Annotated in this window: 49 protein-coding genes, 21 pseudogenes and 1 other annotated feature (2 of these 71 running past the window's edge); of the genes and pseudogenes, 22 read left to right on the plus strand and 48 right to left on the minus strand. The window is 54.1% G+C overall.

Features of this window, described 5'->3' with window-relative positions:
• Positions 1-122, minus strand: a pseudogene (locus JCM13996_RS07015) (DNA/RNA non-specific endonuclease); its annotated part reaches 744 nt to the left of the window's first position; the annotation flags it as partial.
• Between the two features lie 356 nt (positions 123-478).
• On the opposite strand from JCM13996_RS07015, the gene JCM13996_RS07020 reads away from it, so the two are divergent.
• The gene (locus tag JCM13996_RS07020; RefSeq protein WP_054750588.1) at positions 479-754 is read left to right on the plus strand and encodes a hypothetical protein; all 276 of its coding nucleotides are present in this window, start codon (positions 479-481) and stop codon (positions 752-754) included.
• A 43-nt stretch (positions 755-797) separates the two neighbouring features.
• On the plus strand, positions 798-935 hold the full coding sequence (locus JCM13996_RS10930; protein ID WP_156321904.1) for a hypothetical protein: 138 nt from the start codon (positions 798-800) through the stop codon (positions 933-935).
• A gap of 182 nt (positions 936-1,117) precedes the next feature.
• Here the strand turns inward: JCM13996_RS10930 and JCM13996_RS07025 are convergent, their stop codons facing one another.
• The gene (locus tag JCM13996_RS07025; protein WP_054750589.1) at positions 1,118-1,747 is read right to left on the minus strand and encodes a sugar O-acetyltransferase; all 630 of its coding nucleotides are present in this window, start codon (positions 1,745-1,747) and stop codon (positions 1,118-1,120) included.
• A gap of 89 nt (positions 1,748-1,836) precedes the next feature.
• The gene (locus JCM13996_RS07030) at positions 1,837-2,436 is read right to left on the minus strand and encodes a nitroreductase family protein (RefSeq protein WP_054750590.1); all 600 of its coding nucleotides are present in this window, start codon (positions 2,434-2,436) and stop codon (positions 1,837-1,839) included.
• Positions 2,437-2,737: 301 nt separating this feature from the next.
• Between JCM13996_RS07030 and JCM13996_RS07035 the strand changes: the two genes are divergently transcribed.
• Positions 2,738-3,241 (plus strand): thiol peroxidase, encoded by a 504-nt coding sequence (locus tag JCM13996_RS07035; protein ID WP_054750591.1) that lies wholly within the window; start codon positions 2,738-2,740, stop codon positions 3,239-3,241.
• Between the two features lie 55 nt (positions 3,242-3,296).
• Here JCM13996_RS07035 and JCM13996_RS07040 read toward each other — a convergent pair whose 3' ends face one another.
• The 3 genes and pseudogenes from JCM13996_RS07040 to JCM13996_RS07050 all read right to left on the minus strand — a co-directional run bounded on the left by JCM13996_RS07040 (position 3,297) and on the right by JCM13996_RS07050 (position 5,998).
• Positions 3,297-3,596 (minus strand): hypothetical protein, encoded by a 300-nt coding sequence (locus JCM13996_RS07040; protein WP_054750592.1) that lies wholly within the window; start codon positions 3,594-3,596, stop codon positions 3,297-3,299.
• A gap of 266 nt (positions 3,597-3,862) precedes the next feature.
• Positions 3,863-4,996: an ABC transporter permease gene (locus JCM13996_RS07045; RefSeq protein WP_162205196.1), complete on the minus strand. Its 1,134-nt coding sequence runs from the start codon at positions 4,994-4,996 to the stop codon at positions 3,863-3,865.
• Between the two features lie 99 nt (positions 4,997-5,095).
• A pseudogene (locus JCM13996_RS07050) lies at positions 5,096-5,998 on the minus strand (ABC transporter ATP-binding protein).
• Between the two features lie 433 nt (positions 5,999-6,431).
• On the opposite strand from JCM13996_RS07050, the pseudogene JCM13996_RS12935 reads away from it, so the two are divergent.
• Together JCM13996_RS12935 and JCM13996_RS10495 are read left to right on the plus strand one after the other, a co-directional pair.
• Positions 6,432-6,626: pseudogene (locus JCM13996_RS12935) on the plus strand (ISL3 family transposase); the annotation flags it as partial.
• Between the two features lie 211 nt (positions 6,627-6,837).
• Positions 6,838-6,981 (plus strand): annotated as a pseudogene (locus JCM13996_RS10495) (transposase); the annotation flags it as partial.
• A gap of 126 nt (positions 6,982-7,107) precedes the next feature.
• On the opposite strand, the gene rplL reads toward JCM13996_RS10495, so the two are convergent.
• The 8 genes and pseudogenes from rplL to JCM13996_RS07090 all read right to left on the minus strand — a co-directional run bounded on the left by rplL (position 7,108) and on the right by JCM13996_RS07090 (position 13,250).
• Positions 7,108-7,473 carry a 50S ribosomal protein L7/L12 gene (rplL, locus tag JCM13996_RS07055; protein ID WP_054750593.1) on the minus strand — a complete coding sequence of 122 codons (366 nt, stop codon included), beginning with the start codon at positions 7,471-7,473 and terminating at the stop codon, positions 7,108-7,110.
• Positions 7,474-7,536: 63 nt separating this feature from the next.
• Positions 7,537-8,042: pseudogene (rplJ, locus tag JCM13996_RS07060) on the minus strand (50S ribosomal protein L10).
• A gap of 34 nt (positions 8,043-8,076) precedes the next feature.
• Positions 8,077-8,199: a sequence feature (ribosomal protein L10 leader region), on the minus strand.
• Positions 8,200-8,359: 160 nt separating this feature from the next.
• Positions 8,360-8,806 (minus strand): DUF5362 family protein, encoded by a 447-nt coding sequence (locus JCM13996_RS07065; protein ID WP_054750594.1) that lies wholly within the window; start codon positions 8,804-8,806, stop codon positions 8,360-8,362.
• A gap of 83 nt (positions 8,807-8,889) precedes the next feature.
• Positions 8,890-9,474, minus strand: a complete 585-nt coding sequence (locus JCM13996_RS07070; RefSeq protein WP_054750595.1) for an SHOCT domain-containing protein — start codon at positions 9,472-9,474, stop codon at positions 8,890-8,892.
• 199 nt (positions 9,475-9,673) lie between these two features.
• Positions 9,674-10,361 (minus strand): annotated as a pseudogene (rplA, locus tag JCM13996_RS07075) (50S ribosomal protein L1).
• A gap of 111 nt (positions 10,362-10,472) precedes the next feature.
• Positions 10,473-10,901 (minus strand): 50S ribosomal protein L11, encoded by a 429-nt coding sequence (gene rplK / locus JCM13996_RS07080; protein ID WP_054750596.1) that lies wholly within the window; start codon positions 10,899-10,901, stop codon positions 10,473-10,475.
• Positions 10,902-11,067: 166 nt separating this feature from the next.
• Positions 11,068-12,009: a dihydroorotate oxidase gene (locus tag JCM13996_RS07085; RefSeq protein WP_054750597.1), complete on the minus strand. Its 942-nt coding sequence runs from the start codon at positions 12,007-12,009 to the stop codon at positions 11,068-11,070.
• A gap of 2 nt (positions 12,010-12,011) precedes the next feature.
• The gene (locus JCM13996_RS07090; protein WP_054750598.1) at positions 12,012-13,250 is read right to left on the minus strand and encodes an MFS transporter; all 1,239 of its coding nucleotides are present in this window, start codon (positions 13,248-13,250) and stop codon (positions 12,012-12,014) included.
• 456 nt (positions 13,251-13,706) lie between these two features.
• Here JCM13996_RS07090 and pyrF point away from each other — a divergent pair.
• From pyrF to JCM13996_RS07135, 8 genes and pseudogenes are all read left to right on the plus strand, one after another.
• Positions 13,707-14,440, plus strand: a pseudogene (pyrF, locus tag JCM13996_RS07100) (orotidine-5'-phosphate decarboxylase).
• Complete coding sequence (gene pyrE, locus JCM13996_RS07105; RefSeq protein WP_054750600.1) at positions 14,433-15,074, plus strand: orotate phosphoribosyltransferase; 642 nt, start codon at positions 14,433-14,435, stop codon at positions 15,072-15,074. The pseudogene pyrF and the gene pyrE overlap by 8 nt, the downstream one beginning before the upstream one ends.
• A 177-nt stretch (positions 15,075-15,251) precedes the next feature.
• A complete protein-coding gene (locus tag JCM13996_RS07110) occupies positions 15,252-15,683 on the plus strand; it encodes a hypothetical protein (protein WP_054750601.1) in 432 nt (143 codons plus the stop codon).
• A 92-nt stretch (positions 15,684-15,775) separates the two neighbouring features.
• The gene (locus JCM13996_RS07115; RefSeq protein ID WP_054750602.1) at positions 15,776-16,729 is read left to right on the plus strand and encodes an Mbeg1-like protein; all 954 of its coding nucleotides are present in this window, start codon (positions 15,776-15,778) and stop codon (positions 16,727-16,729) included.
• A 126-nt stretch (positions 16,730-16,855) separates the two neighbouring features.
• Positions 16,856-17,535, plus strand: a pseudogene (locus tag JCM13996_RS07120) (DUF969 domain-containing protein).
• A pseudogene (locus JCM13996_RS07125) lies at positions 17,535-18,448 on the plus strand (DUF979 domain-containing protein). Before JCM13996_RS07120 ends, JCM13996_RS07125 begins: the two co-directional pseudogenes overlap by 1 nt.
• Positions 18,449-18,475: 27 nt before the next feature.
• Positions 18,476-19,122, plus strand: a pseudogene (pcp, locus tag JCM13996_RS07130) (pyroglutamyl-peptidase I).
• A 19-nt stretch (positions 19,123-19,141) separates the two neighbouring features.
• The gene (locus tag JCM13996_RS07135) at positions 19,142-19,462 is read left to right on the plus strand and encodes a DUF898 family protein (protein ID WP_054750603.1); all 321 of its coding nucleotides are present in this window, start codon (positions 19,142-19,144) and stop codon (positions 19,460-19,462) included.
• A 92-nt stretch (positions 19,463-19,554) separates the two neighbouring features.
• On the opposite strand, the pseudogene JCM13996_RS07140 reads toward JCM13996_RS07135, so the two are convergent.
• The 24 genes and pseudogenes from JCM13996_RS07140 to JCM13996_RS07245 all read right to left on the minus strand — a co-directional run bounded on the left by JCM13996_RS07140 (position 19,555) and on the right by JCM13996_RS07245 (position 42,870).
• Positions 19,555-21,563: pseudogene (locus JCM13996_RS07140) on the minus strand (glucose PTS transporter subunit IIA).
• Between the two features lie 30 nt (positions 21,564-21,593).
• Complete coding sequence (gene murQ / locus JCM13996_RS07145; protein ID WP_054750604.1) at positions 21,594-22,487, minus strand: N-acetylmuramic acid 6-phosphate etherase; 894 nt, start codon at positions 22,485-22,487, stop codon at positions 21,594-21,596.
• A gap of 23 nt (positions 22,488-22,510) precedes the next feature.
• Entirely contained in the window at positions 22,511-23,059 is a 549-nt protein-coding gene (locus JCM13996_RS11840) for a phospho-sugar glycosidase domain-containing protein (protein ID WP_263848894.1), read from the minus strand.
• Positions 22,944-23,582, minus strand: coding sequence for a MupG family TIM beta-alpha barrel fold protein (locus JCM13996_RS11845; protein WP_263848887.1), 639 nt, complete (start codon positions 23,580-23,582; stop codon positions 22,944-22,946). Before JCM13996_RS11845 ends, JCM13996_RS11840 begins: the two co-directional genes overlap by 116 nt.
• A gap of 166 nt (positions 23,583-23,748) precedes the next feature.
• Positions 23,749-24,039: a MurR/RpiR family transcriptional regulator gene (locus JCM13996_RS11850; protein ID WP_369395705.1), complete on the minus strand. Its 291-nt coding sequence runs from the start codon at positions 24,037-24,039 to the stop codon at positions 23,749-23,751.
• The gene (locus tag JCM13996_RS07155; protein ID WP_225353519.1) at positions 23,954-24,622 is read right to left on the minus strand and encodes a MurR/RpiR family transcriptional regulator; all 669 of its coding nucleotides are present in this window, start codon (positions 24,620-24,622) and stop codon (positions 23,954-23,956) included. Before JCM13996_RS07155 ends, JCM13996_RS11850 begins: the two co-directional genes overlap by 86 nt.
• Positions 24,623-24,639: 17 nt before the next feature.
• Positions 24,640-25,680, minus strand: a complete 1,041-nt coding sequence (locus JCM13996_RS07160; protein ID WP_054750605.1) for a threonine aldolase family protein — start codon at positions 25,678-25,680, stop codon at positions 24,640-24,642.
• Between the two features lie 174 nt (positions 25,681-25,854).
• Positions 25,855-26,531 (minus strand): annotated as a pseudogene (gene phoU, locus JCM13996_RS07165) (phosphate signaling complex protein PhoU).
• An 18-nt stretch (positions 26,532-26,549) separates the two neighbouring features.
• Positions 26,550-27,311 carry a phosphate ABC transporter ATP-binding protein PstB gene (gene pstB, locus JCM13996_RS07170; RefSeq protein ID WP_054750606.1) on the minus strand — a complete coding sequence of 254 codons (762 nt, stop codon included), beginning with the start codon at positions 27,309-27,311 and terminating at the stop codon, positions 26,550-26,552.
• Positions 27,312-27,344: 33 nt separating this feature from the next.
• Positions 27,345-28,151, minus strand: coding sequence for a phosphate ABC transporter ATP-binding protein PstB (gene pstB / locus JCM13996_RS07175; RefSeq protein WP_054750607.1), 807 nt, complete (start codon positions 28,149-28,151; stop codon positions 27,345-27,347).
• Positions 28,152-28,167: 16 nt separating this feature from the next.
• Positions 28,168-29,051 (minus strand): annotated as a pseudogene (pstA, locus tag JCM13996_RS07180) (phosphate ABC transporter permease PstA).
• Positions 29,048-29,974: a phosphate ABC transporter permease subunit PstC gene (gene pstC / locus JCM13996_RS07185; protein ID WP_054750608.1), complete on the minus strand. Its 927-nt coding sequence runs from the start codon at positions 29,972-29,974 to the stop codon at positions 29,048-29,050. The pseudogene pstA and the gene pstC overlap by 4 nt, the downstream one beginning before the upstream one ends.
• 9 nt (positions 29,975-29,983) lie before the next feature.
• Positions 29,984-30,802, minus strand: a complete 819-nt coding sequence (locus JCM13996_RS07190; RefSeq protein WP_156321911.1) for a phosphate ABC transporter substrate-binding protein PstS family protein — start codon at positions 30,800-30,802, stop codon at positions 29,984-29,986.
• A 192-nt stretch (positions 30,803-30,994) separates the two neighbouring features.
• Complete coding sequence (locus JCM13996_RS07195) at positions 30,995-31,690, minus strand: sensor histidine kinase (RefSeq protein WP_054750610.1); 696 nt, start codon at positions 31,688-31,690, stop codon at positions 30,995-30,997.
• Complete coding sequence (locus JCM13996_RS07200) at positions 31,656-32,525, minus strand: PAS domain-containing protein (RefSeq protein ID WP_054750611.1); 870 nt, start codon at positions 32,523-32,525, stop codon at positions 31,656-31,658. The genes JCM13996_RS07195 and JCM13996_RS07200 overlap by 35 nt, the downstream gene beginning before the upstream one ends.
• Positions 32,526-32,647: 122 nt before the next feature.
• A complete protein-coding gene (locus JCM13996_RS07205; RefSeq protein WP_054750612.1) occupies positions 32,648-33,340 on the minus strand; it encodes a response regulator transcription factor in 693 nt (230 codons plus the stop codon).
• 3 nt (positions 33,341-33,343) lie between these two features.
• On the minus strand, positions 33,344-34,423 hold the full coding sequence (locus JCM13996_RS07210; protein WP_054750613.1) for a PDZ domain-containing protein: 1,080 nt from the start codon (positions 34,421-34,423) through the stop codon (positions 33,344-33,346).
• A gap of 244 nt (positions 34,424-34,667) precedes the next feature.
• Positions 34,668-35,555, minus strand: a complete 888-nt coding sequence (gene ftsX, locus JCM13996_RS07215; protein ID WP_054750614.1) for a permease-like cell division protein FtsX — start codon at positions 35,553-35,555, stop codon at positions 34,668-34,670.
• A complete protein-coding gene (gene ftsE / locus JCM13996_RS07220; protein ID WP_054750615.1) occupies positions 35,545-36,231 on the minus strand; it encodes a cell division ATP-binding protein FtsE in 687 nt (228 codons plus the stop codon). The genes ftsX and ftsE overlap by 11 nt, the downstream gene beginning before the upstream one ends.
• Positions 36,232-36,250: 19 nt before the next feature.
• Positions 36,251-37,366 (minus strand): annotated as a pseudogene (gene prfB / locus JCM13996_RS07225) (peptide chain release factor 2).
• Positions 37,367-37,506: 140 nt separating this feature from the next.
• Positions 37,507-39,872 (minus strand): annotated as a pseudogene (secA, locus tag JCM13996_RS07230) (preprotein translocase subunit SecA).
• 323 nt (positions 39,873-40,195) lie between these two features.
• A complete protein-coding gene (gene hpf / locus JCM13996_RS07235; RefSeq protein WP_054750616.1) occupies positions 40,196-40,762 on the minus strand; it encodes a ribosome hibernation-promoting factor, HPF/YfiA family in 567 nt (188 codons plus the stop codon).
• 123 nt (positions 40,763-40,885) lie between these two features.
• On the minus strand, positions 40,886-41,350 hold the full coding sequence (locus tag JCM13996_RS07240; protein WP_225353520.1) for a ComF family protein: 465 nt from the start codon (positions 41,348-41,350) through the stop codon (positions 40,886-40,888).
• A 209-nt stretch (positions 41,351-41,559) separates the two neighbouring features.
• Complete coding sequence (locus tag JCM13996_RS07245; RefSeq protein ID WP_054750617.1) at positions 41,560-42,870, minus strand: helicase-related protein; 1,311 nt, start codon at positions 42,868-42,870, stop codon at positions 41,560-41,562.
• Between the two features lie 33 nt (positions 42,871-42,903).
• Between JCM13996_RS07245 and JCM13996_RS07250 the strand changes: the two genes are divergently transcribed.
• Positions 42,904-43,539, plus strand: coding sequence for an IMPACT family protein (locus JCM13996_RS07250; RefSeq protein WP_054750618.1), 636 nt, complete (start codon positions 42,904-42,906; stop codon positions 43,537-43,539).
• 82 nt (positions 43,540-43,621) lie between these two features.
• On the opposite strand, the gene nusG is transcribed toward JCM13996_RS07250, so the two are convergent.
• The 4 genes from nusG to JCM13996_RS07265 all read right to left on the minus strand — a co-directional run bounded on the left by nusG (position 43,622) and on the right by JCM13996_RS07265 (position 45,291).
• Entirely contained in the window at positions 43,622-44,164 is a 543-nt protein-coding gene (gene nusG / locus JCM13996_RS07255) for a transcription termination/antitermination protein NusG (RefSeq protein WP_054750619.1), read from the minus strand.
• Positions 44,165-44,286: 122 nt separating this feature from the next.
• Positions 44,287-44,457 carry a preprotein translocase subunit SecE gene (gene secE, locus JCM13996_RS07260; RefSeq protein WP_054750620.1) on the minus strand — a complete coding sequence of 57 codons (171 nt, stop codon included), beginning with the start codon at positions 44,455-44,457 and terminating at the stop codon, positions 44,287-44,289.
• Between the two features lie 10 nt (positions 44,458-44,467).
• Positions 44,468-44,617: a 50S ribosomal protein L33 gene (gene rpmG / locus JCM13996_RS10500; protein WP_056969875.1), complete on the minus strand. Its 150-nt coding sequence runs from the start codon at positions 44,615-44,617 to the stop codon at positions 44,468-44,470.
• A gap of 131 nt (positions 44,618-44,748) precedes the next feature.
• On the minus strand, positions 44,749-45,291 hold the full coding sequence (locus tag JCM13996_RS07265) for a hypothetical protein (protein ID WP_054750621.1): 543 nt from the start codon (positions 45,289-45,291) through the stop codon (positions 44,749-44,751).
• Between the two features lie 213 nt (positions 45,292-45,504).
• On the opposite strand from JCM13996_RS07265, the gene JCM13996_RS07270 reads away from it, so the two are divergent.
• The 8 genes and pseudogenes from JCM13996_RS07270 (at position 45,505) to JCM13996_RS07305 (ending at position 53,557) form a co-directional block, all read left to right on the plus strand.
• The gene (locus tag JCM13996_RS07270; protein WP_054750622.1) at positions 45,505-46,035 is read left to right on the plus strand and encodes an MFS transporter; all 531 of its coding nucleotides are present in this window, start codon (positions 45,505-45,507) and stop codon (positions 46,033-46,035) included.
• An 83-nt stretch (positions 46,036-46,118) separates the two neighbouring features.
• Entirely contained in the window at positions 46,119-46,406 is a 288-nt protein-coding gene (locus JCM13996_RS07275) for an MFS transporter (protein WP_054750623.1), read from the plus strand.
• 14 nt (positions 46,407-46,420) lie between these two features.
• Positions 46,421-46,693: an MFS transporter gene (locus JCM13996_RS07280; RefSeq protein ID WP_054750624.1), complete on the plus strand. Its 273-nt coding sequence runs from the start codon at positions 46,421-46,423 to the stop codon at positions 46,691-46,693.
• Between the two features lie 189 nt (positions 46,694-46,882).
• Positions 46,883-48,352, plus strand: coding sequence for an ABC transporter substrate-binding protein/permease (locus JCM13996_RS07285; RefSeq protein ID WP_054750625.1), 1,470 nt, complete (start codon positions 46,883-46,885; stop codon positions 48,350-48,352).
• A 524-nt stretch (positions 48,353-48,876) separates the two neighbouring features.
• A pseudogene (locus tag JCM13996_RS07290) lies at positions 48,877-50,342 on the plus strand (ABC transporter substrate-binding protein/permease).
• A gap of 104 nt (positions 50,343-50,446) precedes the next feature.
• Positions 50,447-51,081: pseudogene (locus tag JCM13996_RS07295) on the plus strand (amino acid ABC transporter ATP-binding protein).
• A 306-nt stretch (positions 51,082-51,387) separates the two neighbouring features.
• Entirely contained in the window at positions 51,388-52,815 is a 1,428-nt protein-coding gene (locus JCM13996_RS07300; protein WP_054750626.1) for an ABC transporter substrate-binding protein/permease, read from the plus strand.
• A gap of 2 nt (positions 52,816-52,817) precedes the next feature.
• Positions 52,818-53,557, plus strand: a pseudogene (locus JCM13996_RS07305) (amino acid ABC transporter ATP-binding protein).
• A 78-nt stretch (positions 53,558-53,635) separates the two neighbouring features.
• Here JCM13996_RS07305 and JCM13996_RS07310 read toward each other — a convergent pair.
• The 6 genes and pseudogenes from JCM13996_RS07310 to JCM13996_RS07330 form a co-directional block, all read right to left on the minus strand.
• Positions 53,636-54,025: a tautomerase family protein gene (locus JCM13996_RS07310; RefSeq protein ID WP_054750627.1), complete on the minus strand. Its 390-nt coding sequence runs from the start codon at positions 54,023-54,025 to the stop codon at positions 53,636-53,638.
• A gap of 1 nt (position 54,026) precedes the next feature.
• On the minus strand, positions 54,027-54,470 hold the full coding sequence (locus JCM13996_RS11855; protein WP_225353533.1) for an alpha/beta fold hydrolase: 444 nt from the start codon (positions 54,468-54,470) through the stop codon (positions 54,027-54,029).
• Between the two features lie 2 nt (positions 54,471-54,472).
• Positions 54,473-54,799: pseudogene (locus JCM13996_RS11860) on the minus strand (alpha/beta fold hydrolase); the annotation flags it as partial.
• A 123-nt stretch (positions 54,800-54,922) separates the two neighbouring features.
• A complete protein-coding gene (locus JCM13996_RS07320; protein ID WP_054750628.1) occupies positions 54,923-55,249 on the minus strand; it encodes a MarR family winged helix-turn-helix transcriptional regulator in 327 nt (108 codons plus the stop codon).
• A 192-nt stretch (positions 55,250-55,441) separates the two neighbouring features.
• A pseudogene (locus JCM13996_RS07325) lies at positions 55,442-56,637 on the minus strand (DUF2075 domain-containing protein).
• Positions 56,638-56,930: 293 nt separating this feature from the next.
• Positions 56,931-57,671, minus strand: a pseudogene (locus JCM13996_RS07330) (NCS2 family permease); it runs 572 nt beyond the window's last position.

Consider the following 57,671-nt stretch of genomic DNA (forward strand, 5'->3'; position numbering starts at 1 on the left):
CCATTATTGACGTCAATCGTCTGCGTCCCCCGGTATTGTAGCTGTGCTAAATTAGCACTGGTCACGCGTCGCTGGTGCCTCTGGTGCTTAGTCACGTGGTGTGACTTAGCCGCCACTTGCTGTACAGACGTGTTGCCCGCGGCGTCAGGTCCGGTAACGTTGACCGTCGCCCCGCCGGCTAGGCCCGCGATCACCGCCACGACGGTTAGTAATCCCCACAGGTGCACTTGCGCCCAGCGCTTACTCCACTTCATTGTTGTCCCAACCTCTTCCTCATTACGTGCTGTTACCCCACTGGGGTTATTATCGCGCAAATCGTGCATCAATAATACGCTAATTAATAAATTACTATGTGGACGCGCCGTACCTGGTGGCACCGACAGCATTCTTTAGAAACTTTCAATACGAAATCGCTTGCATCTCCCCATACTTCTGGACATAATATAGTCAATTCCAGTCGGCTTGGGGGCTACATATTATGAACGGTAAGGTACAGATATTACGGTTCGCGTTGGCGGTGACCGCGGCCGTCATCATCGGTTTTGTCGGGTTAATTGGTATTCAATTTGCCACCAGCATTCACATTGCACTGAACTTTCCCCTGATACTCTTCCTAGTGGCGGTGGTGGCAACAGCGCTGGTGGTGCTCTATATCATCAGTAAGTTTTTCAGCCTGCTCCGCCTGATTGCCGTCAACAAAACCTTTACCCAGCTTCCATCGCCGTGTTCCGGCACATTCGTATCGCTAGTCTAATTGCCGCCTTCACCACCTTGGGGTGTCTACCCGCCATGTACATGTGGCAGATGGCGATGATGCACCCGGCCTCATGCTCGTCGGTTTGGGTGTGGCATTCATCCCCTTTGCCATGTACGCCGCCTTTGCCGTCGTCGAGCAAGTACTGCGGACGGCGGTTCGGACCCATCAGCACGCTTAATGAACGCAATCCCGTACCTGGGGTCCCTTCATGATGAAGGGGCCCTTTTTTTGGCGGCGCTGTGGTTAACTACAGACCCCAAACAGGTCAGTATGCCCGTTTCCCGACACCAACAAAAAGGTGCACCCAGGAAGTAGCTCACGGCCACTCCTGCATACACCATGACGTCAATATTTTCTGCTTTATTCCAGGCGGTGGTCCGCAATTACTTTGCCATGATCATAAGTCACTTCATCGTCGTCAGTAATTGCACGCAGTACCTTTGCCGGGCAACCCACCGCCACTACGTTCGCAGGCAGGTCCCGAGTGACCACAGCACCCGCACCGATAACGGAATTAGCACCGATGTGGACACCAGGTAAAATGGTGGCGCCCGCGCCCACCCACACGTTTGCGGCAATCACCACCGGTTTACTAAAACCATACGACTGCCGGCGCAATTGGGCCGAAACCGGATGGGTACCGGTCACAATCGTCACGTTGAGCGCAAGCATGGTGTTGTCGCCAATCCGGATTTCCGCGTCATCCACAAAGGTACAGTTGAAATTCACGTAGACATTTTTACCCAAATACACATGGCGCCCACCCCACATGGCATAATACGGTACCTGAACGTAACTACCGACACCGACTGCAGCAAACAGCTGACTCAGCATCGTCGCCTTCTTACGTTCATCAGCGGGCGTGTATCCCAACTGGTTGTATTGGTGCATTGCCTCTAGATAGTCGTTGTAATGCGGGTCAGCATAGTTTGAATTAAAAACGCGGTAAAGGTCACCCGAATTCAACGCCTGGTCTACTTTCTTTGCCATATTGTCAGCCTCCAATTGATCCTTGGTCGGTAATGCGGGCCACACCTGAAGCGTAATGAACGACCCAACTAGTTTTGGGTGCCTTTATTCTACCATTGTTGCCAGTGCACATTTTTCTTGATCGAAGTCTGCACTTGAGTTGGTATTTCAGCATTATCGGCTGCCTCACCCAAGATGACCAATGCAGGCAGATAATAACCATCCTTGGCGCCAACTAATTCTTGAATCTGATCCGGCTCTTGCTTCACCAGAGCATGAATCCCAGTACCCAGACCCTCGGCAGTTGCCGCCAGCAACATATTTTCAATCAACGCCCAGCCGGCACCGTAATCCCACAGTCCCCATTTGTTCTTGCTGGTAGTCAAATCATACTTCATGCGTAGGTACGGTAAAATTACGCAAGGTGCCTCTTTAATCATCGTCCGTTGCCGCGAATACGAAATTTTGAACATTTCTTGTTGTGGGGTTTTTGGTTCTTTGATGCGATCAGGGTATGGTTTCACAATTTGTGCGATGGCGTCCAGCTTGTCACGGTCCGTCACGGTTACCAATTGCCACTGGCGCTGATGGTTGGAGGATGGGGCAGCGAGTCCCGCTGACAATATCCGCTCCAATTTATCTTGAGCAATCGGCTTATTCTTGAATTGGCGAATCGTTCGCCGCTGCTTGATTACGTCATAAAATTCCATTTTTCCTCCTCGTCAACCGTTTGCAACTGCTAAACTGTACACGTCACAAACACCTGCATCCACTGGTTGTTATCTGGTGACTGGCCAACTTAGTAAATTAATTGACCGTCTGATATCGTACTTTAAGGATACACAATCGGTACTTGCATGTCAAATATGCAACAAATTAATTGTCGAGGGCACCCACCGCGGTGCCTACCGGCCTTGCACAACTACTAGGCCAGCCACATAAGTATGGTAAACTGTGGGTAGTTAAGTAGGGGTTACGCGGGCGCAACCCCTACGCAAGGAGGATATCGACATGCAAATTACCCGACACAACGAACCCAACCAAACCAACGGTGAACCACCAGTCGTTGGTCATCAGCTTCCCGACTTCACGGTAATTCAAGCTGACGGGACCACCCTCATCGCCCAGGACTTGCGCGGTGCTTACACCCTGATCAGCGTCGTGCCCAATATTGACACGCGCGTTTGCAGTATTTCAACCAAACGCTTCAACGAATCCGTGGACCGTTTCCACCATATCAACTTTCTAACGGTCTCCACCAACACGGTCGCCGACCAAGCTCACTGGTGTGCAGCCGAAAACGTGCACCGGATGCAGCTGGTGTCCGACCAGGAGCACCATTTTGGTGGCGCCATGGGCCTGTATATTGCGAGTGACGGCACGGATGCGCGCAGCGTGTGGATCATTGATCCACAAGGCAAAGTCGCGTACCGTGAACTCATCACGGAACAAACCCACGAGCCCGACTACGACAGCGCCCTGGCATACCTCGAAGCACACCAAGAACTCAATTAATTCAGCCCAACAAAAGGGGCGCGGCCAATGGTCGCGCCCCTTTGTGCCCACTACTTCATTCATGTGTACCCGCTGACAACATGCCCGCGTGCCACCGGTCAAGGTCTACCGACACGAAGACGACCTCCTCATTGGGTTGCAACGCCCAAGTGGTCGCATCAACCACCTCTGGGTACGGTGGGCAACTCAACAATTGAGCAATTCCCGCCTGGGTGTCGTGCAACGCCGCCCGAGCATTGTTCGCCCCAACGACCAGACCTGGTAAATTAGGACTAGTCACCGAAATGAACGGGCCGGAGTCTGCAGTGAAGTATTTAAAAATTACGGGGTAAGCTACTACCGGTCGTTTACGCATAAACGTCGCCCTCCTTGAAACGTCACCATGCACAGTATCACTGGTTGCTATGCCAATAGCGTACGGCGAGTGACCGTCAAAGGGTACCACGAAAGCGACCCACTGGCGGGCGAAAACCAGCGCCGGTACTGGCGTCATGGCCGTTTCAAGGTGTTAGCATAAATTTGGTGGTTTTCCCATTCGGGGCATGTCGTGCGCAAAGTCGTTGCAGACCGTGCCACCAGGGCGGTTGTAGTCGCCCCACATCATCCACACGTTGGTCGCAACTACCGACTGCTACGACTCAGCGTCCAACTCTTCTTCAAAGCTTTGAATAAACCGCTATCACTGTAAACCAGTACGTTATCACGGTAGGCCCGGGCACTGAACCAGGTAAAGGCCACCAAAAAGACAACACTGATGATCAAGGAAAGCGTCACCATCCCCAGGCCCATTTGGCCCACCCCAAAGCGTGCTGGGGCCACCATGGGACTCAAGAACGGAATGTAACTCATTGTCCTTAAAATGGGGCCACTACCCGAGCTCACGTTGAGCGCCGCCATGTATCCGATTACGCCCAGGTAGAGAACCGGCTGGAGGGCCATCCCAGCCTGCTCCTGGTTGCTGACAAGGGATCCACACAACGCCGCCAACACGGTGTAACTAATAATCCCAATGACAAAGAACGCCACCATCACCAGGACGAACGGCCAACCAATCCCCGACCAATCAATCGTGGCCAGGAATTGACGGACAACCGCAAACCGGTCCCGCAACAACCACGCGATGGCGGCTACCCCGGCATACGCACCAATTTGCACCAGTAGTAACACCGTCACGCCCAGCAGCTTGCCGTAAAATTGCGTGGAGGCCTTAATGGCCGTCAGGATCGACTCCTCAATCCGTGAACCCTTCTCCGTAGCAATTTCTTGCGCCACGATGGTGCCGTAACTCAGCAAAAAGACGTACATCAGGGCCCCGACGGCTAGTGACAAGATGACTTTCAACCAGTCAGTCTTACTGCGGGCAACCACCATTTTGCGGGCCTTGAAACTCACACTTTGGGTGCGCAATTGCGCCGGCGCGTTGAGCTGCGCCAGCTGCGCGGCAGACAGTCCAAGCTGTTGCGCGGTATCCATGGTCTTGAGCCCGGAAAGGGCCCGCCGCACGGTGGCGGCATCCACCGACTGACCATTGTCGCGGCTGTATAAATGGGCCGCATGGTCCAAGGTGCGGGGTACGACCAGCAGCGCATCGGCATCCTCATGCCGTAACTGCCGCTGACCCGCTGTCTTGGTTGCTGCCACGGTGTACGTGATATCGCCATCCGCACTTGCTTTGAACGCACTGGCAACAGCACGCGGCGCGACCACCACGACGCGAGCCGGCTCATGAGTATGGCTCACGTACCACTGGATCACCCAATCGCGCCCACTGCCAGAAGCGGGGTCAGCACCAAGCTCCACCAGGAAAAGCTACGGATATTCTTCCGGAACACCATGCTGGCAATCAACCATAATTTACGCATGTTCGTCACCCGCTTTCCTGCGAAAAATCTCGTCCAAACTCGGAGCGTGCTGCTGGAACCCCGCAATATATTCCCCCTGCGTCACTGTCTGGAAAATAGCCTGCCCGCGCTCCGGGTCATCCAACTGTAACTCAAACTCATCCCCATGCCCTTGCACCGCCAACACCCCGGGCAATTGCGCCAACGCGTCAGCCGATAACCGCGGCTTGGTGAGACTAATTCGGGTCTCACCGTACTGGGCGCGAATCTCGCCGACCGTGCCCGCAAGCACCACGGCACCGTTTTTCAGCATGACTAAGCGGTCGGACAGCGACTCGACATTGCGCATGTTGTGGCTGGAAAAAAAATAATGGCCGATCCACTAGTCTGCAAGTACCGCACGCCTGCTTCCAGCAGGCTCGCATTGACCGGATCCAGACCCGAAAACGGCTCGTCTAAGATTACCAGTTTGGGCATAAAAATCAGGGCGGCAATCAACTGCACCTTTTGCTGATTACCTTTGGACAGATCCTTGACCTTATCCGTCAGCTTGCCCTTCACTTCAAAGCGCTCCAACCACTCCGGCAAAGCATCCCGCACCGCTGTGCGGGTCATACCGTGCAGTTGGCCAAAGAACTCGATTTGCTCGACTATGCTCAGCTTGGGATACAATCCCCGCTCCTCGGGCAAGTAACCAATAAAGTCATGGTCAATTTTGCTCATGGCTTGGCCTTGCCATTGCACCGTCCCACTATCAGGGTGCAAAAAAATCCAGAATCATCCGAAACGTCGTCGTCTTGCCCGCACCGTTTTGGCCAATTAGACCCAGAATTTCACCTGGCTTAACAGTGAGGCTGATTTGATCCACGGCCACCTGTTTACCAAAGCGCTTTGTGACCCCCGTCAGTTCCAGCATATTATCCCCTCCTTCGTTCATGGCGTTAACATTCATCCAGAAGGTATCATTAAAGCGATGAAAGCGCAATCATTTTTATTTTTTTTGGGGGGGACACCCACATGGTGGTCAGGGCGGTTGCACTCAGCTTCAGCAAAAAGCCAGCGCAGTCGATAGTGACTGCGCTGGCTTTTTTTTAGGGTCTACATTTTCTGGTATTGGTGAAAGCCAATGCCAGTTTTTTAATTTTGGCAAATCAAAAGGGCATCATTGTCCCCTCATGCTACGATTTAAGCGCCTAAACCTAATCGAGAAGAGGAAATATGGTGCCCCAAGGTGATTCTATCCTAAGTTTGCTCGAATTGACAGGCCCACATCTCGCAGAAATCGCTATTAGCCAGCCAAAGCGAGTGCAAGGGAGAAAGATCCGTGTAGTCAAAGCGACGCTGAGTTCACCACTGAGTGCTTTCACATCATGCAACTGGCGGCTAGGGCACTTGATCAGGAGCGCCTACGGCTACTCCACCAAGAAATCGACCAACATAGTCGTCGCTATCGCATTCTAAAATCTCAGTGGCGCTTATTTCACCTCAACGAAGACAAATTTGAACGAGCCAAGAGCCAATATTTACGGGGATTAAAGGAATGAATTATCCCTGTCCCGCAGGCCGCGGTTAACCTCGGTCTCGATCAAGCCCCACGCTTCCCACGCTTCCGAGCTGCCTACGGAATATATCAAACCATCATGACAGCCCTGAAAAACAAGTCAGGAGTCAAGCTGGCCCATTTACTGAAAAACTATAAGAGTTGTGGCAACGCCATGGACGCTACCATCGCTACGCTGAGAAAAAAACAAACATGCGATACTAAATAGCTGCCACTATTCCCATTCAAACGGTCCTCTTGAAGGCCTCAACCGAAAAATCAAGACGCTGAAACGTAACTGCTTTGGTTTCCGAAATCAGTACAACATGTTTATCCGCATTCGGCTGATTCATGAGTAAACAAAAACACATTCTCCGGAGTGAATGTGTTATCAACAGAGTATCACCAATACGATTTGACGAAGACCAAAAAAAACGCCCGCCACCCCCGCGGGGATGGTGGACGTTTCCTGGACGGAACCAAAATTACTTAACGGTAACTTCAGCGCCAACTTCTTCAAGCTTGGACTTGATGTCGTTAGCTTCGTCTTCAGTAACACCTTCCTTGACGTTAGAAGGAGCGGCGTCAACGACACCCTTAGCATCCTTCAAGCCAAGACCAGTGATTTCACGAACTGCCTTGATAACCTTAACCTTCTGCTGACCAGCATCAGTCAGTTCAACGTCAAAGCTGTCCTTAGTGGCAGCATCGTCACCTGCAGCAGCGCCAGCAGCAACTGGGGCAGCAGCGGTAACACCAAATTCGTCTTCGATAGCCTTTACCAGGTCGTTCAATTCAAGGATGGAAGCACCCTTGATCTGTTCAATAATAGCGTCTTTGTCCAAAGCCATGATTGAATCCTCCATTTTGTTAGTTTTGTTAGTAACGTTACGCAACGAATCGCCAAACCGACATTAAGCGGCTGGTTCTTCGTCCTTGCTGTCTGCAATCGCCTTGATGACGTATGCGAAGTCGCGTACAGGTGCCTGAATGGCAGATGCGACCATCGAAATCAAGCCATCGCGGTCTGGCAGACTTGCCAGCTGTTCGATTTCTTCAAGGCTGGATTGCTCGCCCTGAATGATACCACCCTTAAGCTTCAGGTTTCAAATTCGCCGGCGAACTTCTTACCAATGCGGGCCGGAGCCACAACATCAGTTTCAGAATACAAAATAGCCGTTGGGCCAGTGAACAGTTCGTCCAAGCCTTCGTAGCCAACCTTGTCAGCGGCACGACGTAGGTAAGTGTTCTTAACCACTTCCATCTTGGAGTCACTTTCACGTAATTCCTTACGCAACTGGGTAACCTGGTCAACCGTCAAACCACGGTAGTCGATAACGATTACGGTAGCGGCGTTCTTCAGGTTTTCGGCGACTTCGTCAACAACCTTAGCCTTTTCAGCAATAATTGCTTCACTCATGTGTTTTACCTCCTTTGTAGTATTGTGGTGGAATTTTTATATAAAAAAAACTCCATGTCCACCAAGACATAGAGGTATCGAATACTACTTGATACCACCTCGGCAGGATGATTAAGGCTAACGCCCCCTGAGTCTTAGGTGAAGTTTTAACACAAGTGACAGCTTACCATGCCTGCCCCTAACCGTCAAGCCCTACTTGCCGACCACGGTCCGTGGCGCCAGCGTTTAGTAATGGTTGCCAATCTTGACCCCCTGCTCACACTAACCGCCATGGCGAACACAGGTACCAACAGGCGTTGATGCCCCGTGTCAGCATGCTAATCTTGGTCGTGGTGCTGGTGCAAAATCCGGTCCTTGACTGCTTCGTATTCATCTGCGGATAGGATTCCTTTGGCCTTCATCTCACTTGCCCGTTCTAGGTCGTCAAAGTCACTGGTTGCTTGTTGACGCCGCTGCGTTGCAGCCTGCCGAAACTCTTCAGTGTCCGCACTACCCGCCATCACGTAGGCGACTAACTCCAGAACCCCACCAACGATTGTAAAGATCAGGAAGAAAATTCCCCACGCCAACATGGAACCGCGTTGGGCAACGAACGCCTCATCACTCGCATTGTGAAACTTTAACAGGAGCGACCCACCAATAATCATCGGCACCCCGACGATGGCACCAATGATCGTGAGCGTGCAGAGCGCACCCACAACGATGGCCCAAATAGCCCCTACATAAGACAGCGTTTTGGCTGTCTGCAAATTTGGATTACGCATAATCTCACCCTCCGTGTCCTTGATCACCTAACACTTAAAGGATAACTGGGGCTGGTGGCAATCGCATCCGCCGTTGGACTGATTTATGCCTCCGGGTGAGTTGGCGGCGTCGTGGGGTCCTCCGAGTTGGCCGCACTACTTGCTGGTGCGTCCGCATCGCTACTGGTCCCTGACGCCGTCGGGGTGTCGCTACTCGCAGCCGTTGACGCGGAAGCATCCTGCGTGGCAGCATGAGCGTCGTTAACGTCCACTCCCTCTTGCTTCAACGCCGCCGCCTTAATATCCTCAAACTCAGCCTGGGAAATGACGCCCTTCTCCTTGAGTTCATATGCGCGTTCAACACTACTAAAGCTCATGGTCGGTCGCGCATCAACGTTCGCCGCTGGCACGTGGTTGTTCACCTGGAAGTAGGCAACCAACTCCAGCACACCGCCAACGAGGGTACAAAATAAGAAGAAGATCCCCCACCCTAGCATGGCACCACGGTGGGCATAAAAATTGTCATCGTTATAGTGTCGGAGCCGCAACAAGTAAATCCCACCAATAATCATGGGAATGCCCAGAATAATCCCGATGATCGTCAGGCAATACAATGCCCCCATCACGATGGCAAAAATAGCCCCAATTAATGACAGTGTCTTAGCTGTTTGTAGTTGCGAATTGTCCATGATTGCTCTCCTTCACTTTGCGAACGGTAACCTTGTGCAAAGTATACCACAGCGTGCACTGACGCGAATACGTCGCACGACTGCTTGTTAATAGTGATGCTACCTCAAGCCTGTGCTGACATCCGCAACAAAAATAAGGCAGGCAATAAAAAAACAACCACCGGCCATAACGGTCGATGGTTGTTCTCAACGCGCTTAATTAGAACTGGTTAGCGTCAACACGGACGCCAGGGCCAAACGTGCTCGTGACAGTCAGAGACTTCACGTAAACACCCTTAACGGTGGATGGGCGCGCTTGATCATCGTGTCGTTGAAGACACGGAAGTTCTCCAGCAACTTGTCAGAATCGAAGCTAACCTTACCGATAATGGCGTGGATAATACCAGCCTTGTCGACACGGTAGGCTACTTGGCCAGCTTGATGTCGTTAACAGCCTTGGTAACATCCATCGTCACCGTACCAGTCTTGGGGTTTGGCATCAGACCCTTAGGACCAAGGACACGGCCAAGACGACCAACCTGGGCCATCATCTGGGGCGTGGATACAGCAACATCAAAGTCCATGAAGCCGTCAGCGACGTCCTCAACCAAGTCCCGGCCACCGACGCGGTCAGCACCAGCTTCTTCAGCCTGCTTAGCGGCATCGCCTTCAGCGAAGACGATCACCTTCTGGCTCTTACCAGTACCGTTAGGCAGGACGATTGCCCCACGTAACTGCTGGTCAGCCTGCTTAGGGTCAAGGTTCAGGCGGTAAGCCACCTCAACCGTTGCGTCAAAGTTTGCGTAGTTTGTTTCCTTTACGAGTTCGAGCGCTGCCTTAGGGTCGTACACCTTGTCGGCGTCAACCTTCTTAACGGCCTCGAGATACTTCTTACCATGTTTTGCCATTCTGGGATTTTCCTCCTTGCAAATGTGGTCAACGGACGCATGCGTCCTTCCACTTGATTACGTCGGCTTTTACCGACAATCCGACCTACTGTTCCGACTTAAAGCGCAGGTTTAGCCCTCGACTTCAAAGCCCATGGAACGAGCGGTACCTTCAACCATGCGCATAGCAGCTTCAACACTACCTGCGTTAAGGTCTTGCATCTTCGTCTCAGCAATCTGCTGAACCTGGTCCTTGGTAACCTTAGCTACCTTCTTGGTGTTTGGTTCACCAGAACCCTTGGCAACACCGGCAGCCTTCTTCAAAAGAACGGCTGCTGGTGGCGTCTTGGTAACGAAGTCGAATGAACGGTCTTCGTACACAGTGATGACAACAGGAATCATGATACCTTTTTCCTGGTCCTGAGTACGTGCATTAAATTCCTTCGTGAAGCCAGAGATGTTAATCCCAGCCTGCCCCAAAGCAGGACCAACTGGCGGCGCTGGAGTTGCCTGACCAGCGGGAATCTGAAGCTTAACGACATTTGCTACTTTTTGTGCCACGAATAATTACCTCCTTATTCCGTGCTGTGGTGTTGATGGCCAGTAGTTTTGGCCTCCCACTTGTATGCACAAAACATACTTGAATAATATACCACAGTGCGGTGCGCGAAGCAATCGCCACGACGCGGTGCTGCGGACACCGCACAACGCTAGTCAATGCAAGGACCTACTGGGTAGCGGCCACGTGCAGTTGGCCAACCGCGCTGGTCACGTCGGCATAGCCTTTGCTAGTCAAAATGTCTTGCAACTCCTGGTTCAACCGGTCAAAGATGGGCACGCCTTCTGGCCCGAACGCCGTCGCCACCTGCACCATCGACGCCCCGCAGAGAATCAGGTCGTAAACATCACGCCCCGTCTGTACGCCACCAGTACCGATCTGCGCGATATCATCCCGCAACCGTTCGTGGAGTGCCCGCACATTGGCCAGCGCCGTTGGTTTAGCGTAGCCCCCGCCAATACCACCGAACCCACCTTTGGGCTCAATTGCCGGGGCATCAGTTTGGGGATCCACGAAGAAGCCGTTACCCAAACTATTAATACTGTTAGTGTACTTCACTGGATATTGGTTCAGGATACGTGCAATCGCGTCAAAGTGGATGGGGTCAAAGAATGGCGGCAACTTCACCCCTAACTCTAGCTGGGGGAACCGCGTAAACACCTTATCCAGCAGGGCATCGGTCGCATCAAAGTCATACGCCAACTGCGGGTGGCCCGGAATATTCGGACAAGACAGGTTCAATTCCACGATTCCCGCAAAGTCGTTCGCGGCAATTTGCGCCAACACTGCCAACTGGTCCGCTTCGGAAAAGCCGGCCACCGACAGAAAGTTGTTGGCGCCGTGATCAGGCAGGGCGGTCAGGTAGTCGAGATAATAAGTGAGCCCCTTGTTGGGCAGACCCATAGAGTTAATACTGCCATACGGCAACGGCGACATCCGGTGACCCGGATTGCCCGCGCGCGGCGTCAAGGTCGCGGTTTTGGTCACAAAACTGCCTGCACTACTGTGACGCAATTTTTCCAGATCCCCAGCGGTCGAGCAACGCACCCCGGCACCATTCATCAACGGACTACTGTACGTCCGTCCCAAAAATTTTGTTGTTAACGTCATGATTATGCCTCCTTGGCTGGCACGTGCAGTGCCTTCAACCCGTGCATGGACAACATGGTGATACAGCTCAATACGTACAGCGTGGCCAGGGAACCCATGACCACGATCAACGAGTAGTGATCCATCAGGAAACCAATAACGACTGAGGAAAAGCCGCCGATTGCCCGCCCAATGTTGACGATGACGTTATTGGCGGTCGACCGAATCGCACTCGGGTAAAGCTGGCTGATCACCGCACCATAACCACCAAACATCCCGTTGGAGAAGAAGCCAACGATAGCACCCGCTAGTAACATGGTGGCGCGACTGTTCACCATGGCGATACCAAAGACGGACAGGGCTGACGCTAACAGGAAAATGCCAAACGCGCGGCGCGGGCCAAACTTATCTAGAATGGTCCCGAACGTCATCATGCCTAGGCTCATCCCGACGATGGTCGTGATCATCCACACGGAGGAGCCAGACACGGACAGGTGCAGCTGGGCCTGCATGATGGTTGGCAGCCAGCTCATCAGGCCGAAGTAACCGGCAATTTGCACGATCACCATGAAGATCAGGGCCAGGGTTTGCACGGCTAACCGTGGCGTTTTAAATAGCTCACCCACGGTTGCTCGCGGTGTGGCCCCGGCAGCTTTGCGTTCGAGGAACCCCTCACTCTCCCGCACGTGCCGCCGGATAAAGACAATCAGGATCACGGGCACCACGCCGACCAGGAAGAGGGTGTTCCAAGTGCTAACGCTCAGCACCCAGGCCGCAACAATAGCGGCTAACACGGCACCGACCTGGCCACCAATTGCGGCCACGGAAGTCAAGCGCCCAATATCTTTGCGCGGAAAGTTATCGGCGATGAGCGTAATGCCAACGCCGTACTCCCCACCGGCACCAATTCCGGCAACGAAGCGGCAGAGATAAACCATATAGGCGTTGTGGGCAAAGTACATGGCGGCAGTAGCAATGGCAAAAATAAAGACCGTCTGCGAGAATGTTTTCACACGCCCGAAACGATCACCTAAAATACCGAATATTAAGCCGCCCACCAACATGCCGAGGTTGGTGATGGTGACGATGAATCCCGCCTGGGTTCCGTTCAGATGCATATCTGCAGCGATAGAACTCAGCGCGAACGACAGGAACATGACGTCCATGTTCTCCAACGCAAAGCCGGCGCTGGTGGAAGCCAGCACCCACTTACGCTGCGCAGTCACGGAATGCGACTGCGGGACCGACACTACTTGACTCATAATAATCCCTCCAAAATGGCTGCTCACAGGCAACCGTTATTTTGTGTTCATACGTCGCAAGCAGTATGCCACATTCGCACCGCTGTGACAAGAGTCAATTTAAGTAGCGACTGGGGGGTGATGAGGAGCGTAGCCCTAACACCATCTTGCATGCCTGGGCATACGATCACGTTAACTACTTCAAATTTGATGGCGTTGGACGTGTGGGTGGTCACAAGCTACGGCGGAGAGTCGGTCAGCCGCGGGCGCACCGCCACGTGCAAGCTTATCCCACCACGCCAACAGTGCAAAAATATGTTGACGCCGACGGGCAAGGACGGTTATACTGTGGTCAATTTAAGACTTTAAATTGGTCCCGTGAGGCCAGCAAGTGATAATTTCGGTATGGGCGCCGTCTATCTTGGCGCGTCCGCACACCTCACGGGGCAGTCTGTGAGGTGTTTTATTTTGTCCATCGTGAACCAAGCTGAACCACCGCTCATCATCGCACTAGACTTCCCCACCCCTGACGACGCCCTCGCCTTCGTACAGCGTTTCGACCACCCGGAAGAACTGTTTTGCAAAGTCGGTATGGAACTCTACTACCAGGGCGGTCCCGCCGTTGTCCGGCAACTCCAAGCACTGGGCGTCCGGGTCTTCCTGGACCTCAAGTTGCATGACATCCCCAACACCGTCGAACGTGCCGCCCGCATCATTGGTGGCTTAGGCGTGGCCCTCACTACCGTTCACGCTCAAGGTGGCCGCAAAATGATGGCCGCTGCTGTGCGTGGGGTCCGCGCCGGAGCGGCGGATGCTGGCGTGCAGCCAGCCAAGGTGCTCGCCATCACGCAACTAACGTCAACTAGCCCGGCAGCGCTCCGGATGAACAGCAAGTCGCCGTCCCGTTACCCGACTCCGTCAACCACCTCGCACAACTTGCGGCAACCAGTGGTCTGGATGGTGTCGTGTCGAGCGCGGCGGAGGTAGCTGGCATGCGGCCGCACCTCCCGGACGACTTTCTCTTCATCACCCCAGGAATTCGACTCGCGGACGCCCATGTTGACGACCAAGTCCGCGTCATGACGCCTGACGCCGCACGCCGCGCTGGAAGTTCCGGCATCGTCGTTGGGCGCCCAATTACACAGGCTACTGATCCCGTGGCGGCCTACCAGCACATCAAATCACTTTGGGAGGAACCAATTCATGAATAACGACATTGCGAACCTAGTGGCGAGTGACTTGTTGGATATCAACGCCGTCACTATCCGCACTGACCCACCGTTCACGTGGGCCAGCGGCATCAAGGCCCCCATCTACACCGACAACCGTCTTACCATCGCCTACCCGCGTATCCGTGAGCAAATTGCCGCGGCGTTAACGCGGACAATTGCCGAACGGTACCCGGACGCCACGGTTATTGGTGGGGTTGCCACCGCCGGCATTCCTCACGCCACGCTGGTTGCCGCTAACCTCAACTTGCCGTTGATCTACGTACGTGCGCACCCCAAGGACCACGGCCAGGGGAAACAAACTGAGGGCAAGCTAGCAGCAACAGACAAAGTCGTGTTGATCGACGACCTCATTTCGACTGGGGGCAGCGTGCTTAACGCCGCCAAAGCTGTCCAGGCAACCGGCGCAACCGTGCTGGGTATCTGCGCAATTTTCAGTTACCAACTGCCGGACGCCGCCCGCAACTTTGCCGCGGCCGGACTAACGCTGACCAGCATCACCGACTATGACCACCTGATTGCAGCCGCCGTTGCCCACGGCCACCTGCCCGCTAACGAACTGGATAACGTCCGGCAATGGCGGCAGGATCCTTGGCAGTGGACCAACAAGTCTTAATCAATATATAGTAGAAACGCGCCCCGGTGACCAATCAGGGCGCGTTTTATGTACTACAACTACAATTGCAACCACCAAACTAACTTCTTACACCCAAAGCGTTTTCATTATTGCCAGAACAATCTACAATGATGTTATACGGACACCGACCGTAACCGGAATTAAGGAGGCGTTATTATGAGCATTACGGATGAATTTATCGCGGCCATCACCGCCGATGTGGCGCTACAACTGGACGCCATTACGCAGTTGGGCCAGCAAGTCGCTCACCGTGTCGTCGCACGGCAACAGCAAGAAGGTACCACTGAGCAGGACATTGACGTCACGTTGACCGGGCTCACCATTACTTTGCACCCCACACCGAATATTGACGCGTTTATGGCCGACCACCCATTTGTACAGTTGGCGGCCCAACCTGGCATTCAGGGTAACGACCATGAGCAAACGCTCACCGTCGAGACCGCCAAGTTTGGGGTCATCGAACTGCGGCGGGCTGCCGACCAAGTACCGTGCGGGTCGAGTTCCACAGCCTCAGCCCCCACATGTGGCAGCGGGTCAGCCACAACATGGTCTGGGAAGCACGCCTCACCGTGCCGGTGCATGAAATAACGGACGGTGATAACAACCTCATTGCCACGGTCTTCCCACCGAATCAGCACCCCCACTTCATTGACTAATGGGTACCCCAAGGAGGTGACACCATGGCCACCATGCTGGACTATCTGGCCCACGCGCGGACTGAATCCCCCAAGGCTATTCCACTCAATCCCATCGAAGTAGCGGCGCTGGCCCAATTGGCGTACCTCAATCTTGATGAGTGGCAGTACCAGACTTTGCCCAACCTGGACACACTGGCAACTTTGCCCGCCCTCAACGACCTGGTCGCTGGTACCTGGAATGAAGAGGGTAACCGACAACTAGTGCAACATTTAGGCCAGGCTCCGCGCTTCCGCGACGCCCACATCCTCAACTACTTGAATCGGCAAGACCCAGATCAGGAGCAACAGTTTTCGGTCATGACGTTGCAACTGGCACCGCAACGCTACTACATTGCCTTTCGGGGCACACGCGCCAACTTTGTGGACTGGAAGGAAGACTTTAACATGACCTACATGGACGCCACGCCCTCGCAGGTTGACGCCGCGCGTTACGTCCGCCACCAAATGGACCGCTACCCGGGTAGGTTCTACCTGGGTGGGCACTCAAAGGGCGGCAACTTAGCCACGTACGCTTACCTACACGCGGGTCCGACCACCCAACGACGAGTCATTGCCGTGTACAACCTGGATGGCCCGGGTCTGGGCGCACCACTACCAGCTAGCGCCAACGGTATCGTGCATAAGTTGGTGCCCCAAAATTCGGTGATCGGCATGATCATGGAACGCACCCATAACTTCCAGGTGGTACAAAGTACGGCGCACGGGCCGCGTCAACACGACCCGTTCACGTGGGCGGTCAGGGACAACGACTTTGTCTACCTCCCCACCACCAGCGCCCTATCACAGCACGCCCAACGCACCATCAACCTATGGTCGACAGCATGGATGACGCCACCAAAGCCGCGGCCCTCAACGCGGCGTACCGCATCATCCAACAGACTGAAGTGTCGACCCTCACGGAGCTCCGCCGCAACTTTCCCCAAAGCGCCAAGTTGATCGTCCAAGCGTTGCACCAAACCGACGCGGCAACCTATAACGAGTGGCGGGCGGTCATGCAACAACTGATTGGCGCGTTATTGGCATCACGAAACCATTGATTACCATACGCAAAGGAGGCTCCACATGGAATACTTAAAGTTACTGGGGATCGTCATCATTGTGGTTGGCTTTGCCCTCAAGTGGGACACCACCGCGGTCGTCGTCATCGCCGCACTGGCCACCGGGTTATTTGCCGGCATGTCGGTGCCCGACTTGTTGCACACCCTGGTCAAAGCTTTCTGGACAACCGCATGGTCTCGCTCTTCTTCCTCACCCTGCCAATGATTGGTCTGGTCGAAAGCCACGGACTCAAACAGGTGGCGGTCGCCGCCATTCAAAAGCTGAAGCGATTGACCCCCGGCCGCATCCTCAACTTATACGTCATCATTCGCGCCCTGGCCAACGTCTTTGGCATTAGCCTCTCTGGCCAAGTGCAGTTCGTGCGGCCCCTGATTCAACCGATGGTGCAAGCCGCAGCAGAACAGCACCACCACCTGACTCCCGCCGAAGTGGATTTGACCAAGGGACGGAGTGCCGCGGTCGACAACCTCGGTAACTTCTTTGCCCAAAACCTCTTCGTAGCCTCCGGTGGGGTGTTGTTGATCGCCAGCACCATGAAGTCACTCGGCAAACCAGTCAGCGCCATGAGCATCGTCATCGCCAGCATTCCGGTCGCTATCACCATGCTGGTGGTAACCATCATCTACAACACGCTATTTGACCGACGCTTTCGGGCCAACAATGATCAGGGGGGCAAACACTAATGATGAATAACTTACTCATTGCACTTTACGCCCTCATTGGGGCCATGATGGCGCTAGCCGCCATTGAATCCTTCCGCGACCGCGAGAATCCGGCACGATACGGGACCGGTATTTTCTGGACCTTTCTGGCGGTCATCTTTGCCTTTGGCGACTTCATCCCCGCCACCGTGGTGGGGGCCATGCTGATCATTATCGGGGTGCTCGCCCTGGCTAGGCAGATCAAGGTTGGGCACCTGCCAGCCGTGAACGTTAAGACCGCTACCAACGCGGCGCACCAGCTAGGCGGTTGGATCTTTCTGCCAGCATCGTCCTGGCCGTCGTCTCCATCGCCATCGCGCAGTTTACCAGTTTGGGCGGCCAAATCGGTATTGGGATTGGTGCCTTGGTCTCCCTGATTGTCGCCGTCATCCTGACCCGTACTTCTGGTAAGCAAGTCTACCGGGACACCCAGCGGATGGTCCGCTCAGTCGGTGCCCCCGGGGTACTGCCCCAGTTGCTGGCAACCCTCGGCGCGGTGTTTACCGCCGCGGGCGTGGGCACGTTGACGGCCAAGCTGATTGCCGGCGTTTTCCCAGCTGGTAATCAGTTCGGTGGCGTAGTCCTCTACTGTGTTGCCATGGCACTGTTCACCGCCATCATGGGTAACGCCTTTGCCGCCTTTGCGGTCATCACCGCTGCCATTGGGGTGCCGTTTGTCATCGCTCAGGGTGGCAACATCGCCGTGGTCGCGGCGATGGGGATGACTTCTGGGTACTGCGGCACCCTGCTGACCCCAATGGCGGCCAACTTCAACTCGCTGCCGGTTGCACTAATGAAAATGGACGACGAAATGGGCGTCATTCGTCAGCAGGTACCCGTCGCGATTATCCTGCTGGTCCTACAAATTGGCTTAATGTACTTATTGGCATTTTAATTTACACCACACTACGGAGGTATTATGATGAAAATTCTTGTGACTGGCTTTGACCCCTTTGGACCCGACAAAATTAATCCGGCAATTGAAGCGTGAAGCGGCTTCCTGACACCATTACAGGTGCGACCATCGTGCCGCTGGAAATCCCTACTATCTTTAACCGCTGTGCTGAGGTGGTGCACGATGCCATCGTACGCGAACAACCCGACTATGTGCTCAGCATTGGCCAGGCTGGGGGCCGCTTTGGCCTGACCCCCGAGCGTATCGCCATCAACCTGGATGATGGGCGCATAGCGGACAATGCGGGTTACCAACCCCTCAACCACACCATTCACGCGGACGGCGCCAACGCCTACTTTGCCCAATTACCTATCAAGGCCATGACCCGAGCGATTCGGGCGGCGGGCTTGCCCGCCAGCGTCTCCAATAGTGCCGGGACGTACGTCTGCAACCACATCATGTACCAGGTGCAGTACATGCGGGACAAAGAGTTCCCGCAAATCCAGGCCGGGTTCATGCACATCCCCTTCCTGCCGGATCAGGTCACTAACCGACCGAACACCCCGTCACTGAGTCTAGATGACGACGTACGGGGTATCACGGCGGCCATCACGGCCATCGTGGAACGTAACGGCCAGGGTGACATTGAAACCGTTGAGGGTGCGATTGCGTAAGGTTAAAGGAGAATAATTCGTGGAAACAAAGCATGGACGGCACTCGTTTTTCGACGGTGGTCTGCTTAGCCTGATTGGCTGGAGCATCCTCGGCACAATTGTTACGGTTTGCACCGGTGGTATTTGTTACCCCTGGTCGATTACCATGCGGTACGGTTGGCGCATTAACCACACCGTGATCGACGGCCACCGGATGCATTTTAACGGCTCGGCGGTCGGCTTGTTTGGCAACTGGATCAAGTGGTTGCTGCTATCTGTCATCACTCTGGGTATCTACGGCTTCTGGGTCCACATTAAGCTGCTAGACTGGAAGGCCCAGCATACCGAATTCATCAATTAGTTACGCCACAATAAAAGCGCGGAGCGAACATCTGGGTAAGTTCGCGCCGCGCTTTTGGTGCAGTAGCAGCAATGAATAGTCTATTGTCAGGACTACTTGTTGTGAGCCTGCATAACCGGGCTACCAACTTCGACCGCACCATCATTATATTGTGATAGCGTTGCCACAGCGTCCATGTTGGTAATGACCGTAATGACTGTCGTATCTTTACCCGCAGCCTGCACCTGCTTGAGGTCCATGGTACCCAACTGTTGGCCATGACTTACATGGTCACCTGGCTTGATGTTGAAGTTAAACGGTTTGCCGCCTAATTCAACTGTGTCAATACCCATGTGTACCAATAGCTCCAAGCCTGAATCTGTCTTGAGTGTAAATGCATGCTTTGTCTCAGTCAAACTGATGATCGTCCCATCTGCAGGAGCAACAATCGCTTCCATGTTAGGAACAATCGCAAACCCATCACCAAGCATCTTTTGAGCAAACGTGGCATCCTTCACTGCCGACATCTGTATTAGCTGTCCAGAAGCAGTAGCAACCAAGTTAGTATCCGCTCCAGCAACTGGTGTGGCATTCATAATTTGGTCAACATCAATGCTGGACGCATCGGTAGCGGATGCGACTGTAGCGCCACTGGCATTAATCAAGTTACCTTCAACGTCGTGCGCTAGCATCGCCGACTTTGGTACCCCAAAGAAGAAGGTTGCCAAGAAGCCACCAGCGTACGCTGCAAGGAGGCCAAATACGTAACCTAACCACTTGCCATTAGCAATCAGGGGAATTAGGGCCACACCCGAAGGACCAATGGAAGTAGCACCAATACCACCGATGGCACCAATCACAGCACCACCGATACCACCACCAACACAGGCCGTAATGAATGGCCGACCCAGTGGAAGTGATACACCGTAAATCAGGGGTTCACCAACACCGAGAACACCGACGGGCAACGCACCTTTAATCATTCCCGTCAGTTGCTTATTCTTGCGGCAACGAATCCACAGCGCAATTGCGGCACCAACCTGACCCGCACCGGCCATAGCCAGAATTGGTAACAGCGGCGTGTTGCCCAAACTCTTGATCATCTCGAGGTGAATTGGAGTCAAAATCTGGTGTAGTCCCAGCATAACCATTGGGAGGAAGAATAGTCCGAGCATGAAGCCGGCAAAAGCACCACCAACGTGCAGAATCCAATTAATCGAACCAACAAGGGAGCTGGAAACCCAACCAGCTGCGGGCATAACCAGAAAAATCGTAAAGCAACCGACAATCAGTAACGTTAGAAAGGGTGAGAAAATGATATCAACAGAATCTGGAATAACCTTGTGGAAGAATTTTTCTACGTATGACATTACCCAAACGGCAAAAAGTACCCCAATGATCCCACCAGAACCAGCAACCAATGCTGAACCAGTAAAGATGTTAGGCAAGGTAACCGGGGCAACCACTCCTGGAAGGTAAATCAAACCAGCAATGATACCGCCTAATCCTGGGGTTGCCTTGAATTCCTTCGCCGCATTAATCCCGACATAAATATTTAGGTAAGTAAACAAACCACTGTTGATAACTTTCAGCACAGTAATAAACGTAGTCCAATTGGTACCTAAATCACCAGCTGTCTGCATGTTAGCCAAAATGCCTGCAATACCAGAAATCAGCCAGCACCAACAAACGCCGGGATCAATGGAATGAAGATGGCACTAATATGTTTCAGCGCTTGCCGCCACCATGTCTGCTTCAACTGTGCCTTTTGTGCCGCATGTACTTCGGCTGCTTTCGCCTCTACAGCTGACTTCCCAGCCGCGTATGATTCGGAACTATTAGCATCGGGAAAAGGCTCACCCAAACCAACACCAACCTGATCAACCATCGCCTGGGCGACTTTGTTCACAACGCCAGGGCCCACAATAACCTGTAAGGTATCTTCCTGGGCAACTCCCAAAACGCCAGGCACTTTCTTGAGCCCGTCAACATCTACCTTACTATCATCACGCACCGTAATCCGTACCCGCGTCATACAGTGAATCAACTTTGCTACGTTTTGGGGACCACCTATATGTGCATATATGCCAGTTGCGATAGTCTGGTACTTATCTGCCATGATGTTTACCTCCTTATGTTAATTATCTGACACCTAATTTGTCTTAATACGACCAATAAACCCTTCAGCTTGCGCCAACCGTTCAGCTGCGGTAGCGCGATCGAGCCCGGTTAGCACCATAACAATGGCCAACTTAACATTCTCGCCGGCCTCCTTAAAGGCATTCGTTGCCACGTCCTGAGTACAGTCCGTGGCCTGCATAATGATGCGCTGGCTTCGTTCAATCAACTTGGCATTAGTTGGACGTACGTCAACCATTAAGTTGCCGTACACCTTGCCAATCTGCACCATGGCGCCAGTCGACAGCATATTCAGCACCATTTTCTGTGCTGTGCCCGCCTTCAACCGTGTTGAGCCAGTCAACACCTCCGGGCCCACGGGTACTTCAATATTAATTTGGGCATGGTCCGAAATTAAGGCCCCAGCGTTGCAAGCCAAGCTGATTGTTCCGGCGCCAGTCTCCGCAGCATAATCAAGGCCCCCCACAACGTATGGCGTCCGTCCCGAGGCGGCAATCCCTACTACAGTATCGACGTCAGCCAGACGCCGCTCCGCCAGGTCATCTGCAGCCAACTTCAGGTTATCTTCGGCACCTTCAACTGCAACGGTCATAGCCGACATACCACCTGCAATTAAGCCTTGTACCATGCTTGGTTCAGTACCGAAGGTAGGAACACATTCTGCTGCGTCCAAAACGCCTAGCCGACCACTCGTACCTGCGCCAATATAGAAAAGCCGACCACCTTGCTTAAAAGTTTGCGCAATACGCGCAATGGCTTGCTCAATTGCGGGCAGTGCGCGGTGCACACTATCCGCCACTGTCCGATCCTCAGCATTCATCGTTTCGGCAAATTCATGAATACTCATTTGATCTAAATACGTGGTACGTTCATTGCGACTTTCCGTGGTTAAACTTGCTAAATCCATCAGCCTTATTCCCCCCTACTTTACTACCTATCAAAGTGCTTCCCGGCAACGGACTGAACCAGCTGAATGGCCTGATGAGCACCAATCAGTGAAAGGCCAACCCAATCATCGCGAACCACGCGTCCAATCACATTCACCCTGGCATCAGCCGGTAAATCATGTTTGGTGATTTGAATTTCACCCCGGTAACGACCGTAACCATCATTATCAACGGTCAAACTACCCACAGGTCGCGCATGCGCAACCATATCCGGCTCAGTACCCACCAATTGACGCCGGCGTGCTTCTTGCAACCTCACAACATCACGGGCAACATCAGGACGGTTATGCCACTGGGTTTGGGCCAAAACTGTTGGTAAACCGACAACGTGAATGGTTAAGACCTGCTGAGTTACGTAGGCCTCTATGGTTGCCACGCTCGTTTCACTGATCATCTCATCACCAATAAAGACACCGTCAACACCCATTTGTTGTAACTCCACAAATGCCCATAAAGGTAACATACCGCGTTGGCCTTCCAGGGTGGGTAGGCCGGCAAAGACTGGACCACGCCGTTGGCCATCTCCAGCAATAAAGGCCATAACCTTCAGTCCCTGACTGTGTAGCCATGTATTTTTTTCGATTAAACCATTCAGTGTCCAGACCCGTTTCCGGCCGCGGATAGTAGTTATGCCAAGCCTCAATATGACTGAAATCCGCACCAGCTCGCCGTAATTCCTGTAAATTTTGGGCGCTTAACGTGCTGGCATTGAGCGCAATCATCATATACCGACTCATAGCCGCCACGGACTTCATCCCAATACCATCATCGACACGTAAACCTGTTAGTCCCGATGCCAGTACAGTATCGACATCATCCGTACACCAGCCTAATTGCTCAAAGCCTGTATCCGAAATATCGGCAATAACGGTGAGACCTTCCTCTTTACACCAACCAGTCAGTTGTTGTAATCGAGGCACCAGGCTGCTGGCATCATCCTCCGGAATATGTAACGAGGTAAAGACAGTACTAAAGCCACTTTGCGCCATTCGATGAATGTATTGCCGCGTCTCAAGATTAAGTTTATGACTCAGGTAAACTGCAAAACCAATCAATTGTTAGTCACCTCCAGTTCAACGTTAAATAAAAAGCCATTAGGAACGGATGTAAGCCCTTTCCTAACGACCTAAGTGTATCATGTGTAAAATTTAATTTCAACGTTTTATCATATTGGTGAAATACAATTTCCGAAATAATTGGATAACTTGTCCGTGAACGATGCTAATTATGCGTACTGTTCATAAACCGCCGCTTGTATTCTGCCAATAACGACCGTGAGTCCAAGATACGACGCTTACTGTTTTGATAATGCTTGCTAACGTATGCATAGTAAATAGTATCAATCAACATAAACTGCGCGTGCAAAGATTGCGTAGCTGCAAACCGCACCGTAGCCTCCGCCGGCTGAGAGGTCTGCACCAGAATATCAACATTGCGTGCCAGCGAGTTTTCCCCTAAACGTGTGAGCCCCACAGTAATGACAGCGTGTTGTCGGGCCATACGGGCGCCCATCACGGCTTCGGGGGATTCTCCGGAATTTGAAATAAACCAAAAGAGGATTTTTTTTATTACTGTCGACTACTGATGGTAACAATTGGTTCAAATCATCACTAGCAATAACGTTACAACCAATGCGGGACCATTTTTGAGCAATATTTTGCGCCACCAAGTATGAAGCCCCTACCCTAAAGCACAAAATTATATCAGCTTGTTCTAGCTGCTTAACTAGATTGTTAATGGTGTCCTCATGGACTTGGTCAATGGTTTCGTGGAGCGAACGTTCGGCATTTTTCAATAATTTGGTAGTAATACTGTGCAGGCTTTCATCGGCGCGAATTTCTTCGTCACCATCAAACTCATCAGTACCTGCACCTTGATCAGCACTCAACTGTACTTTAAGTTGCGTATACGTTTTAAAACCTAAATGCTTAACGAGCCGACTGACGGTGGGTGCACTTGTTCCCGCTGCCTGCGCCAACTGCTGACCGTTCATCAACAAAACGTTCTCTGGAAACTGAAGAATGTATTCTGCCACCTTGTGTTCGGCGACACTGAGTTCATCCCCCATGCTTGCAATAGTCCCCTTAACCGTCATCTCAAACCTCCGTTACGTTAGGCGCCAATCCGCTGCAATTCCTTTGCCAGCGCCGTCACGTCATCCTCCGTGGTCGCCCAGCTTGTGGCCAGCCGGATCACCGTGTGGTCATCGTCATACTTGCCCCAAACGCTAAAGCGCACGTTTTGGGCTAGTTGGGCTTGTTGGCTAGTGCTGACAACTGGAAACTGCTGGTTAGTTGGTGATTCAATGAACCGCGGAATACCATTAGCCACTAGCGCACGGCGCAGGTTGTCCGCCATCCGCAGTGCGTGTTTGCCGAGTTGTTCATATAATCCGTCCGTGAATAACACACCAAACTGTACGCCGAGCAACCGCCCCTTAGCCACCAGCGCCCCGTGCTGCTTGATACGGTTGACCAGATGGGCCGGAACGCCATCAGGTCTCGTGAAGACCAACGCTTCACCGGCCAGCGCACCACACTTAGTGCCACCAATGTAGAAGGCATCACACAGCTGCGCCAGGAGGGGCAAAGTCACATCGTTGGACGCGGCCAGACCGTACGCTAAGCGCGCGCCGTCAATATACAGACGCAGATCATGTTGCCGGCACACCGTTGCAATCGCCCGCAGTTCGTCAGCCGTGTACAGGGTGCCGTACTCCGTTGGGAACGTCAGGTACACCATCCCCGGCTGCACCATGTGCTCATGGCTCCCGTCGGAAATCCACGCGGTCAAAAATTGCTCAATCGTGGCGGCGTCAATTTTGCCTAACTTGCTGGGTTGCGGCAGTACTTTGTGCCCCGTTAACTCGATTGCCCCCGCCTCATGGGTGTTGATGTGTGCCGTGTCGGGTGCAATCACCCCTTCGTACGGCTGTAACAACAGGTCCAACGCCAGCGCGTTCGTCTGTGTGCCCCCAGTGATGAACTTTACGGTAGCGTCCGGACAAGCCATCGCCGTGCGGATCTTGTCCGCAGCGGCCTGGCTGTATCGGTCCTCCCCATAACCCGGTAAGTGTTCCATGTTACTATCAATGAGCGCCTGCAAGACTGCCGGGGCCGCGCCCTCGGCGTAATCATTTTCAAAATAAAGCATGTTGATTCCTCCACCAATCCGTAATATGTATATGATTAATGTCATTCTACCGCAACCGGATACAAAACCGGAACCACTACCCGCAAAAGTGGTGGCCAGACCCAAATAAACGGCACCGTCACCAGACGTTGCCGTTTATTGTAGTTCAAGCCTGTTTACTTTTGTCGCTATTTGTTAGAACTTGTCTTCCCGGTCGCTCGATTGCAACTCGACAATTTTGCCAGTTTTGAGGTAGACGATCCACTCACAAATGTTCGTCACGTAATCCCCGATTCGTTCTAGGTATGACGCCACTAACATGTAGTCCATTCCGCCCACAACGGTTTCCGCATCAGCCTGCATCTGCTTGATACATTCCTGGTAGATCTTGTAGGAAAAGTCGTTAATTCCGTGATCTTGGCCGGCAATCCAACGCGCCCGATGCTCGTCCTCCTTGACGTAAGCATCGAGGACTTCAGCCACCATTTCTTTGACCGCGTCCGCCATCGCCGCCAGCATTTCCTCGATCGCCGGGACCCGGGTATTACCCTTCACGCGAATGGTCGACTTGGCAATGGACACCGCATGGTCGCCCATCCGCTCCAAGTCGTTGACCGCCTTCATCACGGTGACCACCATCCGCAGTTCACTGGCAACAGGTTGCTGGAGGGCAATCATCTCAAAGCTGCGTTTTTCCAGGTCACTTCCCGCTCGTTAATGTGGTTATCATCGGCAATCACCTGCCGCGCCATGTCCTTATCGTGGTTGATGAACGCCCGCACCGATTTGGAGATGGCTTCGTTGACCATCATCCCCATTTCTGAAAACCGCACGTGCAGTTCGTTGAGCTCGTCGGTAAATTCCTCACGCATTAATTTAATCCCCCGTATTTAACCAAAACGACCAGAAATGTAGTCTTCGGTTTCCTTGTGTTGTGGGTCCATAAAGATGCCCTTAGTGGGACCCACCTCAATGATGTTACCCTGCAAGAAGAACGCCGTGCGGTCCGAAATCCGCGAGGCCTGCTGCATATTGTGGGTCACGATAATGATTGTATACTGCTCCCGGAGTTCGAGCAACGTATCTTCGATTTGTGACGAAGAAATGGGGTCCAACGCACTCGTCGGCTCATCCAGCAAGATCACTTCGGGCTGGACGGCCAGCACCCGCGCCATAACGACCCGCTGCTGCTGACCCCCAGATAAGCCCAAGGCAGAGTCGTGGAGCTGATCCTTGACTTCATCCCAGATGGCCGCCTGCTTGAGGCTTTGCTCGCAGGCTTCGTCTAACATTGCCCGGTCACGGATCCCCGCCAACCGCAAGCCGTACACCACGTTGTCGTATATGCTGAACGGAAACGGGTTGGGCTGCTGGAACACCATGCCGACCCGCTTTCGTAACTGGACCACATCGGTGTTCGCGGCGTAAATATCCTCACCGTTCAAGCGGATATCCCCGGTCGTCCGGGCTCCGGGCACCAGGTCGTTCATCCGGTCCAGGGTCCGCAGATAGGTCGACTTACCACAGCCGCTGGGCCCGATAAGGGCGGTAATTTCGTGCTCGGGAAAATCGATGTCGACGCCCTTGATGGCTTCAAAGTCACCATAATAAATGTGGACGTCCCGGCTCGTAATAATATTCTTGTGGGTCATCAATTATCCTCCATCAACTCCCGCGGTCAACACTTAGCCAAAGTTGCCAGAAACGTAGTCATCCGTGGCCTGAATCTTCGGACGGGTGAAAATCTTGCGGGTTTCGTCAAACTCTAGGCACTGGCCGTTGTAGAAGAACGCCGTGTAGTCACTCACCCGCGCCGCTTGCTGCATGTTGTGCGTCACGATAATGATCGTCAGTTGCTCCGTCAACGCCTTCATGGTATCTTCTAGCGCCGCCGTGGAGATGGGATCCAGCGCGGAAGCCGGTTCATCCATCAACAGGATATCCGGCTTCATCGCAATGGCCCGAGCAATACAAAGCCGCTGCTGTTGCCCACCGGACAAAGCGAGGGCGCTTTGGTGCAACTTATCCTTCACTTGGTCCCACAACGCCGCTTGCTTGAGGGTCGTTTCGACGACCTGATCCAGTGTGGCTTTATCCCGCACCCCGAACCGCTTCAACGCAAAGGTGATGTTGTCATAGATCGACTTGGCGAACGGATTCGGTCGTTGAAACACCATGCCGATGTGTTTCCGCATTTCGTAGACGTCCACCGCGTCGCTATTAATGTCCACGCCGCGGTACATGATTTGCCCGGTCACCCGACTACCGTAAATGTTGTCGTTCATCCGGTTGATTGAACGCAGGTAGGTCGATTTGCCCGAACCACTCGGTCCAATCAGCGCGGTAATCTTATAGCGTTCAAACGGTAATGATACTCCGTGAATAGCTTCATGATCACCGTAAAAGACCCGCAAATCCTTGGTGGCAACCGCCACTTCGGTACTATCGGGTAGTGTGCGAATGAACCGGTCGTCTAGTGAATAGTTTGCCATGCGTACTCCTTTCCCGTTAAGCCGCCGTCATCTTGCGGTAAACAAAGTTACCAATACGTCGTGCCAGCAAGTTAAACAGTAACACCACGATGATCAACACCGCTGAGGCCCCAGCCGACACCGCGGTGGCGTCCGGCTGAATGCCCTCCGCGTTGATCTTCCAGATGTGGACCGCCAACGTTTCCGCAGGCCGCAACGGGCTCAACGGGCTCTGAATGTCAAACGGATTCCAGTCACCAAAGTTCAATGCGGGCGCGCTTTGCCCCGCCGTATAAATGAGCGCAGCCGCTTCACCAAACACCCGACCGGCCCCCAGGATCACCCCCGAAATAATGCCCGGTAAGGCTTCCGGAATCACCACGTGGATGACCGTTTCCCAACGCGAGATGCCCAGGGACAGTCCCGCTTCTCGCTGGCTAAACGGCACCTGCTCGAGGGAATCCTCAATGCTACGGGTGAGTAACGGCAGGTTGAACATGGTGAGCGCCAACGCACCACTGATGATGGAAAAGCCAAACTTAAACTGAATGACGAAGAGCAAAAAGCCAAAGAGACCAACCACCACGGAGGGTAAACTGCTCAAAATTTCAATGGCGGTGCGCACCACGTCGACCAACCACCCTTTGCCCGCGTATTCGGACAGGAAAATGCCGGCCCCCAAGGAGATGGGCAGTGAGATCAGCATCGCCAGTAACAACAGGTAAAAGGAGTTGAAGAGCTGCACGCCAATGCCACCACCCGCCTGGAAGCTTTGGCCGGACTGGTCAGAAAGTGCCACGACACGTGCGGTAATCCCCGCACCAGGATGTACCCCAACAGGCTCGCCAGGATCAGCACGATGATGCCCGCAATGATGTCGATCACGACCGTAGCAATTTTATCCACACGTTTTGCGTTCATTTCAGGGCCCCCCGTCCGCCGATCCAACGAATTACCAGGTTAAAGACTAACGACATTAACAGTAAGACCAGGGCCAACGACCAGAGCGCGTTGTTTTCCAAACTGCCCATGACCGTGTTCCCAATACCACTGGTCAACACCGAAGTCAGCGTGCTGGCTGGGCTGATCAGGTTCTTCGGCAACATTGCGGCGTTCCCAATCACCATCTGCACCGCTAAGGCTTCACCAAACGCCCGGGCCATGCCGAAGACGATCCCGGTCAGGATTCCCGGCACCGCCGCCCGGAGCACTACGCGTGACGTGGTCTGCCACCGGGTGGCGCCCAGCGCTGCCGACGCGGACCGGTAGTAACTCGGCACCGCGTGAATGGCATCCACGGTCATCGAAGTCACAGTCGGCAAAATCATGACGAATAACACAAACGTCCCGGCCAGGATCCCGAACCCGGTGCCACCAAAGACGTTCCGAATGGCCGGTACGACCACGCTCAAACCAATAAAGCCGTACACAACCGACGGAATGCCCACCAATAAATCGATGACCGGCTGGAGAATCTTCGCCCCCCAGTTGGACGCAATTTCGGTCATGAACAGCGCCGCCCCAATGGCAAAGGGGGTCGCAACCACGGCCGCCAGGAACGTCACGCTGAAACTGCCGACGATCATCGGCAACGCCCCTACTTCTGGTTTACCGTGGGGCCCAATCGTGCTTGGCGACCAACTCTTCTTGCTCAAAAACTCCCAGACGTTCACCCCGTTATGGTAGAACGTCGCTAACCCTTTGGAAGCTACAAAGTAAAAGATGGCGATCACCACCAGCACGATCAGGGCGATGCAGGCAAAACTGATGGCCCGCCCCCGCTGTTCAATTTTGGCCGCCCGCGACTTGCGCAACATAGCGGCACGAATTTGATCTTCTTGCATGCTTTCCTCCTACTGCCGCGTCACGCGACCCTGAGCATTGCGCTCAACCTGCATGTCATTGATGGGGATGTAACCCATTCGTTTGACCAGCGTCCGCTGTACCTGCGGGCTAAGAATATACTGGATAAACCGTTTGGTCAGGCCCGTCGCCGGACCCCGCGTGTACATGTGCTCATACGCCCAGATATGCCACCGATTGGTATGCACGTTGTGCTCCGTGGGCGCCACACCATCGACTTTGACCGTGCGGATGTCCTTATTGACGTACGAGAACGCCATGTAGGAAATTGCCCCGGGAGTACTGGCCACGATTTGGCGCACCATCCCGGTGGAGTCCTGTTCCTGAGCGGTCATCGTGGGGACGTCGCCCATGACCCACCGTTCAAAGGTGGCGCGGGTGCCGGACCCCTGCGCCCGGTTTACGAGCACCACGGGTAGGTTGGGGCCGCCAACTTGTCGCCAGTTGGTGATCTTGCCCGCAAAGATGTTGCGCAACTGCGCCGTCGTTAAATTCGTTACACCCACCTTTTTGTTGACCACCGGAGTAATGCCGACCACCGCAACTTTGTGGTCCACTAGCTTGTGGCTATCGATGCCCTTCTTTTCACTCGCAAAGAGGTCCGAGTTACCGATTGACACGGCACCCTGTTGGATCTGGGATAAGCCCGTCCCGGAACCACCGCCCTGGACGTTCACAAACACCCCATAATGGTCGCTCGCGTACTGCTCACCCGCCGCTTCCACTAGTGGTTGTAAGGCAGAACTACCTACCACGGTGATTGACTCGCCGCTCCCGCTAGTAGAGCACGCGGTCAGCCCGACCAGCATAAGTATTAAAACTGTGAACAAGCCCAGCTTTTTCACGGTGCTACCTCCACGATTTCTGTCTACGCTAAGTGTACTGGGTACAAGTAAATTACGTAGTCACCTTAGTGTAATGGTTGTGTAAATAGTCGCGTTTCCGAGGATCACAACTAAAAAAAGCTGGCGGCGTGTCACCACCAGCTTCGTTTTGAAGTACTAGTTATCCTGATTGTGTTCACTGGCCACCGCGTTCGGCAGCGCCACGGTAAAGGTACTCCCTACGCCGAGCTGACTGGCCAGGTGGATCGAACCCCCGAGGTCCGCCACTAGTTCGGAAACAATTGCCAGACCCAGCCCGGTCCCACCGCTATTGCGGGAACGGGCCTTGTCGACCCGGTAGAATCGTTCAAAGACGCGTTGTTGCTCATCATCGGCGATTCCCACCCCGGTATCGGAAACTTGGAGGCGGATTCCACCATTAGTGCGCACGCCAACGATGGAGACAGTCCCGCCCTCTTTGTTATAGAAGACGGCGTTGTTGACCAGATTGCGCACAATCTGACTGAGCTTACGCCGGTTGGTATCGAGTGACAAGTCCGCATCTAACTCCACGTTGACGTGTAGCTTCCGGTCCTTGAGTGGTTGCTGGATACTGTTCAGCGCGTTTTGCACTAACGGCGCCACCGGTACTTTTTCGATGTGGTCGTTACTGGACCCTACCCGGGAAAGGGCTAGCGTGTCCTGAATCAGTTGGGTCAACCGCTGCGACTCGGTTTGAATGATGTGGAGAAACTTATCCAGCGCTTCCGGGTCATCTTTGGCCCCCGCCAGCAGGGTTTCTGCAAAGCCAGTGATGGCGGTGACGGGTGTCTTCAATTCATGACTCACGTTTTGCACAAAGTCGGACTGCATTTTTTTCTACCTGGCGCATAAAGGTGACGTCATACAAAATGACCAGCACCTGAATCTCGTCCGGTCCCTTGCGGATGGCAACCGTGGTGGCGTCCACGTCGACCGTATCGTCCTGCAACTGTAACTCCTGGTGCCGACTCTGCGCGTCACGGGCGGTGTGTTCAATCATGTGGCTCAGCGCAAAGGTCTGAATGTCATCCACGTACGGGTGCCGGTCACGACTGATTTCGTGACCCAACAGGGTGGCCATCGCGGTGTTCACGATGGTAACCTGGCGCTGCCCGTTAATAAGCATGACCCCTTGCGGAAGGTGGTCAACTAACTGCACAAAGCGTTCGGACCGCACCGTCAACTTGCGCCGCCAATGGGTAACGTCACCTTCCAAACCCTGAATCTGGTAAGCCAACGGGTAAACCCGGGAACTCGGCGGCACCAATAAGGGGTGTGCCTGGTGGTCGTAGCGCACGCGGTGAATGTTATCCGCTAGGGCCCTGATCTCTGCCTGCAGGTGCCGGTCATCCCGGGCACTCCATAGCAGCAAGATCAGCACCAGTACCCAGTAAATGACGGCGTACACAATTCCCTCGGTGCGCCCGACCGTACCGACATTCCACGACCGACCGACAAAGCCCCAATCGCCCAGCGAGTCTGACACGATGTAAACGAACTGGCGCTTACCCTTGAGATGGATGTACACGTGGCCCTGATTATTCAGGTCATCCCCGCTCCGAATCCGGTCCCGCACCACCGCAGCAATGTGCGAGTGTCCATCCAAATTCACTTCGCTGATTCGCCCCAGACGCTGTTCCCGGTAGCCACCGGACCGCGCCACCATGGCCAATTGCTGGTAGGTATCGTACTGTTTGCGGGCTAAAATCGTATTTTGTAAGCAAATGAGGGCAAAAAAAGCCCGCTATCGCTAGCAGGGCTATTACCATTAATCGCCGGCATGCATGTTTAAGCATTAGGATCCTCCAACTGGTAGCCGAATCCGCGCACGGTCTGTAAATATTCCGCGTGCTTAGGGTCACGCTCAATCTTTTCGCGCAGGTGGCTGACCTGAATATCAACCATCCGCGTCTCACCAGGGTAATCGTACCCCCAGACGCCATTGAGCAACACATCACGGGACAAAACCTTCCCGTGGTGCGTGGCAAAGTACTGGAGCAACTCAAACTCTTTCGGGGTCAGGTGGAGCCGTTCGCCACGCATGGTGGCGCGGTGGTTCAACGGTTCGATGGTCAATTCCCCGACCTTGAGCACTTTGGCGCCTTCGTCCTTGGTGTTGCCGACCCGGCGCTCAATGGCTTTGATGCGGGCAATAATTTCCCGCGGTGAGAACGGCTTGGTGACGTAGTCATCCGCCCCCAGCTCCAGCCCGATGATCTTATCAGCCTCGGAATCCTTCGCCGTCAGAATCATGATGGGCGTCGTCACATCGGCTTTGCGCAACTCCTTGGTTACGTCAATGCCGTCCATGCCGGGTAACATCAGGTCCAAAATAATGAAGTCAAAGTCATTGTTCAACGCCAAGGCCACGGCATCCTGCCCGTCACCGGTGGCGGTCACCGAATAGTGCTCAGCTTCCAAATTATACTTCAGCAACGTCACAATTGCTGGTTCATCGTCCACTACCAGAATCTTCTTCATTGATCAATCCTCCGGAAAAGTGATTATCCCCAAAAGGTGCGGCGTCCCCGTGTAAATTGCGGTTTCAACCAACCGAAACTCACCTGCAGTGTCCTGGACCCGTAACCGACAGAAGGTACCCAGATGCTGCGAAGCGTTATACAAGACCGCGGTGTCCGTTACGTCAACCCCATTGCACTGCCAAACAACATCCCCCGGCGCTAACCCCATGCGGGCCGCTGGAGTGTCAGCAACTACGCCGACCACGCGGACCCCCGGGTGAACCAACGTCACCTGGGGCTGCGACCGTCGTATACACCACAATAATACCATTGCAACGACGCATACGTCCGCGTAGCCCAGCAAAGCGGATACCGCTGGCAGTAAATGCCACTGCACACCACCGGCAGTCAAGACCGCGAACAGGCCCACCAGGCCCTCAACCCAGGCAGTCCGCTTGAGGGCTGGTCGCGATTGAGCACTCTGGTGTGTAAAGGCAAAGCCCAAAAATAGGGGTAATGCCAGCAAGCTAAAATGCGCCTGACCCAAAGCAAAGTTTAGGTGCGTCCACCAAGGTAATGCGGGTAACCAGTGCCCCGAAACGGGTAGCAAAACGGGTAACCACAACAGTTGCCGCACCCGGTAACGGGCCCAAGTATGGCCACCACGCGTCACCACCCGCGGTGACGACACGGGGCGGTGACCACGAATGGCAGTCCGCGCATTCACTAACAACGCACACCCCGTCAGTAATAGAAAAACCGGTGCCCAGTGGCCAACTGAACCGCCCGCTAATCCGACCGCGCGCCCTACTGCTGAGGGTATGATCCAAGCAATCGCGCCCGCGAGGCCCAGGTACAGCGGCGTAAAACCAGGCATGAACAACGCCGCCAATAGCGCTAGCAGTCCCAGGACGGCCGCAACCCCTATTGGTAACGTCACACCTAATGCCAGCATCAACACACTCAGCATTATGCCCGGCAAGAGAGTTGCTAACCAGTAGTAGCCTTCCTCGAGGAGGTTACGCGTGACCGCTAACCGTACAGCCGCCCGCTCGTGCCGGAGCCGCCGCCCCGCCTGAATGCGTACAACGAGGGCCACCACGATGGTGCTCACCAGAAAAAAATAGGTTTAACTGCTCAACTCCCACAATCATGGCACCTCCACTTGTTTACTGTCAGTATACCAAACAACCCGGTCCCTCTGCGCACCTGGTGACCACGATTTTATGGTCGGCACGATGCACCGACGCTACGTGCCAGCGTTGACCAACCACGGGACACCGTGCCACGCAAAAAGCCGCGGCTGCTACCGCGGCTTTGAGGTAACCGTTACGTACAATCAACTTTTAAACCCTCAGGTACCGCCGCATGGACAAGCCAGCACCCGCGGCCCCAATCACGATCCCAATACCGGCTAACAAGACGTCCAGCCAGAACAGGAACGGCATCGTACTGAAGAAGGCGTAGCCATTCGACGCCACGGTCAGGCCACTGTGACTGATCACCGCCGCATAGCCCATATCCACAATCACGATGGGAATGATGGAACCGAACAACCCGGTCCATGCACCTTCCAGCAGAAACGGCCAACGAATGTAACTGTTCGTCGCGCCGACCAACCGCATAACGGCAATCTCTTCACGCCGGGACATGATGGTGATCCGGATGGTATTACTAATCAGGAAGACCGCCACGAGTAGCAACAGTACCGTGAAGCCAATCCCCCAGTTGCGGACTTTATCCGCCACTTTGAACAGCTTGCGGGCCGTATCGCCACCGTAACTCGCAGAGTCCACGTTGGCGAGCTTGCGGGCCTTCTTGGTAACCGCAATCGTGTTAGCGGAACTCTTAGTCTTCAGCACAAAGACGTCATTCAACGGGTTATCGTCCCCACGGAACATCTTCCATTGTTGACCGTAACCCGTCACGATGGAGTTCAGTTCGGCGTTCCGTGAACGGTAAGTGACCTTCTCCACGTGGGGGATCGCCTTGAGCTGCTTTGCTAGTTTATCCTTGGCTGCCTGGGGCGTCTTGCGGTCCACAGATACCCGCACCCGCACGTCATTTTCAACCTGGTGGCTAACGTGGTTCACGTTAAACAAGACGGCGAGGAAAATCCCCACCATAAACAGGGTCACCGTCACCGCAGAAATGGAAGCGACGGACATCCAGCCGTTGCGGCGCAAACTCCTTAAACTGTCGCGGACATGCCGCTTGATCACGTTAGTCTTCAACTTCGTAGGCCCCCTCTGCTTCATCACGAACCACGGCCCCGCCGGCAATTTCAATTACCCGGTGGGTCCGTGAATTAACAATATCCCGGTTATGCGTCGCCATAATGACGGTAGTCCCGGCGGCATGCACCCGGTCCAGAATATCCATGATTTCCTCACTGGTATCTGGGTCCAAGTTCCCCGTCGGTTCATCGGCAATGACCACGGTCGGCTTGTTGACGATGGCGCGAGCGATGGACACCCGCTGTTGCTCACCACCAGATAGCTCGTTAGGGAACCGCCGAATCTTTTGTTCCAACCCGACCTGCTTGAGTACGTCCAGCACGCGCGGCTTGATGTCCGCATCCGGAGTCTCGATTACCTGCATCGCGTAGGCCACGTTTTCGAAGACCGTCATCCGCGGCAACAGCTTGAAGTCTTGGAACACGACCCCCATCGACCGCCGCAACATCGGCACGTCCTGGGGCCGCATGGTGTCGAAGTCAAAGTCGTTGATGGTCAGGTGACCACTGGTCGGCACCAATTCGTGGTACAGCATCTTGATCAGCGTGGATTTCCCCGCGCCACTTTGACCAACAATATAAACAAACTCGCCCTGCTGGACTTTCAGGGTCAGGTCCTTAATCCCGGTAACACCGTTGTCGTACGTTTTGGTGACCTTGTCGAACACAATCATTTAGCGGAACCTTCCTTCCTCAATCGGGATTCTTCTGGGATAACTGCCATTGTAAGTAAGCATAGATAAATGGGTTCAAATCACCATCCATGACGGCCTGACCGTTCCCCGTTTCGTAATTCGTCCGGTGGTCCTTGACCATCGTGTACGGGTGGAAGACGTATGACCGGATCTGGGAGCCAAAGGCGGTGTCCAACTGCACACCACGAATTTCCGCTTCCTTCCGTTCCTGCTCTTCCTGCTCCTTTTGGTACAACTTAGCCTTCAACATGTTGTAGGCCGTTTCCTTGTTCTGGAATTGCGACCGTTCGGCCTGAGAACTCGTGACCAACCCGGTCGGAATGTGGATCAACCGCACGGCAGAACTGGTCTTGTTGATGTGTTGCCCCCCGGCACCACTACTACGGAAGACTTCCATCTTGATGTCGTCCCAGCGCAGGTCAACGTCAATGTCCTTATTCAGTTCCGGCATCACGTCGACCGACGCAAAGCTGGTGTGGCGACGTGACGCCGAATCAAACGGCGAGATCCGCACTAGCCGGTGGACCCCTTTTTCGCCCCGCAACATCCCGTAGGCATTCGTGCCCTTGATCAGTAGCGTCACGCTCTTGAGCCCGGCTTCATCACCAGCCAGGTAGTCGGCCACCTCCACGCTGTAACCGTTCTGGTCCGCCCAGCGTTGGTACATGCGAAGCAGCATGCTGCCCCAATCCTGGGCTTCGGTCCCCCCGGCACCCGGATGAATTTCCAGAATGGTGTTGCTATCATCGTACGGTCCTGACAACAGTAAGTTCAGCTCATACTTTTGCATTGCCGCCTGCAACTTGCTCAATTGCTGTTCCGTTTCAGCCTGTAAATCGCGTCGGGTTCTTCCTGTAGTAGCTCATAGGCCGCCTGCAAGTCGTCGTAAGCGTCACTTAGTTTGTAAAACGCGTCGTGCTTACTCTTCATGGCGTTGGTCGCATCGATGACTTGTTGAGCATGCTCCGCGTCGTCCCAGAAACCGGGCGCTGCCATTTGCGCCTCGTTCACACTAATGCTTTCGTTCAGCGCATCGAGGTCAAAGCGACCCCCTAAACTGGGTGATCTTAGCACCCAAATCAGTTAGCGCATTACGAATTTGGCTTAATTCCATGTTGATAACCTCACTCATAATTTAGTATGTACGGGCAAGGGCCCCGTTACGGCACCCGTGCCCCGCACAACCGCCATACGCGCGTTCAGCCAGCAAGTCCAAGGACCAGCTGGCTGCAACACGCCACGTAAAGTTGTGGTTTAACGTTCGATATTTTGACGAATCTGCGCCTTCATGAACAACCGGGTCGTGTTTTCGTCGATGGCACCGACCATCTCTTCAAACATCCGGAACCCTTCTTCCTGGTATTCAACCAGGGGGTTCATCTGCCCGTAGCCACGCAGCCCAATGGCCTGACGTAGCTGGTCCATGGCGTCAATGTGGTCCGGCCATAAGGAGTCGACCACCCGCAAAATAACTACTTTTTCAAATTCCAGCATCTGTGACTTATCTGGCAATTGCTCAGACTTATCCTGGTAGTTAGCTTCAACCAGGTCCATCAGCTTGGCTTTGATTTCGTCCGCCGTGTGCCCATCAATATCGGCCTGGGTAAAGGCTTCGTCGCTCACCATGTTGGCGTGCACCCAATCAAGCAAAGCATCACTGTCCCACTTGGCTGGATCCGTGCCTGAATGTGCGTGTCCACGATCCGGTTGATCGTGCGCTTGATCATAGCCATCAGGACTGGCTTGAGCGTGTCGGTTTCGTTAATGACCTGTTGCCGCTGCTTGTAGATGACCTCACACTGTTCGCGCATCACGTCGTCGTACTGCAACGTCTGCTTACGGGTATCGTAGTTGTTACCTTCAACCCGCTTCTGCGCGGACTCAACCTGGCGGCTCACCATCCGGGACTTGATGACCTGATCATCATCCGCAACCTGCAAGGACTGCAGCACGGCTTTGATTCGGTCAGAACCGAACCGCTTCATCAGGTCATCTTCTAGTGACAGGTAGAACTGGGTGATCCCCGGGTCCCCCTGACGGCCGGAACGACCACGCAACTGGTTGTCGATCCGCCGGGATTCATGTCGTTCGGTCCCCAGCACGGCCAGGCCGCCCAACGCCTTCACGCCGGGTCCCAACTTAATGTCGGTCCCACGACCAGCCATGTTGGTGGCGATCGTGACGGCCCCACGCTGACCCGCGTTCATAACAATTTCGGCTTCCTTGAGGTGGTTCTTGGCGTTCAGGACCGTGTGCGGAATGTGTAATTTGTCCAGCAGGTCACTCAACCGCTCACTGGACTCAATGGCGACCGTCCCCACCAGGACCGGCTGGCCCTTCTTGTGACGCCGCTCAATGTCGGCCGCCACGGCGTTGAACTTACTCTCCAACGTTGGGTAGAGCACGTCGGCTTCGTCCAAACGGATAACCGGCTTGTTGGTTGGAATCGTGATGACCAACATGTTGTAGATTTCGCGGAATTCTTCCGCTTCCGTCTTCGCAGTCCCGGTCATCCCGGCCAGCTTAGTGTACATCCGGAATAGGTTTTGGTACGTAATGTTCGCCATGGTCTGGTTTTCGTCCTGAATCTCGACGCCTTCCTTGGCTTCAATGGCCTGGTGCAGGCCATCAGAGAACCGCCGGCCCTCCATTGCCCGCCCGGTAAAGGAATCGACGATCAGAACCTCACCGTCTTTGACCATGTAATCAATGTCCCGCTGCATGATAAAGTTGGCACGCAGGGCTTGGTCCAAGTGGTGGGTCAGGGCCGTGTTTTCAGTATCATACAGGTTGTCCAGGCCAAAGTGCGATTCGGCCTTGATGATCCCGGACTCGGTTAAACCAATAGTCTTGGTGGCCCAGTCGATCTTGAAATCCTCGGTTTCCTTGAGGGTCTTCACGAACGCGTCGGCACGCACGTACAACCCGGTCGACTTGGTGGCCCCACCAGAAATAATCAGTGGCGTCCGCGCTTCATCGATTAGGATTGAATCAACTTCGTCGACTACGGCAAAGTTGAGCCCGCGCTGCACCATTTGTTCCTTGTAGGCCACCATGTTGTCACGGAGGTAGTCAAACCCAAGCTCACTGTTCGTGGAGTACGTAATATCGGAGTTATAGGCTTCACGCTTTTCTTCGGGCGACTTGTCGCTCAAGTTGAGTCCCACCGAAAGGCCGAGCCAGTTGTACAGTTCACCCATTTCGGTGGCGTCACGTTCACTCAGGTATTCGTTGACGGTGATAACGTGCACCCCGAGGCCAGACAACGCGTTGAGGTACACCGGCATGGTGGCAGTCAGCGTCTTACCTTCCCCGGTCTTCATTTCGGCAATGTTCCCTTCGTGCAGGGTAATTCCACCGATGATCTGCACCCGGTATGGGTACAGGCCCAGAACGCGGCGCGCACCTTCACGGGCCACGGCAAAGGCTTCTGGCAGGATATCATCAAGGGTCTCACCCTGCGCTAGGCGTTCCTTAAACGCGGGGGTTTTGGCCTGAAGTTCCTCGTCAGAAAGCTTGGCAAAGTCGTCGGCGTAACTCATGACCTTGTCAGCAATTTTTCCAATTCTTTTCACTTCGCGGGCGTCACTCTCCACCCACTTACGAATCATATTTGGCATTAGTAAATCCTCTCCCACACTAACAGTGCGTACAACATCTGGTTAATTGTAACATTGATAGCATTGCAATTGTACTAATGGTAGTTAACAATTTTGTGACGTCTTTTGGGGGGTAGTGTTTGGGGGTAGTGTTGGGAGCTGGCCACACCGATAGTGAGAGCGACTATGACTTGATGGGGGCTCCACAATGACCGCTGCTGGGGCCAAGTACCGTCACACCCCCACATGCAGATGCGTCCCACCCGCTTATAACGGCCCACTAACAACACAACGGGACGCAAAAGGCGGATTCCCGTGTGGGAACCCGCCGTGTTAATTGCAATTTATTCGTCGGTTTCGATCAAGCCGTAGCGGCCATCACGACGCTTGTACACAATGCTCGTGCCGTTAGTCTCCGCATCTTCGAAGATGAAGAAGTTGTGGCCCAACATGTTCATCTGCAAGATGGCTTCCTGTGAGTCCATCGGCTTCAGGGCCACCCGCTTCGTCCGGACAACGTTCAAGTCCGTGGCCTCCGTGGAGTCGTCGTCAGCTTCTTCCAAGTCTGGTTCCTCAGGCGTTTCTACCAGGTCAGCAAAGCCCTTTTCACGGGACTTACGGTTAATCTTGGTCTTAAACTTACGGATCTGGCGTTCCAACTTATCCGTAACCAGGTCAATCGCCGCGTACAAGTCTGGGTTCTTTTCCTCAGCCCGCAACGTCAGGTACGGCATTGGAATCGTCACCTCGACTTTGGCCTGCTTGTTCGAGTAGACCTTGAGGTTCACATGGGCAATTGCCTGTGCACCCTCACTGAAATACTTGTTCAGTTTGTTGATACGCTTTTCCACGTAGTTACGAATCGCCTCAGTAACCTCGATGTTCTCGCCACGTACATTGTAAGTAAGCATAAAACCTCTCCCCTTTCGGTCACCATTACCCAATGGCGACGGGTGTTTGCGGAAGCGCTTAACTTCCTTAAACTCATTATAACGTTACGCGTCTAGTGAAACAATTATCTTTTTCCAAAGTTGTTACCGAATGAGCGTCCGCGAAATGATTATTCCCCGGTATCCTGCGTCCCGGAGTGCTTGTGCGGCGTGGTGCAGTGTTGTTCCAGTCGTGTATAAATCATCCACCAAGCAAATTTGCCGCACTCGGGCCAACTCCGCCGTCGACGCCGTACACACAAAGCTTTGCGGCGTCCGTAGTCGGGCCCCGCGCTTCTTACGCGATTGCGGCAGATCCGTGTCATTTTTAGTCAGACAACCCCACAGCTTAAGGTGGCCAAACAACCCCACCACCGGGTCAAAGCCGCGGCGCGCATAGTGGCTGGGTTCGGTCGTCAACGGCACCAACCGGCCTACGCCCCGACACAACGTGCACAGATCCGCCCGAAACGCCGTGTGCAGGCGGTAATCACCCACCGCTTTGTACTGGTGCATGACGTCCTTAAGCGCGGCATTATAGTGGTAGACGGCTCGGTTATGTAACGTCACGCCATCGCGGTGGCGCCAGTATTGACAATCCCCACACAACTCAGCGTGACTGGGGCGCCCACACCCGGTGCAGACGTGGTCGGGGTCGATACGGTCAAAGTCACGGCGGCACTCACCGCATAAGTCCGGTGGGACAAGTGGGGCACTGGCCATCAGCGCGGCTAACCGCCAGCTCTGAGTCAACGGTCGGTGGCACAGACAGCACTCCATCAAGACTCCCCCCGCGCGTTGAGCTGCCGAATCTGCCGGCACGCCCGCCGAATGCTGAGTGTATAGTGGGCGCACACAAACCAAACCGGGTTATCTGCATGTTCCCGGTCACGCCCCGCACGACCGGCCATCTGGACCAACGCCGAGACCCCAAAAAGGGGTGCATCGGCCTGTAACACCATGACCGCACAATTGTAGATGGTCACCCCGCGTTCCAGAATGGTCGTCGTCACTAAGACCCGCGGGTGGCCGTCCCGAAACGCTTTGACCTTCTCCGCCCGCGCCGGATCACCGGCGTAAACCGTCGCCGCCACAATGCCCTGTTTGGCTAGGGTAGCCTGCACCTGGCGCAACTGCCGGATGGCTGGCACAAAGATCATGACCTGCGATTGCTCCGTCGTCATTACCATCCTGAGTTGCTGCAACAAACGGCGCGGCAGGCTCAGGCCACCACCCCGCGCTAGGACCACATCCGGCTCCGGCAGTGGCGCCCCGTGGAACCGCCGCGGTAGGTAGCTGACTGCCAGTTGGTGCCGGCGCACCTGGCGTAACAAATCCGGACCGGGCGTCGCCGTTAGGTACAGCACCGTTCCACACGCTGCTTGGTTCACCGCCCGCGCCAACATGGGCTCAGTTGTGAACGGAAACGCATCGACCTCGTCCACTACAACCAGGGCAAAGGCGGCATAGTACCGCAATAATTGGTGCGTCGTCGCCAGCAACAATGGCACCGACGACGCGGGACCAGTGCCACCATACCGCACCGCCTGCTCCACCGTCGTGAACGCCCGCTGCAACCGCGGCGCCAGTTCAAGAATCACGTCCACCCGTGGGGAGACGATGGCGACCCGGCCGCCCTGACGCAGGGCGTGTTCGATCACCGGAAACAACATTTCGGTCTTGCCCGCACCCGTGACCGCCCACAAGAGGCGCCGCTCGCCCGCATCGAACGCCGTAATGAGCTCGCCAGCGACCCGTGTCTGTTGCGCAGTGAGCTGCCCTGACCAGGACATGCGTAAGTCTGGCTGGGGCGGTAATGGCTGGTTGGGAAACCGGTACAATTGGTCTGTGCTCGTCAACCGTCCCAACACGATACATTCCGGGCAATAGCCCCACTGGGCCGGTAACGTCCCCACATTGGAGGCCACCCATCCTTGGCACCGTGCACAGTGCCAACCATACTTGCCCCGCGCCACCGCGGGGACACTCAGAATCTGTGCTAAAATATGCGCAGGTACGCCGGCGTGCTGCGCTTCCCGTGCAGTCAACTGTTGTCCTGCTAGCGCCGGCCAAACATTACTGGTATCCATCACCACATCACCTCGAAGGGAGATTTCGCTAACTTGACGGTCAAAACTATTGCCACTAGCGGCCAACACGAAATCGTGATCAAAAAATCGCGGTTCATTACCACCATTCAGCGCGTCCATACCCAGGAAGAATTTAACGACTTCTGGGCGACAGTACGTGCCGCCAACAAAAAGGCCAACCACAACGTGGGCGCCGCCCGCTTCGGCACCGCACCCCTAATTGAGCGGGCTAGCGACGACGGCGAGCCTTCCGGCACGGCTGGCGCCCCCACTTTGCGGGGCTTACAAGTGCATGAGTTGACGGATACGGCGGCCGTGACCACCCGCTACTTTGGTGGCATCAAGCTGGGGGCATCCGGCCTTATTCGTGCGTACACGCAGGCGGTCACCGCGACCATCCAGGCGTTGGGCATCGTGGCCCTGGAACCACGGCAGGCACTCAACATCACGGTCGATTACGCGAACTACCAGCCCCTGACCGCCTTTTTGGCCGCCCAGGGTTGGCCCGAGGAGCACCCGAGTTTTCTCGCGGACGTGACCACGACCATCTACGTGCCAACCCCCGATGTTGACGACGTGCGCGCCCAGATTACGGACCAAACGAACGGGCGGGCGCACATTGTTACGGGCGCTGAACGCATCGTTGAAGTCCCGGTGCCCGTCAGGTAACAATGCAAAAAAAAGCGGTACGTCATGCAACGCCCAGCCGGCGGGTGCACAACGTACCACTATTTATTTGTACTTAAGACACTTAGAATTTATCCGCCTGCGCAAAGTCAAGTTCAGCCGCCGTTTCCCGACCGAACATTTCGATGTTCACGTGCAGCTTGTAGTGCTCCTTGTCGACCTCAGTGACGGTCCCGGCCATGCCGGAGAACGCACCATCAACGATCTTAACCTTTTCGCCCACTTCAAAGTCGACGTCCACGGTGCGCGTGCTCATACCGATCTCACGCAGGATCTTTTCCACTTCGTCGGGCATCAGTGGTGCGGGTTTGCTCCCACCACCATGACTACCAACAAAACCAGTTACACCAGGCGTGTTCCGAGCCACAAACCAGGATTCGTCGGTCATGACCATTTCAACCAATACGTAACCCGGAAAAGTCTTTTCGACCTCCACCTTGTCCTTGCCGTCCTTGATCTTGTGCTGTTCTTCTTCCGGCACAATTACCCGGAAAATGTAGTCTTCCATGTTCATTGAAGCAGCACGTGATTCCAAGTTCGTCTTAACCTTATTTTCGTAACCAGCGTACGTATGTAACACGTACCATTGCTTTGAGGATGATTCCATGATTGTCTTCCTTTCAATCGTGACCAAATAAAAAAAACCGCCACCCGTGGGTGTTGGTTTTAAGTTGCTTTCATGATAACAAATTTTCAGTACGTTGTCACGAAGTTGTCCCCCAGGCTCAGCTAGAAAACAAACTTTTCCAGAATTGCCGTAATAGCCCAGTCGCACAAAGCAAAGTAGACGGCAAACAGGATCGACGTCACGATGACCGTAGTGGTATCGCGCCGGTTTTCCTTCCATGTTGGCCAAGTGGTCATTTTCATTTCGTGAAATACACCCTTAATGAAGTTCATAACTGTCTCCTTACCGTGTTTCCTGATGCGGTGTTACCTTGCCACAATACTTGCAAAACTTGTTTAACGTCAAGCGCTCGGTGCGCTCCTTCTTTTCCGGAATAAAGTAATTCCGGTGCCCGCACACGCTACATGCCATTGCTACCTTACGAACACTCATAGCGCACCTCCTCTAATAATATCTTCAATATTTTACCATGATTGCTGCGAGCAGTGCAAGCTAGGTCGGCGCGCGCAGTTGGCCGCCAGCACCCCCGTCCGTCTAGTTATCACAACCCAGCAATATCTGGGTCAAGCATACAGAAATGCCTTGATCTTAACGCGCACCCGCCCCATCGCCTGACGGTGGCGCCGCGAATCGTTCGGTCGGCCCGACAACGTCAGCCGCAAAGCTTCCGCCTCCGTGGCACTAAGCCGCGACCATAAATGCTCGATGTCCGCCCGAATAATGCACTCTGACTCGATGGACCGTGAGCGCGCACCGTACGCACTGCACCCCCACTCATCGTCTTCACCGAGCAAGGCCTGCGGCTGCGTATAGAGGTCGCCGATCCGTTTTTGCGCCATCGCCCGCCGCATCAACGAGTAGAAGTGCGACGATAAAATCAACCGGTAGTAGCAACCGAATTGTGAGCCCCCAGCACCATTAAATTGTTGCACCGCCTTGAAGTGCGCAATGCGCGCTTCCTGATACCAGTCCGCCCGGTCGAACCCGCGAATATTATACATTGCCATCAACCGCCGCGGAATCCGGATATACCGCATAAAGTTACGTTCCAATAATCGGTCATCATTGACCGCCGCCTGCAGTTCCACCAATTCTCGTTCATCCATGACTTATTCCCCCAAAACAAGTGATGGCCCAACCGTAACGGGCACCGTGAACATTGCCCAATTGAAAAACAAAGTGTTCCGCCAGTAGCCGGTTGCCAGCAGCACTAAGCTACCACTTTGATAACGAAGACTGCATCGCACACTAACAAAAAGTGCTAATGGACCACACACCTTGTGGTAATCTGAAGATACTAACTTGCAGGAGGCGCTATCATGTCCAGACCAACTCGTCGTGCCATCATCATGCTTACCACTGGGATTCTCCTAATCGGCGCCAACCTCCGTCTGCCTATCACCATGATGCCGCCCATGCTTGACAGCGTGCGCCGGGCCGCGGGGTTGCCGACCAGTCTAGCCGGACTGCTAACCACCATCCCCCTGCTCATGTTTGCGGTCATCTCACCCGTGGTGGCACAACTAGGCATTCGCCGGGGTAACGGCCAAACCCTGCTATTAACTATGGCCATTCTGGTGGTGGGAAGTTACCTACGCATTATCACGGGGGCGTGGGCGCTCCTCCTCGGGACCGCCCTGGTCGGCATCGGCATTGCCGGGGGCAACGTGTTACTACCAGCACTCATCAAGGAAAAATTTCCGGACCGCATCGGCCCGCTGACCGCGGTGTACAGCACCACCATGAGTATTGTGGCATCGCTAGCTACCGCCTTTGCCGGTGTGATGTCACTACACATGGGCAGCCGTGCCACCATGGCGCTCCTGTCACTCGTCAGTATCGTGGCCTGATCTTCTGGTTCCTGTGTATTCCCCTGTTCGGACACCCCCAAACGCTGGCAACCGGCAAAGTAGTGCGGCCCCGGCGCCCCATCATGAGTGCACCCCTGTCGTGGGCCATCATGCTGGTGTTTGGCCTGCAGTCGCTGCTCTATTATTCCCTATTAACGTGGCTACCGTCATTGTGGGCCACAGCCGGCTTCAGCCAAGTGGCAGCCACCACGCTGACCACGGTCTTCCAGTTTGCCGGGTTACCGTTCTCAATTCTGGTCCCCACCCTAGCTTACCGGCGGCATGGTGAGGCCATCGTGGTTGCCATTAGTGCCGGTGGTTACCTGTTCGGCGTCTTGGGCATGCTGGTGTTTGGCACCAACTTTGCCTGAACTGCCTTTGCGCCGTGATTGCTGGCTTTGGTAGTGGTGCAGCGTTCAATCTGGCCATCATCTTGTTCCAAAAGAAGGCCGTCTCCGCCGTCGATACCGCCCGACTTTCGGGTATGTCCCAGTCCCTGGGGTACCTACTCGGTGCGGTCGGTCCCCTGGTGTTCGGCCTCATCCCCTCGCGGGTGGCCGTCCTTCTGCTGGCGGCCGTAATTGCCGCAATTCTTGGTGTCTGCGGCGTCATCACCACCACGCACCGCACTATTTTCCCGAATGAAACCAACGAATAACCACTAGGTGGGGGCCCAGGCGCCCACCTTTTTTTGTGGCTGGCAGTCGCCCTGTGAACACGCTGACAACCATTCGTTGCGTAGTAAACGTTTTCTTGTTAGTAAACCTAACCCAAAGCGTAGACAGAGCCGTGCTGAAAAAGTAAGCTTAACCCAATTAGTAAATTTTGAGAAAGTGGTGCTATTTTTATGAGCAGAAAATGGTTCTGGGCCTGGTTGGCCGCGTTGTGTCTAGTGGTAACGGTTTGGACCGCCCCTAATAATCAGCCGCAAACCGTTAATGCTGCCACCAAGACTTACACCTTTGGTACGGACGTGACCTACCCACCATTTGAATTCGCCAACAAGCACAACGTGTACGTCGGCATCGATATTGACCTGATCCGGGCCATCGCCAAGGAGGAAGGATTTAAGGTCAAAGTCAAGGAGCTGGGCTTTAACACCGCCGTCCAATCGCTTGAAGCGGGCCAAATCGACGGGGTCATCGCCGGCATGAACATCACGCCGGAACGTAAAGCCAAGTTTGCGATGAGTGACTCCTACTACCCATCCGGCATCGTCTTTGCCAGCAAGTCTGGGAGCAACATCAAAAGTATGAAGGACTTGCGCGGTAAGCGGGTCGCCATCAAGACCGGGACCGCTGCGGCGGACTATGCCAACAGTGTGAAGAAAAAGTACGGCTTTAACACTGTCACCTTTGACGACTCTGACAACATGTACCAGGACGTGACGACGGGTAACTCCGCAGCGTGCGTGGATGACAAACCCGTTATTCAGTACGCCATGGCAACGGGCGTTAAACTACATATCATTAGCAAGCCCGCCCAAACTGGCGGTTACGGTATCGCCTTACCAAAGTCACAACAGCACAAGCTACTGGTCAAAATCAACCAGGGTTTGAAGAAACTCAAAGCTAACGGTAAGTATGACCAAATCATCAACAAGTACGTTGGTAACGGTACTACGAAGTCACAGGCCAAAAAGAACAAGCAAAGCCAGGACAGTAATAATTCATTTATGGGCTTGCTCAAATCCAACTGGGGTACACTAATGGGCGGCCTGGGTAAGACGATCGAACTGACACTGGTTGGTATTATTGGTGCCACCATTATTGGCATCCTCATTGGGCTTGTTGGCGTCATCCCCAACCCGTGGGCACAAGGAGCGGCGAACGTCTTCATTTACATCTTCCGTGGTTTGCCGTTGATGGTGTTGGCCCTCTTCATCTACACGGGGATTCCGAGTTTGATTGGCACGAAGATTCCGGCGTTTATTGCTGGGGTCGTCACCTTGACACTGAATGAAGGGGCCTACACGGCCGCCTTTGTGAAGGGCGGTATGCAGGCCGTCGACGCCGGGCAGATGGAAGCCGCGCGTAGTTTGGGGCTACCGTGGGGCAAAGCCATGCGCCGGGTCATCATGCCGCAAGGGATCCGCATCATGATCCCGTCGTTCGTCAACCAGTTCATCATCACGTTAAAGGATACGTCGATTTTGTCCGTGCTGGGATTACTCGAATTGACCCAGATGGGGAAGATAATCATTGCCCGCAACATGGAGGGCTTTAAGATTTGGACGATGGTCGCACTGATTTACTTGGTCATCATTACGGTCCTGACGTGGATATCGAACTGGGTACAAAAGAAATACAGAGCGTAGTACGCTGCCCAGCAACCATAGTATAAGCTGTCCCCGACGAGAATCCCGCCCTTGGATTCTTGTTGGGGATTGTTTATACGGCGGTTGCTAGCGTACGTAGCTCGACTAAAATACAGAGCGTAGTACGCTGCCCAGCAACCATAGCATAAGCTGTCCCCGACGAGAATCCCGCCCTTGGATTCTTGTTGGGGATTGTTTATACGGCGGTTGCTAGCGTACGTAGCTCGACTAAAACACTGAACGGAGTACGCTGCCCAGCAACCATAGTATTAGTGCATAGCCTCATCATGTCCGCTCGGGCTTGGTGGGGCTATTCGCCTACTCAGTAATGTTTGCTACCCCATCGTAATGTTTGCTATCCCATCACGACCACACCTAACAATCACTAACCGTTGATTAGTAAACGATGGCAAAAATGTTAAATTTTCTCAGAGCTATGTGAGCTTAGCTGACAAGTTTCCTAGACTTTGCCCGGTTCCATCCACTAAGCTAGACACATCCTTTAAGGAAAGTGGTGTACGGGAATGAAGCAAAATAAGTTTGTGTGGCTCCTCGCCGCACTCGTCGCGTGCGTAGTTGCATGGTGGGTGCCACAACAAGAACAATCGGTGCATGCCGCCGAACAAACATACACGATTGGTACGGACACGACCTTTTCGCCGTTTGCCTTTACCAACAAAAAGAACCAGTCGGTCGGCATTGACATTGACTTACTGGATGCCATTGCCAAAAAGGAAGGCTTCAAGATCCAGTGGAAGCAACTGGGCTTTGATGGGGCCGTCCAGGCACTCCAAGCCAAACAGATCGACGGCGTGGCTGCCGGGATGAGCATCACCCCCGAACGTCAGAAAACCTTCCTGTTTAGTCACCCATACTACAAGTCAGGTACGTACATGGCCGTTAAGGATCAGCACATTAAGGATCTCAAGGACTTGCGCGGTAAAAAGGTCGCGGTTAAGACCGGGACCACCGCCGCTGACTATGCGAACAGCATGAAGAAAAAGTATGGCTTTCGAGTCGTCACCTTTGATTCCGATGACAACATGTACCAAGACGTGCTAACTGGCAACACCGTCGCTTGTTTTGAAGATAAGCCCGTTCTCCAGTACGCCATCGCCAATGGTATTAAATTGCACCTCGCCAAGGACTTCAAGGAACCCGATGCCGGAACGTACGGCTTCGCTTTCCAAAAGTCAGAGGGTGCATTAGTCAAGAAAGTCAACGCTGGTCTGAAGGCCCTCAAGCTAACGGCCAGTACGCCAAGATCGTTGCCAAGTACGTGGGGAACGGTTCACAGAAATCACAGGCCAGACGTACCGCGACGCAAACTGAGTCCGACCGGAGTTTCTTCGGTCTCCTCAAGGCCAACGCAGGCACGTTGACCAGTGGCTTAGGTAAAACCATGGAGCTGACCGTCGTCGGGATCGTCTGCGCCACCGTCGTCGGGATCCTGATGGGCCTGCTCGGCGTGCTCCCCAACGCCTTTGCCCGGGGTGTGGCCAACACCTTCATTTACATTTTCCGTGGCCTGCCACTCATGGTGCTCGCCCTGTTTATTTACACCGGCGTGCCAACGTTGATTGGCACCAAGGTCCCCGCCTTCATCGCCGGGATCATTACCCTAACCCTGAACGAAGGGGCCTATACCGCCGCGTTCGTCAAGGGTGGGATCAAAGCCGTTGATGTCGGCCAAATGGAAGCCGCCCGTAGCCTCGGGCTCACCTGGGGTAAAACCATGAAGCGCGTCGTGCTCCCCCAGGGTATTCGCATTATGATTCCGTCATTCATTAACCAGTTCATCATCACGTTGAAGGATACTTCCATCTTGTCCGTTATTGGGCTACTCGAATTAACCCAGACTGGGAAGATCATTGTGGCGCGGAACATGGAAGGCTTCAAGATTTGGACCATGGTCGCTCTGATTTACGTCATCATTATTACTTTGCTGACATGGCTATCTAATTGGGTACAAAAGAAGGTGCACGCATAATGACAACAACACGAGTACAACTAAAGAACGTCCACAAGCGTTACGGCGACAATGAGGTCATTAAGGGTGTGGACCTGACCGTCAAGGACAACGAGGTGGTCGTCATGATTGGACCGTCTGGTGCCGGTAAGAGTACGGTCCTGCGGATGATCAACGGTCTAGAAACTACCACCAGCGGGGACGTCATCGTCGACGGCGAAAACATCGCGCATAGCGGTGTAGATATGAACAAAGTCCGCCAGAACATCGGGATGGTATTCCAACACTTCAACCTCTTCCCTAACATGTCCGTCCTGCAAAACATCACACTCGCTCCCATCGAACTGGGGCTCAAAACTAAAGCGCAAGCCGAAAAAGAGGCCAAGGACATGCTAGAGATCGTCGCTTAACGGATAAAATCGACGCCATGCCGGCCCAGTTATCCGGGGGCCAAAAGCAGCGAGTCGCCATCGCGCGGGCGCTGGCCATGCACCCCGATACGATGTTGTTCGACGAACCTACCAGTGCGCTGGACCCCGAAATGGTTGGGGACGTTCTCGGGGTCATGCGGCGACTGGCCAAAGAAGGCATGACCATGGTCATCGTCACCCACGAAATGGGGTTTGCGAAGGAAGTAGCTGACCGGGTCGTCTTCTTTGGTGATGGTCAGATCCTGGAACAAGGTACGCCGGACCAAATCTTTAACCATCCCAGTCACAACCGGTTGCAAACCTTCCTCAAGCAAGTACTGGAAGCATAATTACAATCACGGCAACCACCATCACCAATAGGGCCGTAGTGTGCGCACGCTACGGCCCTATTGGTCTAGTTAGGTACCATTATGAGTGGGTTTTACCCCGTCCGTACCCCGCCAACATGAATTAATTGACTGGTTTAGGTCATAATACCTAACAAAAACCATAGACTTACACCCCTTGGGTTCGTTAGACTGGAAACATTGATGTAACTTTAGCTGTAGGTGTGGTACCAAAGCTACCACATGGCACCAACCAGAAAGGGTGTTACCTCCACATGAAGAAAAAAATGGTTTTGGCCGTTCCTCGCCATGGCGGCCGCGCTGTTCCTTGCTTGGAACGCGCCCCGGTCGACGCCGGTCAACGCTGCGGAGCAAACGTACACGATTGGTACTGACGTCACCTTTCCACCATTCGAATATGCCAACAAGCACAATAAGTACGTTGGTATTGATATTGACATCATGAACGCGATTGCCAAAGCGGAGGGCTTCAAGGTCAATATTAAACCACTAGGCTTTAATGCTGCCGTGCAGTCGTTGGAAGCAAACCAGATTGATGGTGTGATTGCCGGGATGAGCATTACCCCCGAACGCAAGGCCAAGTTCGCGATGAGCAACCCCTACTACAAGTCTGGGGTGGTCGGCGCAGTTAAAACCGGGAGTAAATACCACAGCCTGAACTCACTACGCGGGCAGCGGGTCGCCGTGAAAACCGGGACCAGCGCCGCCGATTACGTCAACAGCATCAAGGACAAGTACCACCTCAAAGTGGTGACCTTCGACGACTCGAACAACATGTACCAAGACGTTATCACCGGCAATTCCGCTGCCTGCTTTGAAGATGAACCGGTCATGCAGTACGGTATTGCCACTGGCTTAAAGCTCAAAATCGTCACGAAACCCGCCAAGTCCGGTTACTACGGCATCGCCATTGCGCAGAAACACGCGCACGACCTGCTACCCAAGGTCAATGCTGGCCTGAAGAAAATTAAGGCCAACGGGACCTACGCTAAGATCATCCGTAAGTACCTCGGCAACGGTTCGCAAAAGTCACAGGCCAAAACTGCCGCCAAAACTAATGATAACAACCACACCTTCATCGGCTTACTGCAGTCTAACTGGAATACGTTGATGGGTGGGCTTGGTAAAACACTGGAACTGACGGTGTTGGGGATCGTCTTTGCGACCGTCATCGGGATCGTCTTCGGCCTCATCGGGGTCATCCCCAATAAGTTCGCCCAGGGGGTAGCCACCACGTTCATCTACATCTTCCGCGGCTTACCGCTGATGGTATTGGCCCTCTTTATTTACACCGGGATTCCGTCGCTGATTGGTGCCAAGATTCCCGCCCTAATTGCCGGGGTGGTCACCCTGACGCTCAACGAAGGTGCGTATACCGCCGCGTTCGTGAAGGGTGGGATCCAGGCGGTAGATGGTGGGCAAATGGAAGCCGCCCGTAGCCTGGGCCTGCCGTGGTCTAAGTCCATGCGGCGCGTCATTCTTCCACAAGGCATCAAGATTATGATTCCATCATTCATCAACCAGTTTATAATTACCCTCAAGGACACGTCGATTCTTTCCGTCCTGGGGTTGCTGGAACTCACCCAAACCGGCAAGATCATTATTGCCCGGAACATGGAAGGGTTCAAAATTTGGACGATGGTCGCTTTGATATACCTGATCATCATTACTTTGCTCACGTGGTTATCCAACTGGGTCCAAAAGAGGGTTAAATAGATATGACAAAAACACGAGTAGAAATGCGCGACGTGCACAAGAGCTACGGTACCAACGACGTCATCAAGGGCGTCGACCTCAAAGTCGAGGACAACGAGGTCGTCGTGCTGATTGGCCCGTCCGGTGCTGGTAAGAGTACCGTACTTCGGATGATCAACGGCCTGGAAACGACGACGTCTGGTGACATCATGATTGACGGTGAGGACATTGCCAAGCCGGGCGTAGCATCGATAAGGTTCGCCAAAAGATCGGGATGGTGTTCCAACACTTTAACCTCTTCCCGAACATGACGGTCAAGCAAAATATCACCCTCTCCCCGACCGAGCTAGGCCTCAAAACCAAGGATGAGGCCAACGCTGAAGCCATTGAACTGCTCGACCAGGTGGGCTTGACCGATAAGGCCGACGCCATGCCCGACTCCTTGTCTGGGGGCCAAAAGCAACGTGTTGCCATTGCGCGGGCGCTAGCCATGCACCCGGACATCATGCTGTTTGACGAACCCACCAGTGCACTAGACCCCGAAATGGTCGGCGACGTGCTCGGCGTTATGCGGCAACTGGCTAAGGAAGGGATGACAATGGTCATCGTGACCCACGAAATGGGCTTTGCCAAGGAAGTGGCTGACCGGGTCGTGTTCTTCGGCGACGGGAAGATTCTTGAACAAGGGTCACCAGAACAAATCTTTGAGCACCCACAACACGAACGCTTGCAGACGTTCCTGAAGCAGGTGCTGGAAGCTTAAAAATCAGCGCAACAAAGGGCGTTCGTCCACCAAACCGATTGTTTGGTGGACGAACGCCCTTTTTGTTGAGCAAGACGCTTATAAATCGCCCGTCAGAAACTGAGCCTGGCCCCGCCCAAAGCTCCAGTCAGCATCGGTATTCACGGTCAAATTGATCATGACGTCTTCCGGCCGCATATTCAACTGGTCGTGTAGTGCCGCTACCAAGTCGTGATAAAAGGCTTGTTTCTGCGGTTCCGTGCGGGGACGCGTGGTTAAACTAAATACAACGACTTGATCCGTACGTTTAAACCCTAACCCCGTATCCAAAACCTGCATTTCATAAGGTTCGTGCTGCGTGACGATTTGGTACCGGTCCCCCTCTGGGGCGTCGAACGCTTTTAGCATCACCCGGTAGGAAATATCCAAGAGGGCCTGAATTTCTTCCGGCTGACGTCCCTTGAGCATATCAATTCTCATCAATGGCATATTATTGTTCTCCTGTAAAGTATTCCTTAATCAACTGCGCAATGGTTCCAGCATGTGATTCCAGCGCAAAGTGACCTGTGTCTAACAACACGACCTTGGCCCGTGGCGCATCACGCCGAAACGCCAGGGCCCCAGGATAGATAAACGACGCATCGTTCTTCCCCCATACCGCCAGTAACCGTGGTTGGTGCTGCCGGATGTATTCCTGAAAGCGGGGGTAGAGCCGTACGTTGGTCTGATAATCATAAATCAAGTCCAGCTGACGTTCCGCGTACCCTGCCGTCCGCGTGTACGCAATGTCCAAAGTATAACCGTCGGGACCCACCGCCATTGCGGGTGCCCCGTTGAGATATTGACCCCGGATCGTTGCGGGGGCAAAAGCATTGCGGTATTGCGCCCGTTTACTAGCGGTTGGGTGTTGCCAGAAATCCCGGCGCGCAGCCACTTAGGACCTAATCCCGCTTGATAGACATTCCCGTTTTGACTAACAATGCCCTGAATCCAGTCAGGATGCTGCATTGCGATGCGGAACCCAATTGGTGCCCCGTAATCAAACACGTACATCAAGAATTTAGTTTCGTGAAGTTGCACTAACCAGTCAGTCACCACCTCAGTCAGGTGGTCGAACGTATAGGCAAATTGATCACGGCCCGGAGCATCTGATTGCCCAAAACCTGGGTAGTCCGGGGCTAGCAAGTGAAACCGGTCTGACAATAAGGGCATTAGGTCCCGAAACATGTGACTAGATGACGGGAACCCGTGCAACAACACCATTGTGGGCCGATTAGTGTCACCCGCCTCCCGATAAAAGATGTTCAATCCATCAACTTGGCACTCTGATATTTAATCATTACAACCTGCTCCTAACTTTCTGGTTATTCAGCTCCAATAGTTCCGTCATGGGCGCTTTAGTCTCGCTAGGTACTGGTCGGTCAACCGTCCAAATTGTTCCAGGCATTCATTGGCCGTGGTTAAAAATTCGCTACTACCTGCGGCTAATTCAACTAGTGTCTCTCGACCCCGACTGGTTAATTGAACCAACTGCCGCTTAGCCAAAGCACGCACCATCCGGGAAATGCTGGAACGCTCATAACCGAGCTGGTGAGCAATTTCCATAATTGTTAACGGGTGCCGATCTTCCAGCGTCATCATAATGTACGCGTATGCCGGTTTCATCCCCGTGGGTGCGAAAACCTGGTCGGCTAATCGCTCAATGGTCCGCATGTAGCGTGCCGCTGTAAAGTAAGCACAAGTATGGGTAAAGTGATGTGGCGTAAATAACCCTTCTTTCCATCGTGTATATACACATTTAACCACTAATTAAAACCGCTGGCAAGTTTGAACAATTAATCGTGCGGATGTCACCAAGCTGCCACCGGTCAATCCGGGTCGTCAGTACCGATACTGCGGCTAATATTACGCCAACGCTTGCAACCGTTGGCGTAGCTGGGGCTGACAGGCATAAATACCCAACCCTAAGCGGCCACGTTTCAACAGGATGTTGAGGGTGTGTAATACAATTGCCGCCCGAGCGCTGGCTAAATCGTCAAGATCCCCACGCGTCGCATAGCCTCTTGGTCCTCGAAGCGGTCGGTCTGTACCACGATGCGGTCACTGACCGGGTCATAGTCCACGCTGGGACCGATGATCACCCCGGCATAATTGAGGTCAAACCCCTGGATGGTGTAGATCGATCCGACTTCATCGACGGTCTCCGGGCGGCTAGCCCACGGCCGGTCGGTAAAATTAATTTTGTCCCAGGGTAAGTGCAAAGTCCCCGCGTCCACATACCAAGTGCGGTCATCCAGCACCCGGTAGGGAAAATCAGTGGTCGCAATCAGCCGGGAGAGCCCATACGCGCGGTTCCGCGCCCGTACCCAATCATAGAGCGGCTGCCCGTCATCAAAAATGCGTAGTTCAAAATGCCGTGGTTGCGGTAACGGCCGCAACTGCCGGTACACCAGGGCGTTGATCCAGTCGCTCACGCTGCTGTCTTGCACCCGCATTTGTTGATTCAAGGCAAAGCGGCGAACGGTGTGCCCCTGCAGGTGGCGGCGTAGCATACCGACATCCCAATGACTTTTGAGTTTCACTACCTGATGCGGATCAAATACCAATACCAGCACCCGCGCCAGCTGGAGCAACTCATCCAACTGGTTGTTGGCCGTAAACTGATTAAACGGGTCAGGCCGACTTAGCAACAGGTGCGCTTCGTCCACAAAGACGACGTCGGTTAGCCCGCCAACTTTGCGCTGGCGATTAATAAAGGGCGTCGGCTTCACAAAGTCCTTTTTGTACAGATGCGGCGTGTGGGCCGCCACCTCTTTGTAAACTTTAAGCATCTCGTTGTGGTTCACCAGCAAGTGCGCATCCAGACCCGCTAACGCCGGGTCACTCCCACTCCGCGCCGCCTGTTGGAGCGCGGTAAAAACTGCGTTGAGCACGACGCTCTTACCGGAACCCGCGTCGCCCTCGATCACAAACACCGCCGCCTGCTCGTCACGCCGGTGGTGGCGAATAAACGCCAACACCTGGCGCTGCAGGGCGGCCTGCTGGCTGGTGAGCTGAGCTTGTGCGGGCAAAATGAAAGTGGCGGTAGATAGGTCCGGCATTGTGAAAACTCCTTTTTCCCTAGTTAAGTTGATAATACCAACCGTAGCACCAACTCCGGGGGGACGCAAAAATATGGGCGGAACGAAGACCAGCAAAAAAAGCTTCCCACCTGTACGGTGGAAAGCTTGATTGGTGCGGATGAGTGGTGGCTACGCGCTGGCAGCACCAGGTTAGCACACCGACCGCGATGATTATGAGCGACTGCAGTCAAACTGGTCAACACCACAGTCTCGCGGGCAGGCTCCGCCGACCCCCGCGGTCAGTGAGAGCACAGCGCAAGCGCCTACGCTAACTAACCAACATTCAATATCCACATAAACCCAATAAACACGAAGAAAAGCATGTACATAATCGGTGAAACTTCCTTACCGCGCTTCGCCGCAATCATCGTAATTGGGTACATAATGAACCCCAACGCGATCCCGTCCGAAATGCTGTAAGACAACGGCATCCCTAAAACAATCAGAAACGCTGGAATCGCAATTTCCATCTTGAACCAGTTAATGTTCTTCAACGACTGCGCCATCAGCACCCCGACAATAATCAAAGCCGGTGCCGTGACCTGCGTCGTGACCACACCCAAGAGGGGCGAGAAGAACATCCCCACCAGGAACAATACCCCCGTCGTCACCGCAGTCAGGCCCGAACGGCCACCCACGGCGATGCCGGCGGACGATTCCACGTAGGCCCCCACGGGCGACGTACCCAGCAACGAACCCGCCAGCATCGCCGTCGAGTCGGATGCCAACGCTTTGCCCACGCGCGGCAGCTTGTTGTCGCGCATCAGCCCCGCCTGCGTGGCCAGGCCGACCAACGTCCCGGCCGTATCAAAGAATGTCACCAACAGGAAGGTCAGCACCACGACTACTAGTTGCAGGCTGTTAATATCCCCCACGTGGCGGAAGGCCACCATGAATGTGGGCTTCAAGCTCGGCGCTGCGGAAATCAGCCCGGACGGCATGTTGATGAGCCCGGTGACCAGGCCCAAAATCACGGTTGCCACCATGCCGATGAAAATACCACCAGGGACGTG

It is taken from the genome of Lacticaseibacillus thailandensis DSM 22698 = JCM 13996 (genome assembly GCF_001312865.1).
GTDB classification, from domain to species: Bacteria; Bacillota; Bacilli; order Lactobacillales; family Lactobacillaceae; genus Lacticaseibacillus; species Lacticaseibacillus thailandensis.

What these genes read in the sequence shown, in the direction of transcription:
- JCM13996_RS07020 (WP_054750588.1), top strand. Translation starts at nt 479, where the DNA reads ATGAACGGTAAGGTACAGATATTACGGTTCGCGTTGGCGGTGACCGCG.
- JCM13996_RS07025 (WP_054750589.1), bottom strand. Translation starts at nt 1,747, where the DNA reads ATGGCAAAGAAAGTAGACCAGGCGTTGAATTCGGGTGACCTTTACCGC.
- JCM13996_RS07030 (WP_054750590.1), bottom strand. Translation starts at nt 2,436, where the DNA reads ATGGAATTTTATGACGTAATCAAGCAGCGGCGAACGATTCGCCAATTC.
- JCM13996_RS07035 (WP_054750591.1), top strand. Translation starts at nt 2,738, where the DNA reads ATGCAAATTACCCGACACAACGAACCCAACCAAACCAACGGTGAACCA.
- JCM13996_RS07040 (WP_054750592.1), bottom strand. Translation starts at nt 3,596, where the DNA reads ATGCGTAAACGACCGGTAGTAGCTTACCCCGTAATTTTTAAATACTTC.
- rplL (WP_054750593.1), bottom strand. Translation starts at nt 7,473, where the DNA reads ATGGCTTTGGACAAAGACGCTATTATTGAACAGATCAAGGGTGCTTCC.
- JCM13996_RS07065 (WP_054750594.1), bottom strand. Translation starts at nt 8,806, where the DNA reads ATGCGTAATCCAAATTTGCAGACAGCCAAAACGCTGTCTTATGTAGGG.
- JCM13996_RS07070 (WP_054750595.1), bottom strand. Translation starts at nt 9,474, where the DNA reads ATGGACAATTCGCAACTACAAACAGCTAAGACACTGTCATTAATTGGG.
- JCM13996_RS07085 (WP_054750597.1), bottom strand. Translation starts at nt 12,009, where the DNA reads ATGACGTTAACAACAAAATTTTTGGGACGGACGTACAGTAGTCCGTTG.
- JCM13996_RS07090 (WP_054750598.1), bottom strand. Translation starts at nt 13,250, where the DNA reads ATGAGTCAAGTAGTGTCGGTCCCGCAGTCGCATTCCGTGACTGCGCAG.
- pyrE (WP_054750600.1), top strand. Translation starts at nt 14,433, where the DNA reads ATGAATAACGACATTGCGAACCTAGTGGCGAGTGACTTGTTGGATATC.
- JCM13996_RS07110 (WP_054750601.1), top strand. Translation starts at nt 15,252, where the DNA reads ATGAGCATTACGGATGAATTTATCGCGGCCATCACCGCCGATGTGGCG.
- JCM13996_RS07115 (WP_054750602.1), top strand. Translation starts at nt 15,776, where the DNA reads ATGGCCACCATGCTGGACTATCTGGCCCACGCGCGGACTGAATCCCCC.
- murQ (WP_054750604.1), bottom strand. Translation starts at nt 22,487, where the DNA reads ATGGATTTAGCAAGTTTAACCACGGAAAGTCGCAATGAACGTACCACG.
- JCM13996_RS11850 (WP_369395705.1), bottom strand. Translation starts at nt 24,039, where the DNA reads ATGGGCGCCCGTATGGCCCGACAACACGCTGTCATTACTGTGGGGCTC.
- JCM13996_RS07155 (WP_225353519.1), bottom strand. Translation starts at nt 24,622, where the DNA reads ATGACGGTTAAGGGGACTATTGCAAGCATGGGGGATGAACTCAGTGTC.
- JCM13996_RS07160 (WP_054750605.1), bottom strand. Translation starts at nt 25,680, where the DNA reads ATGCTTTATTTTGAAAATGATTACGCCGAGGGCGCGGCCCCGGCAGTC.
- pstB (WP_054750606.1), bottom strand. Translation starts at nt 27,311, where the DNA reads ATGACCCACAAGAATATTATTACGAGCCGGGACGTCCACATTTATTAT.
- pstB (WP_054750607.1), bottom strand. Translation starts at nt 28,151, where the DNA reads ATGGCAAACTATTCACTAGACGACCGGTTCATTCGCACACTACCCGAT.
- pstC (WP_054750608.1), bottom strand. Translation starts at nt 29,974, where the DNA reads ATGCAAGAAGATCAAATTCGTGCCGCTATGTTGCGCAAGTCGCGGGCG.
- JCM13996_RS07190 (WP_156321911.1), bottom strand. Translation starts at nt 30,802, where the DNA reads ATGCTGGTCGGGCTGACCGCGTGCTCTACTAGCGGGAGCGGCGAGTCA.
- JCM13996_RS07195 (WP_054750610.1), bottom strand. Translation starts at nt 31,690, where the DNA reads ATGCAGTCCGACTTTGTGCAAAACGTGAGTCATGAATTGAAGACACCC.
- JCM13996_RS07200 (WP_054750611.1), bottom strand. Translation starts at nt 32,525, where the DNA reads ATGGTGGCGCGGTCCGGTGGCTACCGGGAACAGCGTCTGGGGCGAATC.
- JCM13996_RS07205 (WP_054750612.1), bottom strand. Translation starts at nt 33,340, where the DNA reads ATGAAGAAGATTCTGGTAGTGGACGATGAACCAGCAATTGTGACGTTG.
- ftsE (WP_054750615.1), bottom strand. Translation starts at nt 36,231, where the DNA reads ATGATTGTGTTCGACAAGGTCACCAAAACGTACGACAACGGTGTTACC.
- hpf (WP_054750616.1), bottom strand. Translation starts at nt 40,762, where the DNA reads ATGCTTACTTACAATGTACGTGGCGAGAACATCGAGGTTACTGAGGCG.
- JCM13996_RS07245 (WP_054750617.1), bottom strand. Translation starts at nt 42,870, where the DNA reads ATGGATACCAGTAATGTTTGGCCGGCGCTAGCAGGACAACAGTTGACT.
- nusG (WP_054750619.1), bottom strand. Translation starts at nt 44,164, where the DNA reads ATGGAATCATCCTCAAAGCAATGGTACGTGTTACATACGTACGCTGGT.
- secE (WP_054750620.1), bottom strand. Translation starts at nt 44,457, where the DNA reads ATGAACTTCATTAAGGGTGTATTTCACGAAATGAAAATGACCACTTGG.
- rpmG (WP_056969875.1), bottom strand. Translation starts at nt 44,617, where the DNA reads ATGAGTGTTCGTAAGGTAGCAATGGCATGTAGCGTGTGCGGGCACCGG.
- JCM13996_RS07265 (WP_054750621.1), bottom strand. Translation starts at nt 45,291, where the DNA reads ATGGATGAACGAGAATTGGTGGAACTGCAGGCGGCGGTCAATGATGAC.
- JCM13996_RS07270 (WP_054750622.1), top strand. Translation starts at nt 45,505, where the DNA reads ATGTCCAGACCAACTCGTCGTGCCATCATCATGCTTACCACTGGGATT.
- JCM13996_RS07275 (WP_054750623.1), top strand. Translation starts at nt 46,119, where the DNA reads ATGAGTGCACCCCTGTCGTGGGCCATCATGCTGGTGTTTGGCCTGCAG.
- JCM13996_RS07285 (WP_054750625.1), top strand. Translation starts at nt 46,883, where the DNA reads ATGAGCAGAAAATGGTTCTGGGCCTGGTTGGCCGCGTTGTGTCTAGTG.
- JCM13996_RS07300 (WP_054750626.1), top strand. Translation starts at nt 51,388, where the DNA reads ATGGCGGCCGCGCTGTTCCTTGCTTGGAACGCGCCCCGGTCGACGCCG.
- JCM13996_RS07310 (WP_054750627.1), bottom strand. Translation starts at nt 54,025, where the DNA reads ATGCCATTGATGAGAATTGATATGCTCAAGGGACGTCAGCCGGAAGAA.
- JCM13996_RS07320 (WP_054750628.1), bottom strand. Translation starts at nt 55,249, where the DNA reads ATGCGGACCATTGAGCGATTAGCCGACCAGGTTTTCGCACCCACGGGG.